The organism is Streptomyces sp. NPDC048197 (assembly GCF_043202395.1).
Taxonomy (GTDB): Bacteria; Actinomycetota; Actinomycetes; order Streptomycetales; family Streptomycetaceae; genus Streptomyces; species Streptomyces siderophoricus.
Genome location: NZ_JBIDAJ010000039.1, coordinates 1 through 57,671 on the forward strand (window position 1 = coordinate 1; position 57,671 = coordinate 57,671).

The following is a 57,671-nucleotide window of genomic DNA, read 5'->3' on the forward strand; positions in this document are numbered from 1 at the left end:
CAGAAGGGCGTCCAGGTTTGTCGTCACACACGAGCCAACGGGCGCCCTTCGCCATGGTCGCGGCCAGCATGAACATAGGACTCATTCATCTAGGGAAGGTTCGAACGGATCCCGTAGGGGTCGCGAGGGCCCCCTGCGGGTCCACAACCGTGCGGAGCGGGGCGGTATTCCGGCGCCTGCACGCGACGCGGCGCGGTCCGCACGCGACGCGGCGCGGTCCGCACGCGACGCGGCGCGGTCCGCACGCGACGCGGCGCGGTCCGCACGCGACAGGGCGCGGTCCATACGCGGCACGGCGCGGCCCGCGCAACAAGGCGCGGTCCGCACGCGACGCACGCGCACTGCCCCCGGCCGGAAGCCCGGCCGGGGGCAGTGCGCGTGCGTTCTTATGCGGGTGTCTCCGTGGGGGCTCAGCCCGCCAGCTCGACGCCCGAGGAGCCCGATGTGCCCGAGGCGGCGGCCCCCGTCACTCCGGCGTCGTCCGCCGCGGCGCGCGGGGCCGGGAGCTTGATCAGGCCGGCCGCGGCGGCTGCGGTGCGGGGGGCCGGGGCCACGGTGCGCTCCTCCTGCGGCAGCGGCTCGGGGGTCGTTTCCTGGCCGAGGAAGACCCGGCGGACCACGCGCTCGGCGGCGTGCCCGTCGTCCCACTGGCAGAACCGTGCGCGGAACGCGGCGCGCAGCTCGGTGGCCCGCTCGTCGTCCCAGCGGCCGCTGCGGAAGGCGTCGATCAGCTCGTCCTCGGTGGTGGCGAGCACGCCCGGGGTGTCGCCCGGCCTGCCCGACAGCAGGTCGAAGGTGACACCGCGGGAGCGGACGTAGGTGTCCCAGTCGTCGGTGTAGTTGACGATCGGCCGGTCGAGGTTGGCGTAGTCGAACATGATCGACGAGTAGTCGGTGACCAGGGCGTCGGCGGCCAGGCACAGTTCCTCGACGACCGGGTGGCCGGAGACGTCGATGATCGCGCCGCGCTCCTGGAGCTCCTGGAGGCGGGCGTCCTGGTCGTAGAAGTAGTGGGTGCGCACCAGCAGGACGAAGTCCTCGCCGAGCTCGCGGGAGATCTTCTCCAGGTCCAGCCGCGGCACGTAGCCGACCTGGTAGTCGCGCATGGTCGGCGCGTACAGGATCGCGGTCTTGCCGGGGGCGACGCCCAGGCGCTCGCGGATGTCCAGGACGTCCTGGGCGCTCGCCCGGTAGTAGACGTCGTTGCGGGGGTAACCGGCGTCCAGCGACTCGAAGTTGCAGGGGTAGACCCGCTCCCACTGCTCGGTGGTGTGCTGGTTGGAGGAGAGCGAGTAGTCCCAGCGGTCGGCGCGGGCCAGCAGCTTGCGGAAGCTCATGCCCTTGGCGGCGGCCGGGTAGCGCTTCTGATCGATGCCCATCGACTTCAGCGGGGTGCCGTGGTGGGTCTGGAGGTGCACCTGGCCCTCGCGCTTGACCACGCCGTCCGCGAAGTTCACGTTGTTGACGAGGTACTTGGCGCGGGCCATGACCTCCCAGTAGCGCGGCGAGTTCAGCACGACGTGGTCGACGCCGGCCGGTATCTCGCCGGAGTCGGCCAGCTGCTGCTTGACCACCCACACGCCGTGGACGTGCGGGGCGAGCTCTTTGGCCTTCTCGTAGATCGCCAGCGGGTTGCAGGCCGGCAGCCGGTTCCAGTACGCGGAGTAGACCGCGAGGTTCTCGTCCAGCGGCTGCCGCAGCAGGGCCTGGTAGCGCAGGTCCATGGCCTTCTTCTTGGCCTGGCGGACCTTCTTGCCGGCGTGCTTGCGGACCGTGCGCTGCACCTTGCCGGCGACCTTGAGGCCGGCCAGCGCCGGATAGGCGTCCTTGGCGAGCAGCGCGTACTTGCCGCCGGCCACCCCGCCGGGGCGGACGAAGCCGGCCGGCAGCCGCCGGCGGTAGTCGCGGGCGGCGCGGTGGAAGAATTCGGCGGTGGCGTTCTGCGGCAGCCGGCCCGGCTTGTCCAGGACCGTCAGGTAGTGGTCGATCATCTTGCGGAACATGTGCGGGCGCCAGCGCGACAGCTCCGGGTGGGCGTCGAGGTAGCCGAAGACCCGCTCGTACTGGTCGAAGACGTCGAAGTGCTTGCGGCTGGTGGTGCGCAGGATGTTGCCGCCCTGCCGGCGCTGGCGGTAGTGCAGGCAGACCCGGTCGAGGACCGCGATGGACTTCGCGGTGATCAGCGTGCAGAACGTCCAGGGGGCGTCCTCGTAGTAGCCGACCGGGAAGGTGAAGCCGTGCTCCTCGACGAAGTCGCGGCGGTAGGCCTTGTTCCAGACGATCTGCAGCAGATCGAGGATCTCGGGGCGCTCGGCGAGGGTGAAGCTCGGGGCGCCGGACTCGTCGAGCCGGTCGGCGAGGAGGTTGCGGCGGACCGAGCCGTCCCAGTAGGTCCGGGCGTAGTCGAAGATCAGGATCTCCGGGCTGCCGGTGGCGTCCAGCCGCTCCGCCAGCGCACCGAGCGCGCCCGGCGTGAGGGTGTCGTCGCTGTCCAGGAAGAGGACGTACTCGCCGCGGATCTTCTCCAGGCCGGCGTTGCGGGCCAGGCCGAGGCCCACGTTCTCCGGCAGGTGCAGGACCTGCACCCGCTCGTCGCGGGCGGCGTACTCGTCGAGGATGGCGCCGCTGCGGTCGGGTGAGCAGTCGTCGACGGCGATCACCTCGAAGTCCGTGAAGTCCTGCGCCAGCACCGAATCCATGCACTCGCGCAGGAAGCCCTGCACTCTGAACACGGGCACGATGATGCTGAAGCGGGGTACGACGGGGTCGAGGACTGTCTCGGACATGCGGTGCTTACTCCTCGTGACGAGCTGAGTACAGAACGCAAAAAAGCCCCAAAGGGGTTCCTTGCATTGTCAGCCCTCCTGACCGCTGTTCACCCGAAAAGGTTGTTGTTCGTAACCTGAAAGTTCTGTGGCGCTCATCACGGATGGGGGTAAGTGGCGAATTTTCGGACGGGTCGAATGCCGCCCGGGCACCGCTTCCGGACGAGCGGGACGCGCGGAAGACCCCGGGGCGCCGAATACTGAGGACGTGTCACCGACGCGCCCGCCCCGTGTCACCCGCCGCCGGCTGCTCCAGCTCACCGGCGGCGGGCTGCTCGCCGCGGCGGCCGGCACCGGCGTCTGGGCCCACCTCGCCGACGAGGGCCCCCCGACGGGCGAACCGGCCGGCTCCGGGCCGCCCCTGGTCGACCCGGCGGACCAGTCGTTCCTGCACGTCATCGCCCATCCGGACGACGGCCTGTACTTCATGAACCCCGACCTGGAGCAGGCCGTCCGCGCCGGGGCCCGCTCGGTCACCGTCTGCCTCACCGGCGGCGAGTCCGACGGACACAACGTCAGCAGGCACGCCGCGTACGCCGACCGGGTTCCCAGGAACCGGCCCGCCTTCGCCCGGGCCCGCACCAACGGGCTGCGCGCCGCGCACGCCGAGATGGCCCTCGGCGACCCCGCCGCGCCCTGGCACCTGACCGCGATATCCCTGCTCCCCGACTTCCAGGCCGAACTCCACACCCTCCAGGCCGCCCCGCACCAACAGCTGCTGTTCCTGGAGCTGGTGGAGGCCCGGGCCGTCTGGCAGGCCCGCGCCACCAGCCTGCGCGGCCTGTGGCTCGGCGCCACGCCCTTCCTGCCCACGCTGCGCCCGGCCGGCTCACCCGTACGGCACCAGTTCCTCTACCGCCGCGAGCAGGTCGTCGCGGCCCTGGTGGCGGTGCTCGACCGGGCCCGCCCCACGGTGGTGCGCACCCTGGACCCCAACGCGGTGCACTCCCGCAAACGGCCGCCGGCCGGCCCGGACCGCGACCCCCGGCTGGCCGGGCTGCGCTACTACGACCACCAGGACCACACCGCCTCCGCCTACTTCGCGCAGGCCGCGCTGGCCGCCTACCGGCCGCGCGGCGGCCGCCCGCCCATCGTGGAGAACTACCTCGGCTACGAGGCGGACGCGCTGCCCAACGACGTCGACCCGAAGGCCGCCCGGCGCAAGGCCCGGCTGCTGTCGGTGTACGGCTGGGCCGACCACCGCCGCTGCGGCGACCCGGCCGGCTGCGGCGACCGCAAGGTCGGCGGCTCGGCGCTGGACGGCGGCTCCCGCAACTGGACCCGCTCCACCCGGCTGCGCGCCCCCGGCTCCAACGCCTGGCTCCGGCCCGCGCAGGACGGCCGGCTGGTGGCCTTCGCGGTGCTCGGCGGCACCGCGTACTGCTGGACCGAGACCCGCCCCGGCAGCGGCCGGTTCGGGGCGCCGGTGCCGGCCGGCGGCACCATGCTGCAGGGGCAGATCCACGCGGTGCGGCGCCCCGACGGGCCGCTGCAGCTGTTCGCCTCGCGCACCGTGCTGCCGGGCCGTACCGCCGTGCACCGCCGCGAGCTGATGACCGCGGCCCAGCGCGGCACCGCCGCGGACGGTACGCCGCTGTTCGGCCGCTGGGAGTCGCTGGGCTCGCCGGACCCGGACCCGGAGCGTTCGCTGGAGATCGGCTTCCCGGCGGCGGTGGCCGCCCCGGACGGCACGGTGCACGTCTTCGTCCGCACCTGGGACGGCAACGTCGCGCACCGCGCGGGCCCGGGCGGCACGGGCTTCACGCCGTGGGAGCGGCTGGAGGGCACGGTCAGCACCCTGAAGGCGTCCCCGCAGGTCGTCGACGGGCTGGACGCCTGTGTGGACTCCGACGGGCTGATCCACGTGGTCGCGCCGGGCATCGGGACGGTGGCGCACTGGGTGTCGAAGGAGGCCGGGCAGATACCGCGGCCGGCCGCGGCCACCGGGCTGCCGCAGCCGGGCGGCCCGGTCAGTCTCGTCCCGCTGGCCGACGGCGTGGTGCGGGCCGTCTACCGCCGCTCGGTCACCGCGCAGGTGCTGATCGCCGAGCGGCACCGGCGGATCGGCGGCTGGCGGGTGGCGGCGCAGTGCGCGCCGGTCGGCGGCTACGGGCGGGTGGCGGCGGCCCCGGTGGGCAGCGGCGACCGGATGGTGCTCGCGGCCCGGGACGACACAGGGGAGGTGCGGACGGCGATGGCCCAGGACGCCCCCAAGCCCTGGCAGCCGGGCCGGGTCTCGCACTCCGCGGCGGCCGGCGTCGCGCAGGACGCCGCCGGGCGGGCGGTGGTGGTCGCGCTGGGCACCGACGGCCGGCTCTACGCGGCCCGGCAGACCTCGGTGGGGCAGACCGCGCTGTTCGGCGCCTGGCGGCCTCAGGCCGGATCGCCGGAGCGGACCGGCGCGGCCCCGGCCTGACCGGCGGCGTCCCGCGCGGGGCCGGTTGCCGGGCCGGATGCGGCGTGGGCTGTCGCGTCGGCTGTCGCGCCGGTCCGGGCGGGCGGCCGCAGGATCCGCCGCGTGACCAGATAGCCGGCCGGCAGCGCGAAGGCGGCGGCGGCCAGCGGCGCCAGCGTGCTGTTCATCCCGCACCAGCCGACCAGCGCCACCAGCCCGGCGCTCTGCATGCCGTAGTTGGTGACCTGGGTCAGCGGGAACAGCGCGAACTTCTTCCAGGTCGGGCGGGTGCGGTAGGTGAAGTAGGTGTTGAGCAGGAACGAGCCGGCCATGCTCAGCGCGAACGCGAGGCTGTAGGCGGCGAAGTACGGCAGCAGGCGGTGCAGCGGCAGGTAACAGGCGTAGAACGTCGCGGTGTTGACCCCGCCGACGGCGGCGAAGCGCACCGGCTGGGCGAAGCGCCCGGGCGCGCACCGGCCGGCCATCAGCCGGCCTGCGACCCGGCGGTGGCGGCGTCCGCGGGCCCGGCGGCGGCGCTCAGCGCGGCCTCGGCGGCGTTGCCCTCCTTGACCAGGTAGTGCGGGCGCCGCTTGGCCTCGTGGTAGATCCGGCCGATGTACTCGCCGATCAGCCCGAGCATCACCATCTGCAGCCCGCCCAGGCCCACGATGATCGCCACCAGCGTCACATAGCCGGGCGCGGTGACCCCGCCGACGACGGCCGCCGCGACGATCCACAGGGTGTACAGCCCGGCGAGCCCGGCGAGGCCGAGGCCGGCGTAGATGGCCAGCCGCAGCGGCCGGCTGTTGAAGGAGAGCATCCCGTCGATGCCGTAGTTGACCAGTGCGCCGAGCCGCCATTTGGTCTCGCCGGCCTCCCGTACCGCGTTGCGGTAGTCGAAGGTGACGGTGTCGAAGCCGATCCAGGAGAACAGGCCCTTGGAGAAGCGGTTGTACTCCGGCAGCGCCAGCATCGCGTCCACCGCCTTGCGCGACAGCAGCCGGAAGTCCCCGACGCCGTCGGCGAGTTCGACGTCCACCCAGGTGTTGACGACCCGGTAGTAGCAGCGGCTCAGCGCGGACCGCAGCCGCCGCTCACCGTCCCGGCTGCGCCGCGCGACGACCTGGTCGTGGCCCAGCTGGTAGAGGTCGAGCATCTTCTCGATGAGGTCCGGGGGGTGCTGCAGGTCGGCGTCCATGAGGATCACCGCGTCGCCGGTGGCCGCCCGCAGACCGGCCAGCATCGCGGGCTCCTTGCCGAAGTTGCGGCTGAACGACAGGTAGCGGGTGGTGCCCCGGTGCTGCTGGGCCAGGCCGCGCAGCCGGGCCAGGGTGCCGTCGGTGCTGCCGTCGTCGACGTAGCACAGCTCGTGGGCGACGCCGAGGCGGGCGAGGACCGCCCGGACCGCCTCGTCGAAGCGGGCCAGTACGGCCTCCTCGTTGTAGCAGGGGACGACGATGGAGAGCTTCATCCGCGGGTCTCCTTGGTGGTGCGACGCCGGGACCGGCCGCGGCCCCGTAGCTGACCCCCCACCGCCACCGCCCCGGCCGCCAACCCCGCCGCCCCGCTCGCGGCCAGCCCCGCACTCAGGCCCGGCGGCACGTAGGTGCAGGTCAGCCGGGTCGCGCCGGGCCGCAGCGGAACCGTCAGCAGCCCGCCGTACGACACCGGCGCGCGCCGCGGCCCGCCGTCCACCGCACAGCCCCACCCCCGGACGGCCGGCAGCGCCAGCACCGCGTGCCCCCGGCTGCCGCGCGGCAGCCGGGCCGTCAGCCGGTGCCCGCCGGCGGACAGCGCCACCGGCCCGCGCAGCGCGCGCACCGCCCGGTCCAGCGCGCCCGGCGGCAGACAGCCCAGCGGGCGCGCGGGCAGCCACTGGCGGCCCCGGCCGATGAACCGCACCGCGACCGTCCCGTCGTCCGGCACCCGCCCCAGCACCCGCACCGGGTTGGCGGTGGTGTCCGCCCGGCCGATGCCCTTGGTGCGGGTGCCCAGCCCGCTGACCTGGCCCCAGAACCAGGGCGCGTACCAGACGACGGTGCCGCCGGGGGTGCAGCGGGCGGTGAAGGTGGTGCCCGCGCCGTTCGGGCCGGCCAGCGGGGCGGCCGCGGCGGGCAGCGCGGACGGCGGCAGCAGCCAGCCGCCGCGCCCGCGCACCGGCGCGGTGCCCGCGGTGGGCGTCAGCTCCGGCACCTCGTAGACCGGCGTGCCCAGCACCCGTTCCTGGCGCGCGAACACGCTCTCCGCGCCGCGGGGCGGGGCCGCCAGGCGGCTGCGTACGGTCAGCAGCGGGGCCGGCGCCGGGCGGGCGCGGTCCACGGTGAAGGCGCCTCGGGGGTCCTGCGGGGCGGGCAACAGCGAGCTGCTGACGCCCATCAGGGCCCGGCCCACCGGGTCCTCGAAGCTGAGGGTGTGACGGCCCTTCATGTACCAGCCGGCGCCCAGCCCGGCGAGGGCGCGGGCGGTGGCCGCGGGCACGTAGCTGCTGTAGTAGGCGCCGCCCTCGCCGCCGAGCAGCAGCGGGTCGTTGTTGGCGAACTCGTGCGGCCCCGGATCGGTGCGCGAGCGCGGCCAGTCGTCGCGTGCGGCGAGCCCGGCGCGGGCCGCCAGGGACCCCCGGGTCATGGTGATCTTGGGCCGGAACCAGGCGATCTTGCCCCGTACGGCCGTCACCGAGAACACCGTGTACGCCGAGGTGAGCAGCACCGTGCCGGCCAGCGCGGCGGTGAGTGCGGTCCGCGGCCCGGTCCGGGCGCCGACCGCGGGCCGCGCCGCCGGCACCGCCAGCGCGACCAGCGCCGCCAGGGCCGCGGTGCCGCCGCCGGCCACCAGCAGCCAGGTGGCCGCACCGACCGTGCCCTGGTCCCGGCACGCCCACGCCAGCAGCGCCACCAGCGCCCCGCCGGCGGCCAGTTCGCCGGGCCGGGGCCGGTGCGCCAGCGCCAGCCAGGAGATCATCACCAGGATCCCGCTGAGCACGAACGCGGCCCGGTACGGACTGCCGTTGGGCAGCGCCAGCCCGTGCCACAGCAGGATCGTCGGCTTCCAGACGAACGAGGCGGCCACCCCCAGCGCCAGCGCGTACCAGGCGGTCCGGGCCCGCACCGGCACCGCCCGGACGAACGGGAAGGCGGCGACCAGCAGCAGCCCCGGCATGCCGATGAAGATGTTGGGCGTGGGCACCCCGCCGTGGCCGCCGGGCAGCAGCTGTGCCAGCTGGTACAGCACGGTGGGCCGCTCCTCGTAGGAGACCGGGGGAGCGGGCTGGGCCGTCTGGCTGGCCCGGAGGGTGACGGTCAGGACGGGCGCCGCGAGCCCGATGCCGGTCAGCGCCGCCGTCACCGCCCGGCCGGCCGCCCGCAGCCGCGCGCCCGGCGGCATCCCGGCCGCCGTGGCCAGCCGCACCGCCAGCACCAGCCCGGTCGCCAGGGTCGCCATCGCCGCCGTGTAGAAGTTGCCCGCCCAGGCCAGGGCGACCAGCAGCGCCGCGGCCACCCAGCGGGTGCGCCGCAGGCACCAGTCGGCGGCGATCCCCAGCAGCGGCAGCGCCACCGGCCCCCACATCCACATCGGGTCCGCGGCACCGTCGTTCAGCACCCAGGCGCACAGCGCGTAGCCCACCGACAGAAGCGCCCGCAGCGTCCCGGAGCCCGGGTGCAGCCGGCCGAGGAGGACGGTCATCAGGGCGGCGGCCAGGCCGATGCTGCACAGCGTGACCAGGAAGACCGGCAGATCGGCCAGCTCGCGCGGGAAGAGCCCGACGAGCAGCGAGAACGGGTTCATCAGATACGTGACGAAGTCCGCGAGGAACGGCACCCCGTACCCGCTGCTCCAGTTGAAGAACAGATCGCCGGTGGCCCCTTGGTGCAGCAGGTCCCACAGCCGGGCGTGGAAGGGCACGAACTGATTGCCGAGGTCGTTGACGGCGCGCGAGCGCGGCCCGAACGGGTAACTGCCGTACAGGGCCAGCCCCAGGCAGTACGCCACCGTGGACAGCGCCGCCGCCGTGCAGGGGGCGGTCCACCGCCGTGGCGGCCGGTCCGCCGCCGGGCGGTCCGCTCCGGGCAGCGGCCGGGCAACCTCCCGGGGCCGGACCGCCTCTTGGGGGGTGGCGGGCGTCGGGGCCACCGGCACTCCTCCACGGTCGGCGAACGTTCAGTCAACGTTATATGTCTTAATAGTCTGTTTTGCCTCGCTGGAGTGCTGCGTATGCCGAGGGGCACCGAGGACAACCCCCGCACCACACCGATGACCCGCACCGCCCCGGCCGTCTCGGTGATCGTGCCGGTCCACAACACGCTGCCCTACCTCGACCGCTGCCTCCGCTCCGTCTTCGCCCAGACCCTCGACCCGCACCGCATCGAGATCATCGCCGTCGACGACGGCTCCACCGACGGCAGCGCCGACCGGCTCACCGACACCGCCCGCCGCAACCCCCGCCTCACCGTCGTCCGCCAGCCCCCCTCCGGCGGCCCCGGCAAACCCCGCAACACCGGCCTCGCCCGGGCGAGGGGCGACTACGTCTTCTTCCTCGACTCCGACGACCACCTCGGCCCCGAAGCCCTCGACCGCCTCACCCGCATGGCCCAGACCCACGGCTCCGACATCGTCTACGGCCGCATCGTCGGCGCCGACGGCCGCGCCGCCCCCGTCGACCTGCGCACCACCAGCCCCGCCGTCTCGGTCTTCGACTCGCCCGTCTACTGGTCCCTCGCCGCCTACAAACTCTTCCGCCGCGCCTTCCTCGAAACCCACCACCTGCGCTTCGTCGAGGGCCGCCTGCTCGGCGAGGACCTCCCCTTCGGCATCGCCGCACTGCTGCGCGCCCGCACCGTCTCCGTCCTCGCCGACTACGACTGCTACTACCTCCACGGCCGCGCCGACGACTCCAACGCCAGCCGCCAGGACGTCGACTGGCCCGACTACCTCCACTACATCGGCGGCGTCCTCGACACCGTCGCCGCCGAGGTCCCGCCCGGCCCCGACCGCGACAAACTGATGACCCGTCACTTCCACGGTGAGATCCTCATGCCCTTCGGCCCGGCCTACCTCGCCCGCACCCCCGCCGGCCGCCGCCGCATGACGGCCGCCGCCCGCCCGCTCGTCCGCCGCCACCTCACCGACCGGATACGCGCCGCCCTGCCGCCCCGCCTCCGGCTGCGCGCCCACTGCCTCGACGCCGGCCTCGACGACGCCCTGACCGCCGTCGTCCGCGCCGACACCGGGCCGGTCCCCACCGAGGTCGACCCCGACGGCCGGATCCACGCCCGCTACCCGTACTTCCGCGACCCGCACCACCCGCTGCCCGACGCCGCCTACGACCTCACCGACCGCGTCGTGCTGCGCCAGCGGCTGACCGGCTGCCACTGGACCGGCACCGTCCTCCACCTGACCGGCACCGCCGCCCTGCCGCACCTCGACACCACCGCGGTCACCCTCGTCCTGCACCGCGCCGGCGCCACCCACCGCCTCCCCGCCCACTACGCGGACGGCCACTGGCGGGCGGCACTCGACCCGGCCACCGCGGCCGGCGGCGCGCCCCTCGGCGACGGCCTCTGGGGCCTCAAGATCGATGTCACCGGCCGCGGCACCACCACCGACGGCGACCGGGGCCCCGCCGTGCACCGCGCGGCCTGGCTCGTCCCGGAGACCACCCCGTCCGCCGCCGACCTCGCCCCGCGCCCCGTGCCGCCCGGCCCGGCCACCGCCGCGCTGTTCCTCTCCGACCCGCACGGCCATCTCCACCTGCGGCTGACCGCCCCGGGATGAGCCGCCACACCGTGCGGGGGCCGCCCGGCGGGAGCACTCTGGTAGGAGCGGTTCCGGAGGTGATGGTGATGCTGCAGACAGCTGTCGGATGGCACGTCGAGATGGAATTCGAGGAGGACAACCACCGCACGCGCGCGGCCGCCCTCGTGCGGCTCCCGGACGGCACCGAGGTCCGGTCCCACGGGTACGCCAGCCGCCACCCCGCCGACTCCAACCAGCCGCGGGTCGGCGAGGAGGTCGCCGGGGCCAGGGCGCTCAACGACCTGGCGATGAAACTGCTGACCAAGGCCCACGACGAGATCGACGAGGCGTCCGGGCGGACGTCGTACCCGCTGACCACCCGCTGACCGCCCGCCGAGCCGGGCCCGCGCCGAGCCGGGCCCGCGCCGAGCCGGGACCCGCCGGCCGGCCGTGGGCCACGCCGGCCGGCCGCGGGTCACGCCCGGCGGCGGATCAGGCCTCCGGGTGGTGGTGCCGCCAGCCCGCCCACGCCGACGTGACCATGTCCCGCACGTCGTGCCGGGCCTTCCAGCCCAGCTCCGCGGCGATCCGGTCGGCGGCCGCCACCACCCGCGCCGGGTCACCCGGCCGGCGCGGCGTCACCTCGGGCGCCACCCCCTCGTGGCCGGTGACCTCCGCGATCAGATGGATCATCTCGCGCACCGAAACACCCTCGCCGCGCCCGATGTTCAACGTCAGGTCCCGCACCGGACCCGGCCCGGCCAGCTTCCGGGCCGCCGCCACATGCGCATCGGCGAGATCGGCGACATGGATGTAGTCGCGGATGCAGGTGCCGTCCGGCGTGTCGTAGTCGTCACCGAAGATCCGCGGCGCGGCACCCGCCGTCAGCCGCTCGAACACCATCGGCACGATGTTGAAGACCCCCGTGTCGGCCAGCTCCGGGGCGGCCGCACCGGCCACGTTGAAGTACCGCAGACAGGCCGTGGAAATGCCGTGCGCCTTCCCCACCGCCCGCGCCATCCACTCCCCGACCAGCTTCGTCTCCCCGTACGGGTTGATCGGCACACACGGCGTGTCCTCGGTCACCAGCTCCACGTCCGGCATGCCGTAGACCGCCGCCGACGACGAGAACACCAGCCGGCCCACCCCGCCCGCCGCCATCGCCTCCAGCAGCGTCTGCAGCCCGTGCACGTTCTCCCGGTAGTACAGCAGCGGCATCTCGACGGACTCGCCGACCTGCTTCTTCGCCGCCAGATGCACCACATCGGTCACCCCGTGCTCCGCAATCGCCGCATCCAGCAGCGCACGGTTCAGCGTGGAACCCACGACCAGCGGCACGCCCTCGGGGATCCGGGCGGCCACGCCCGTCGTCAGGTCGTCGAGCACCACGACCCGCTCGCCCGCCTGCCGCAGGGCCCGTACGACATGGGAGCCGATGTAACCGGCACCACCCGTGATCAAGTAAGACATGACGCCCATCCTAGGAGGGGAAAGCACACGGACAACGGACAACGGCCGGCGGACGGCGACAAGGTCAGCGGCGCAGCCGGCGCGCCGCGATCCGCCAGACGCTGCGCAGCCCCGACGCCACCCGCAGCGACAGCGCACCACCCGTCGTCGCATACGGCTGCACCAGCAGCACCGCATGCCGCCGGTTCGGCAGCACCCGCCGCCGCAGACCCGGCCCGGTGGCCCGCAGCGCGGCCCGGAAACCCGCCCCGTCGGCACAGCTCACCCGCGCCATCAGGTCCCACGGCTCCGGATCGGCCGCCGCCTCGGCGCCCCGCTCGGTCAGCGCCTCCAGATCCAGCACGACCTCCGCGGTCCAGCACACCGTCGCACCGCCCGCCGCGCCCGCGGCGGCCCGGGTGAGGGCCGCGGTGTGCACCGGGCCCCGCCGGTCGTCCCGGCGTCGCCGCAGCTCCACGTCGATGCTCTCCGGCCCCGCCGCCGCCAGCCGCCCGTACAGATCGTGCACCCGCAGCCGCAGCACACTGCGGCCGCCCACCGACGGCTCCGCGTCGATCGTCACCGGCAGCCGGCCTATCGGCTTCGTCCCCAGCGCGTCCAGCTCCACCTCGGGCAGGTCCGGTGACCACACCGCCCGCCCGTCGGCCTCCGCGTACGGCGGCAGCAGCCGCCCCGGACGGCTCGCCAGCTGCGTGATCCGGTCCAGGTCCCGCGGTGCCGGCGACGCCAGCACCACCCGCGCCAGCCACCGCGCCGGCGCCCGCGCCGCCCGCAGCGCCGCCTCGTCGAAACCCCCCAGGTACTCCCGGGTCAGCCGCCACCACTCCGCCCGGTAGTCCGCCCCGCGGGTGTGCAGCTCCCGCACGTACATCCGCAAGTCATGATCGAGGAACTTGGTGGCCGCCGCCTGCGCCAGCACCTCCAGCCCCGCCTCCCGGAAGATCTCCACACTCGCCCGGTGCGCCGCGATCCGCGCCGCCCAGTTCGCGACGTCCCTGCGGTTCAAGGAGATCGACTGCCGCGCCGCCGACCGGCGCACATGCCAGACGTAGACACTCTCCGGCACCGTCGCGATCCGCGGCGCCGCCGCCAGCACCCGCGCGGTGAACACGAAGTCCTCGTACGTGAACCGGCCCTCCGGGAACACGATCGCGTGCTTCGCCAGGAACTCCCGCTCGTACAGCTTGTTCACACACAACGTGTCCCGCACCAGCTGCGGACTGGCCTCGGCCGACTCGTGCACCGCCGCCTCCCGGTACAGCCCCGGCTGCCACGGCACGTCCCGCCGCGCCGGCAGCTCCCGCCGCACGCACGCGCCCGACACCACCGGCGCGTCGTACCGCAGCGCCGCCGACAGCAGCGCCCGCACCGCACCCGGCGGCAGCACGTCATCACTGTCCAGGAACATCACGAACCGGCCCGTCGCGGCCTGCAGCCCCTCGTTGCGGGGCGTGCCGCAGCCACCGCTGTTCTCACTGCGGTGGATCACCCGCAGCCGCGGCTCGGTACGGGCCAGCTCGTCCAGAGCGGCGCCGGTGCCGTCGGTGGAGGCGTCGTTCACCGCGATCACCTCGGTGACCGTGTCACCGGGAGCCTCCTGGGCGAGCGCGGAACGCACCGCATCACCGACATGGCCGGCATCGTTGAACGCGATGACGACGATGCTGACCTGCGCGGAGGGCGTGATGGTGGGCCCCGGCAGCTGCTCAGGGGCTTCTTTCACAGTCACTAAATCTACATTTCGTGTCGACAGCATCTCTTGGCGCGAGCGGGATCCGAACCCATATCCGATGGGTCAGAGGGCGAAACCCGCCGAGCGGTTGCACTCCTCGCCCCGCTTTTCCGCCGTATTGCCGTCTCGTGACCGGGCAGAGCACCGGGCTCGGGTGCGCAAGGCCCCGACAGCCCGCCGCGGACCCCTGCACATGCTGTAACGACGCGAATGGCGTGCGATGCCGATCCGCGCACCATCACTTGCCGCGGACCGGCAACCCTCACCGCTCCATCACGTCCGCGACCCGCCCCGCCGCACCGCCGTCGTCCCGGTGACAGAACACCGCCCGGAAATCCGCGTACGCCCCGGCACTCGCCCTCGCCACCGCCCCCAGATCACCCAGCGCCTCGACCAGCTCACCCGTCGACGACAGCAACGGCCCCGGCACCCGCGCCTCGAAATCCAGCGTGAACCCGCGCAGCACGTCCCGGTAATGCGGCAGGTCCGGCGTCAGGAACAGCATCGGCCGGCCCGTGTTCGCGAAATCCACCGCCAGCGACGAATAGTCCGTCACCAGCACATCCGCCACCAGCAGCAACTCCATCGCGTCCGGATACGCCGACACGTCCACCGCGAACGGCGCAAGATGCCCCGGCAACCGGTCCGCGACCAGCGGATGCCCCCGCACCAGCAGCACATGCCCCTCGCCCAGCTCCCGCCGCGCCAGCTCCAGGTCCAACGGCAGCGGCAGCCGGTGGTGCCGCGCGTCGTACGCCACGTCGTCCCGCGGCGTCGGCGCGTACAGCACCACCCGCCGGCCCGGCTCCAGCCCCAGCCGCTCCCGCACCGCCGCCGCCCGCAGCTCCCGGTCCGCGGCGAACAGCACATCCGTCCGCGGCAGCCCCGTCTCCAGCACCCGCCCCGCGAAACCCAGCGCCGACCGCAGCACCTGCGTACTGTGCCCGTTCGGCGACAGCAGCACGCTCCACTGCCGGCTCACCCGCGGCCGCGGCGCCAGATGCGCAAGCCCCGCACACAGCGTCCCCGCCAGATCCGCACCGATCCGCTTCAACGGCGTACCGTGCCACGTCTGCACGATCCGCTGACCGCCGCGCCGCGTGAACCACCACGGCAGATGCGTGTTCGTCACCACCCACCGGCTGTGCGCCAGCGCCCCGTGCCACTCCGCGCTGCCCACCACCACCGCCCGCGCCGTCGCCGGCACCGCCGTCTGCCCGTCCCGCACCGCCCACAGATGCTCCACGTCCATCCCCCGGCGCACCAGCTCCTCGTGCACCGCCCGCGGCGAATCCCCGGCCGACCGGCCACCGAAACTGCTGTACAGCACCGTGTCCCGCAGCGGACGCGAACGGTGCAGCACATAGTGCTGCTCCCGCAGCAGCCGCCGCCGGTACGGGCCCCGGTCCGCGGCCGGCACCGCCGGACCCGCCACCACCAGCACCTCGTCCCCCCGGTGCCGGTCCACCACCAGCGGCTTCCCCCGGACCGTGCACGACGCCGGCAGCCCCGCCAGCACCCGCGGCGCCAGCCGCACCGGCGCGTCCAGCGGCGAGCCCACCGCCCCCCGCTCCCGCAGATGCAGCGACCAGGCGCCCTCCCGCAGCGGCACCGGCCCGGCCAGCGACGGCAACGCCCCCAGCGGCAGCCGCCCGTGGAACCGGCCCTCGTCATGCGTCACCGGGAACACCAGCTCCGCCGCATGCTCCCCGTGCTTCAGCACCAGCTCCGTCGCGTGCGGCGCCGCCGCCGGCAGCCCGCCCGCCACCAGCAGCGTCCCGTCCGACCGCCACAGCACCCGGTCCGCATACGGCTGCGGCGTCCGGTCGTGCAGCACCAGATCCCCCGCCGGCGAAGCCGCCACCACCAGCTCCCGGCCGTGCGGCAACGGATACCCCACCGGCTCCAGCGCCGGATCACACGCCACCCGGTCCGTCCCGCCGTCCGGCAGCACCAGCTCCGCCAGCCAGCTCTCCGTATGCGCCGGCGGGATCGCCGCCGGCGCCCCGTCCCGCGGCGGACGCGCCGCCGCCACCGCCTCCGCCAGCACCCGGAACGCCACCCCACCCCCCTCGGCGGGCTCCGCGCCCGCCGGGAACGACACCACCGTGCCCGTCCCCCGATGCGTCAGCCGCAGCCCCGACGGCACCGGCCCCGGCCCCCGCACCGACACCTGAAGCGCACCGGCCGCCACCGACCGGTGCCCCGCCAGCCACCGCGTCCGCCGCGCCACCGACAGCCGCAACCGCCCGTCCTCGTACCACGGCGTCACCCGCACCACGCCCCGCGGCCCCTCGTCCGCCACCTCCGCCGCCACCGGCGCCGCCCCCGACCCCGCCTCGGGCGCCGACGGCGACGCCACCCGCACCGCACTCGCCGACGCCAGCACCAGCCCGACCGACCAGTCCCCCTCCTCCCACCGCCCGCCCCGCCGCAACCGCGCCGGATCCACCCGCAGTTCGAACCCGGACCAGTCGTAACAGTGCAGCTCCTGCCCCGACTCCGCGGTCGCCTCCGGCATCGCCACCGTCCGCAGCGGCAGCACGATCCGCCGCCGCCCGCACGACAGCACCGCCGTCCGCACCCCCACCGTGTGCCGGTGCGCCGCATCCACGTTCCGCACGTACGCATGCCCCCGCAGCACCAGCACCCCGTCCCGCCACACCGCCTCCCGCACCCGCGCACACACCGGGAAGTCCTCCCGGCCCAGCCGCGTCACCCCCGGCGGCAGCTCCAGCGGCGGACTCACCGGCACCACCGCCCGCCGCCGCAACGGCGGCCCCGCCACCGCGAACCCCGCCGGATTCCGCGCCTCGTGCCGCAGCAACGTCAGCAGATCCGCCGCCCGCCCCGCCCGCACCAGATACCACCGCATCCGCAACTCCACCGGCAGCTCCGGGAACACCCGCGGATCCACCCCCGCCAGGAAATCCCGCGCACAGTCCAGGAACGCCGTCCGGGTCTCCGGCGCCGCCCCCGGCAACGCCGCCACCAGATCCGCCAGCCCCTCCGTCAGCTGGAACCGGTCGTAATCCCGCCGGTACGCCTGCAGCTGCGGCCGCGCCGCCTCACCCAGGAACCGCCGGATCGCCGCCACCGCCGCGAACCGCTCCCGCACCCCCCGCGGATCCGGCCGCCGGTGCCGCGCCGCACCCTCCGGCAGCCGCCAGTAACACACGTGCTCCCGCAGCACGTCCACCGCACCGGCCAAGAAATGCGCCGGCACCGTCACCGCCTCGTCCAGGCACAACTCCCCCTCCGGGAAAGCGAAACCGTGCCGGTCCCAGAACTCCCGGCGGAACACCTTGTTCCGGGCGAAGGAATCCGCCAGCAGCGACAGATCCTCCGTCACATGCGTCCCCAGCACCGTCTGCCGGCCCGCCGGATGCCGCGCCGACTGACTCCGCCCCACCGCCCCCAGCCGGTACACATTGCCCGTCGCCAGATCCGCCCCCGACCTCTCCAGCACCCCCACCAGATCCTCGTACGCCCGCGGCAGCAGCACATCGTCCGCATCCAGGAACGCCAGATAACCGGTGTGCGGAAAAGCGTGCCGGGCACCGGCGTTCCGCGCCGCACCACACCCCGGCACCCCACCACCCGGCAGGTGCACGATCCGGAACCGCGGATCCCGTTCCGCGACGGCATGCGCCACAGCAGAGGACGGGCCCGCACCCGCGGGCCCGCCCTCCACCAGCACCACATCCAGTTCCGCCAGCGTCTGCGCCGCCACCGACGCCAGGCACTCCTCCAGATTCCCCTCCGCCCCCGCACCACGAGGAACCGGGACGACGACGGTGAGCCGGGGCTTCATAGACGGACCACGCCCTTCCTGTTTCTTGTGGGCGTTCAACTCACCACCGGCGGCACGGTCACCGGATCTGCGCTGAAAGGGTGAGCCCCGCACCCGCGGCCCCACCCGCGGCGCCACCACCCGCCCGCACCCACCGCCCCGCCCCGAGACCTTCCGCCCACCGGGTCGGCGCGCCGCGGCCACCCCGCCCCGGCCCATGCCGTAGACCCGAAGCCGTACACCCGTCGCGCAGCGTTACGGCGCCCCCGCGCCGCGTCCCAGGGAAGGTGACCGCATCCCGATGCCCGGCCGAACCGACAGCCCCGCCCCCACCGACAGCCCGGATGCCCAGCCGCCCACCGGCGAACCCCGCACCCTCCGCACCCCCCGCCCCACCGGCACCGCCCCCGCCGCCTCCACCGCCCGCCTCCCCGCCGACCCCACCCGCCCCGGCCTCGCCCGCCTGCTGCCCGCCCACACCCCCTACCGCCGGCAACTACGACGCATCGGCGCCGGCCGCGTCCTGGAAATCGGCTGCGGCGACGGCGACACCCTCGCCGGCTGCACCCCCGGCAGCGTCGGCATCGACCACGACCCCGACGCCGTCGCCCGCTGCCGCACCCGCGGCCTGACCGCCTACACCCCCGACGCCTTCCTCGCCGGCCCGCACGCCCGCCCCGGCGCCTTCGACGCCCTCCTCACCGCCCACGTCCTCCAGCACCTCGACGACGAACAGGCCGAAGAACTCCTCCGCGCCTACGTCCCCTACGTACGGCCCGGCGGCGGTGTCCTCCTCATCACCCCCCAGGAAGCCGGCCACCGCGCCGGCCCCCCACCCGTCCGCTTCACCGACTTCACCCTGCTGCGCGCCTTCGCCGCCACCGCCGGCCTCACCGTCCGCCGCACCTACTCCCACCCCCTGCCCCGCCCCGCCGGCATGCTGCTGCGCCCCAACGTGTTCGTCCTGGTGGGACAGGTACCCCGGTAGGCAGGTACGGGGGCACCGGGGCCGGGGCACACGAAAGCCGGGGCGGGCCGCCCCTGAAGGCAGCCCGCCCCGGCTCTCTCCCCGTACAGCGGCTAGCGCCCGCGCGCCCGCCTACGGGCCTTCACGATCGCCCGCGCCACGATCGGCGGCAGCACCTCCCGCGCCACCTTCCGCACCGTCGCCCCCGTCGGAACCGGCGCCCGCCGCACCGGCCGCACCACCGGCCCCGACGGCGCCGCCACCTCGGGCCGCGCCGCACCCACCGCCCTCGACGGCGCCGGACGGTGCCGCGACACCGGCTGCACCGGCTCCTTCGCACCCTTCGCGCTCAACCGCACCAGCGGCGCCCCGTTCACGTACTGCACCTCGTGCCAGATGTCACCGCGCTCCGCGATCCACCCCACCAGCGCCTTCTGCAACGGCTCCGGATCACCCCACGTGCCGTAGAACTTCGTGCCCGTGATGCAGATCGGCCGCAACCCCTCATTGGCGACCGCCTGCCACGTCGCCGCCGCCACCCCCGGACAGTGCTCCGCGCGGTAGTCGTCCAGCACCACCACACCACTGCCGGTCAGCAACTCCCGCACCGCCAGGATGTCCCCGTGCACATGCTCGTACAGATGCGACGCGTCGATGTGCGCGAACCGCACCGACCCCTTCTCGACGTGCTCGCTGACGATCGAACTCAGCCCCTGCACGATCGTCGGCAACTCGTCGTGGAACGACAGGTAGTTGGCCTCGAAAGCCCGCCGCGTCAGCGACGCGTACGACTTCTTCATCTCCTTGGAGTTCGACGCGTCCTCGGCCGGCGAATCGAAGAGATCGCACACCGTGAAGCGCTCACCGTCGCCCAGCCGCGCACCGAGGAAAATCGCGCTCTTCCCCATGTACGCGCCCAGTTCGAGCAGATCACCCGCCTCGGAACGCTCCTTCTGATACGCCAGGAACCAGTCGAACAGCAGCTGATCGGCAGTGAAGAACCAGCCTTTCACCTCGGACAACCGGACAGGGCGCGGGAGTTGCTCGGCACTCTGGTCTGCGGTGGGGGCAGTCATGTGCGGTCCGTCTCCAGACGGTCGGGAACGTAGGCGGAATGCAACAGGCAAAGCGATGTGGGGGGACACATACAGAACGCATACGGAGTGTGCAGTTATGAACACGCCCGGCCCCGGTGCGGGGCGGCGCACGGGCCCCGCCCACGCAGGGACGGACACACCCTCGACCGGCACGAAAAACACGCCGGCGCCGCTACGCAGTCTCCACGACGGAGCCCCGTCGCACCATGCGTTTCACGGCAGTGACCGACATCGTAGGGGGACGGACATGAACGCGGGATAACAACGGCACGACCCGCAATCGACCCCGTACGCCGTACGACGCACGGCCCCCCGGTCCGCCGCGCCCCCCACCCCTCACCCCAACCCCTCACTTCACCGCGCCCGCCATCACCCCGGACACGAACTGCCGCTGGAACGCGAAGAAAACGATCAACGGCACCACCATCGACAGGAACGCCCCCGGCGCCAGCACATCGATGTTGTTGCCGAACTGCCGCACCTCCTGCTGCAACGCCACCGTGATCGGCGGACGCCCACTGTCCGCGAAGATCAACGCCACCAGCATGTCGTTCCACACCCACAGGAACTGGAAGATCCCCAACGACGCGATCGCCGGACCCCCCAACGGCAGCACCACCCGCGTGAACAGCCGCAGCTCACCCGCCCCGTCCAGCCGCGCCGCCTCCAGCAGCTCCCGCGGAATCTCCGCGAAGAAATTCCGCAGCAGGAACACCGCGAACGGCAACCCGAACGCCGTATGGAACAGCACCACCCCCGCCGTCGTCTCGAACAGCCCCACCACCCCGAACAACTTCGCCACCGGAATCAGCGCCACCTGCACCGGCACCACCAGCAGCCCCACCACCACCAGGAACCAGCCGTCCCGCCCCGGAAAATCCATCCATGCGAACGCATAACCCGCCAGCGCCCCGATCACCACCACCAGCACCGTCGCCGGCACCGTGATCTCCGCCGTCGTCAGCAGCGAACCCATCACCTTGCCGTTCGACAACAACCGGCCGTAATTGTCGAACGTGATCTGCGCCGGCTCCGCGAACACCCGCCACCAGCCCGACTCACCGATCCGCTGCGGACTGCGCAACGACGACAACAGCAACCCCACCGACGGCATCAACCAGAACAACGCCACCAGCACCAGGAACACCCGCACCGCACCACCACCGGCCCGCGCCGCCAGCCGCGACACCACCGACGGCCGCGCCCGCCCCACCGCACCCCGGGCGCCGCTGCCGCGGCTGCTGCTGCCCCCACCACCGGCCCGGCCGACCCCCTCCACCGCCGTCATCGACGACGCTCCTTCCGTATCCGCCGGAGATTCACCCACATCACCGGCAGCACGAGCAGCAGCAGAAACACCGCGATCGCACTGCCCAGCCCCTCATCCACATCCGTCCCGAACGACGACTGGAACAACTGCAACGCCAGCACATTCGCCGACCGCAGACTCGACCCCGGCGCGATGATGTACACCAGGTCGAAGATCTTCAGCACATTGATCATCAACGTCACCAGCACCACCACCAGCACCGGCGCCAACAACGGCACCGTCACCCGGCGGAACACCTGCCACTCACCCGCCCCGTCCACCCGCGCCGCCTCCAACAACTCCCGCGGCACCCCCGCCAGCCCCGCCGCGATCAACACCATCGCGAAACCCGCCCACATCCACACATACGCCCCGATGATCGCCGGAGTCACCAACGCCGGCCCCAACCACTCCACCCCGCCGTACGCCGCCGCGAAATTCCCCGCCGGCAACCGCAACCGCGCCCCGTCCGCCGCCCCACCCGGCAACACGAACGTCCCGTCCGCCGCGGTCCGCGCCGACGCCACCACCCGGCCGCCCCGCACCGCCTCCACCCGCACCCCGGCCAGACCCCGCTCCGACCCGTCGACCACATTCGGCCGGCCCCCACCACCCCGCAGGAAATCCAGCCACACCGTCCCCGTCACACTCCCCGGCCGCGCCACCGCACCCGCCGCCCGCCGCGCACCCCGCACATCGTCCTGCCGCACCGCCACCAACGGCAGCAGCACCGGCGACCCCGCCCGCACCACCGACCGCGTACTGAACCCCCCGCCCCCCGACGGCCGCAGGACCCCGTTCGGCCGCGGTCTCGCCCCCGGGAACGGCGCCGGCTCCGCGAACGTGTCATGCACCCCCACCCACACCGCATTGGCCACCCCACGCTCCGGATTCTGGTCGTACACCAGCCGGAAAATGATCCCGGCCGCCAGCATCGAAATCGCCATCGGCATGAAAACGACCAACTTGAACGCCGTACCCCACCGCACCCGCTCCGTCAGCACCGCAAAGATCAACCCCAGCGCCGTCGACACCGTCGGCGCCACCACCACCCACACCACGTTGTTCCGCAACGCGGTACGAATACCGTCGTCCGCGAACAACTCCCCGTAATTCCCCAGCCCCACGAACCCGTCACCGGACGCATCGAACAGACTCCGGTACACGGAAAACCCGATGGGATACACCACCAGCGCACCCAACAACACCAACGCCGGCAACAAGAACACCGCAGCCACCCACCGCCGCGTCCCCGTCACCCGCCGCCCACCACCGACTTTCGCCGCACTGCCACCGGCCTTCGCCGCACTGCCACCGGCCTTCGCCGCACTGCCACCGACTTCCACGGTCCTGCTGCTGCTCATCGTGAGAAACCCCCGGCACAGGTGAAACGGCACAGAAAAACAGAAAAGGAACCCGGAAAAAAGAGGGGCACAAAACGGGACGGGCGCAGAACAAGAAGAGCAAGACAACGGCACGGAACAGTAAAGGGCGGAAGGAGCGGCCGACGGCAGAGACGCCGACCGCCCCCAACTCCCTCACACCAACTCCCTCACCCGCCGAACGACTTGGCCGCGTCCCGCTCCAGCCGCGCCTGCGTCCCCGCCACGTCCTTCGGGTTCTTCAGGAAGTCCTGCAAGTCCTTCCACTCACCCTGACCCGGCTTCCCACCGAACGAAGCCGGCGCCTGATCCGACATGTCGAAGCGGAAATCATCACCGGCCGCGATCAGCGCCCCCGCGATCCGCCGCATCACCGCATCCCCGTACGCCGCCCGGTCGAGCTCCTTGTTCGGCGAAATGAACCCACCCGCCCGCGCCCAGATCCGCGCCGCATCCGTCGACGCCAGGAACGTCAGCAGCGCCTGCGCCGCCTTACCGCCCTTCAGCGCCACCGCCACATCCCCACCCGTCACCACCGGCGACTTCGCACCCACCGCCGGGAACGGGAACACCTTGGCGTCCGTACCGATCTTCGCCTTCGTCTGCGCGATATTGGCCGCCGCGAAATCCGCCGACGACACCATCGCCGCCTTCGGCGCGCCACCACCGCTGAACGTCTGCGTCACCGACGTCGGGAAATCCGTCTGCAACGCCCCCGCATTACCGCCCACCAGCAGATCCTTACGCCCGAAAAGCTGGCCGAGCGTGGACAGCGCCTGCTTCACCGAGGCATCCGTCCACGCGATCCGGTGCTGCGCCAGCCGGTCGTACTTCTCCGGCCCGGCCTGCGAAAGATAGATGTTCTCGAACCAGTCGGTCAGCGTCCAGCCGTCCGACCCACCCACCGAAACCGGCTCCACCCCCGACTCGGAAATCGTCCGCGCCGCCTTCAGGAACTCCGCCCAGGTCTTCGGCTCCTGCACGCCGGCGTTCCCGAACGCCTGCGCGTTGTACCACACCAGCGACTTGTTACTGGCCTTGAAATACACCCCGTACTCGGTGCCCTTATGGGCCCCCAGGTCCCGCCACCCCTTGCCGTAATTCTTCGCCAGCTGCGCCTTGGCCTCCGGCCCCAGCGGCTTCAGCCAGCCCTTACCGGCGAACTCGTTGAGCACCCCGACCTGCTGCAGCATCGCCACGTCCGGCGGCCCACCCCCGGCGATTTTCGACCCGATGAAACCGGCCATGTCATCGCCACTGGGCACGAAATCCACCTTCGCCCCGGTGCGTTTCTCGAACTCGTCCAGCACCTTGACGAAATTCTCCCGCTCCGCCCCCGTCCACACCGCAGTCACCTGCAGCCGCTGCCCCGCCAACTTGGGCAACCGCACCGTAACGGCATTCCGCTCACCCCCCTCACCCCCGTTCGCCTCACCCTTCTTCCCGCCACCCCCACCACTCCCACAACCAGCCACCCCCACAGCCAGCACCACCCCCACCACAACCCCGGCCGCCCCGCGCCGCCGCCAACCCATCCCTCGACCCCTCATCCCCGAACCCCCAATTCCCTCAGTTCCACCAATTCCAGCTCCACCAATTCCCTCAACCTGCGCCGCACCGCACCGCTCCGCGGTTTGCTGAATCACCGCGGCCTACTGGCTGGTTGGCCCGCTGGCTCGTTGGGTTGCCGGCTCCCGGGATTGCTGAATCGCTCTGGTTCTTCCGTAGCCGTTTCTGCACACGGCTCCCCGAAGGCCGCCGTAGCGCTGCTGCGGTGGTACAAGGTGCGGTTGCGGTGGTGCGAACTACTGCTGCTGCGACCTGCGAGATGCGATGGTGCGAATGCGATGGTGCGTACCCCTGGACGTGCGCTCCTGCCGCTCCCGTGCGCTCCCGTGCATGTGGCCTGCCCGTGCACGTGGCTTGCCGACGCCATGCCGGCTCGGCACGGCTAGCCGCGACCATGCCATGCCATGCCATGCCGACTCGGCACGGATCGGTGCGGGCCCCGAGGTCCCAGTGCGCCGCTGCCACGCGACTACCGGCCGCCCCGCACTGCCTCAGCCCGCGCCCAGCCCCGACACGCCCGGCCCGACACGGTGTGCGACAGGTCTACGCCCCGCCCCCGGCCTCCGCAATACCGCGTCCAGCACCAACTCACCTTTCGTAATGGTGCTGTTACGGCCACCCCAAACCCCCAGCAGCCCCGGCCCCAAACCCGCCGCACCCCGGCCTCAACCCCGAACGCAGCCCAACCCCAACCCCGGCGCAGCTCCAGCCCCAACCCGGCGCAGCTCCAGCCCCAACCCCGGCGCAGCTCCACGCCCAAACCGGCGCAGCCCCGGAAGGCCCACCCTCAGCCCCCACCAAGCAGACCCGCCACCCGCCCCGCCCCGCTCCGCCCCGTCCGGCGGCCCTGTCCCACGCCCTCGTCCTACGCCCCCAGCGCCACCCCGTCCCCAGCGGCATCACCAGCCGCAGCAGTCCCTCCCGCCACAGTGGGCGCCCCCTATACCGGGCACCCCCACAGCGGGCACCCCAATAGTGGGCGCCGAGCGGCCACGCCCCCCAAGCCCCCAGACCCGCCCCTCCCAAGCGTTCAGACCAGCCCACCCCAAGCGCTTAGACCAGCCCACCCCAAGCGTTCAGAACACCGGACCCCGAGCGCTCACGCCAGCGGTAAGCACTCGTTGCTCAGATCAGTCGCTCAGATCAGTGGTGCCGCCGGCGGTGCCCCCGAGGATTGGGCGGCCCGATGGAGCGCACTGGCGAGCAGGGCGAGGTCCGTCGGGCCGTTGCCGAGTTCGCGCAGCGGGCGTCGGGCCGGCGGGTCGCCCATCCGCTGCCACTCCAGCGGGACGACCGTCGGCCGGAGCGTGGACGTACGGGGTATCCGGCCGGTCACCCGGCCGGCCTGGAACGGTGTGGCGGAGCCGTCCGCCACACGGTGGAGCCGCCCGCGGCCGACCGGGGCGGGCTCGGACGGGTCCTCGGGCGCGCCCAACTCGACGCGCAGTGCGGCCAGTTCGCTGGTCGCGGTGTCGGCCGTGCGGTCCGGGTGGCCGGTCGCGGCTATGAGGTGGACGCCGAGCGCAGCCCCGTCCCGCGCCACTGCCTCCAGCGCGCGCACCACGGAGCCGGCCGCCGGGCGGCCGGGGCTGCCGAGTGCGGGGGCGACCAGCGCGTCGAAGTCGTCGACCAGGATGAAGAGACGCGGCATTGGGGCCGCGGGGTCGAGCGGGGTGGGCGGGGCGGTGGGGGTGGTGTCGGGGTCGGATTCGGGGGTGGTTGGGGTGGGCGTCGGGGCTCCGGGGCGGGAGCGGAGGCGGAGGGTGCCCGTGCTCGCCAGGGTGCCGGTGTCGGACGGGTCCGCCGCCGCTGTGCTGCCTCCTTCGTTACGGCAACGATTACGGAGCGTGATTAGTTCCTGCTCTCCGTGATTATTTCCGTACGGTGTGTAGTCAGAGGTCCCGGCGGTCCCGGCGGTCCCGGCGGTCCCGGCGGTCCTGGGGGGCCTGGGTGTCCCGGTGGTCTCGGTGGGCCGGGAGGTGTGGGTGGGGGTGCCGCCGGGCTCGGGGGCGTGGCTTGTCGGCGGCGCGTCGTGCCTCTCGGTGTTTGTCTCGCCGTAGGTGCCGTAGGTACGGCCTTGCGGCGCGGTGGGCGTGGCACCTTGTGCCTGTGCACTTTGTGCCTGTGCGCCGCGTGCCTGTGCCCCTTGTGTGCGTTGCGGTCCGTGGTCACCCGAAGCGCGGGGCTCGCCCACGCGGCCTTCGACCGTGCGGCCTTCGGTGGTGCGGCGGGGGGCGATGACGCGGGGGGCCGGGAGGTGTTTGGTGCGCCAGTCGGTGAAGGGGGTGCCGGACAGTATTTCGGCGCGGCGTTTGAGTTCGGAGGAGAGGGCCTGGGCGAACGCGCGCATGCGGACCGGGTCGGACGCGGCGAGGTACGTCGTGACGTGCGGCAGGTCGGTACACACCCGCAGGCCCTCGCCGCGGTCGGTGCCGCCGCCGTCCACCAGCACCAGGGACAGCAGGTCGGGGCGGTCGGCGGCGGCGAGGGAGGCCGCCAGGGACCGGAGCAGTTCGGTTTTGCCGCCGGCGGCGGGGCCTTCGACGAGGAGGGGGGCGCCCTCGGTGGCCAGGTCGGCGCAGACCGGTCCGTGCGGTCCGGCCCCGAGTACGGCGGTGGCGCCGGGCCGGTCGGTGTCCGAGGTGGCGGCCCAGCGGGCCATCAGGGAGGCGGGGGTGGCGCGGGCCAGTCCGAGTTCGTCCAGGAGCCGGGCCGTTGCGGGGAGCGGGACGGCCGCGCGGGGTGTCGTGCGGGCGCCGCCGGCCGTGGTCTCGGCCTCGCGCAGCGGCGCCAGGGCCCGGGCGAACCGCTCGGCCCAGGCGGCGGAGACCGCGTCGACCGTGGCGATCGTCCCGTTCGGTCCGGAACCGGGCTGGACGACGCGGACCGCGGTGGCGACGTCGCCGCTGAGGACCGCCACCGCGCCGCACTCCCCGAAGGCGGGCGACGCGGCCCGGGCCGCCTCGTACGTGGCGGCCAGCGGGAAGGCGGGGGAGGCGGCCGGGGTTTCGGCCAGGCAGAGGAGATGGACGCCGGCTGCCGCCCCGGCCGTGGCCAGCCGCGCGGTGGTCTCGCGCAGTGCGGACGAGCCGGGGTCGCCGTCGACGATCAGGAGGGTGAACGGTCCCTGGTGGCGGGCGGCGGCGAGGGCGATCTCGGCGCGTTCGGCGCTGGCCCAGCCGGGGCCCAACGGGCAGTCGTCGAGCCGTCGGACGAGTTCGGCGGCGCGGGCCGTGGCCTGTTCCTTGTCGTAGGCGAGCAGCAGCCGGCAGTCCTGGCCGTGGGCGGGGTGGAGGTGCGGCAGCCAGCCGAGCCAGGACCAGTCCGCGACCCGTTCCTCGGTGGTGCGCACCCGGTCGGTGCTGATCAGCACGATGTCCAGGGTGGCGGGGGAGTGCAGGGCGGCGAGCTGGGCGATCGTGGAACGGGCGAGTCCGGCGAGGCGGGCGCGCGGCCCGGCCAGACCGAGGGAGCCGGCCCGGCGCAGCCCGATGGTGACGGGCAGGGCGGTGCGGCCGCCGTCGCGGCCGGCCGTGCCCAGCCGGACGGTGAGGGTGTCGGGGTGGTCCGGGCCGCGCTCCCAAAGTCGCGGGCCCGGGCCCAGCGCGGTGAGCAGGACGGCGGCGGCGTCCGGCCATCGTTCGTCCGCGGCGGTTCCGGAGGCGGCCGGGGCCATCGCTGCGTCACCGGGCGGCGCTACGGGGGAGGCCTGGGGCGCGCCGGACGCCTGGAGACCCGGGGCCAGCAGGCCGGATGCCGGGAGGTCGTCGTAGGGCCGTTCCGTGGTGGGCCGGGCGCCGGTCAGCCGGCGCGCCCAGGCCCCGATCCCGCCGCGCCGGCCGCCCTTGCGGGGCGCGGTGCCGTAACGCGCCGCGTCCTCCGCGTCGGCGTCCTCGGCGGGCGCCAGGCTCTGCTGGCCGCCGTGGGTACGGTCCTCGCCGTACGGACGGCCCGGGGCGCCGGCCGTCGAGGCGTCGTCCGGGTACCCAGGGGCCGGATACTCGCCGTACGGACGGTCGTTGCCAGGAAGCCCGTGAGCAGGAAGCTCGTGGCCCGGATGCTCGGGCCTCGGATGGTCGTGGCCCGGATGGTCGGGGTACGCGCGGTTCTGAGGCTCCCGGTCGGGGCGTTCGCCGTGCGGGTGCTCCGGCGCGGCCTGCTGCGGGATGCCGGGCCCGGCTGCCAGGCCCGCGCCGTGGCCCAATCCATGAGCCGTGGCGGCCTCCGGCTGGGCCGGTCCGGCCGAGGTGCCGCGCAGCGGGGTGTCGCGCCGGCCGGCCGGGTCCGGCGACCAGGCCGTACGGGGAGTGGGCAGGGGCGCGGCCGGGCCGGTGGCCATTGCCGGGGGAGGCCCGAACGCCGGTGCCGGGGCATCGAGCCCGCCGGGAGCACCAAGCGCACCGGCCACACCGGTCACCTGACCCCCACCGGCTCCATCGACTCCCTCAGCCCCACCAGCCCCACCGGTCCCGCCGCCTCCGTCACCCTCGGCGACCCGCGCGTACCCGCCTTCCGCGCCCGTGGTGATGCGCAGCCGGCCCTCGCCGTCCGGGGTGGTCTCCAGGGCGGGGTCCGGAGTGGTGGCGGCGGGCTGCAGACGGAGGGTGGATTCGCCGATGCGCAGCAGGGCGCCGGGCGGGAGCGGGGCGGGCAGGTCGCCGAGGCCGGTGCCGTCGACGGCGGTGCCGTTCGTAGAGCGCAGGTCGGCGACGTGGACCGAGCCGTCCGGTTCGACGGTCACGGCGCAGTGCAGCCGGGAGACGTCCGGGTCGTCGAGGGGGACGTCGGCGTCGGCGGAGCGGCCGATGCGGATCTGGCCGCCGTGCAGCAGGTGGACGCCGCCGGCGTCGGGTCCGGAGATGACGCGCAGCCGGGCGGTGCCGTGCGGCAGGCCGTGTGCCGGGGCGGGGCCGGGGCCCTGGACGGAGAGCACCGCGCCGTCGATCAGGGGCGGCTCGCCGATCGCGGCGCGCTGCGGGTCGAGGCGTTCGGTGCCGGCGTAGAGCACGACGGGGCCGCTGCCGCCGCCCGCGCCGGTGTCCGCGCCCGGGCCCGCGACGGAGGCCGCGAGGGAGCCGGCCACCGCTGCCAGTGCGGTCCCGGCGGGGGCCGTCACGAGCACGTCGCAGGCCCGTGTGGTGGGGCCGCTGCGCGGCCCGAGGACGGTCAGCCGGATCTGCATCGCCGTCAACGGTCCCTTCTGCCGGGGGCCGGCAGGGGCCGTTCGCTCCCCCCGCCCGCCCGGGCACGTCGGCACGGACAAGTCCCAGGTGCACGTCGCGACAAAGACCGCGCGCCCCCACCGCATCGTGCTGGGTGCATCCTCGCACCTGGGACTGACAACACGCCCGCCGACTGCCACTCCGTGATCTTGTTTTGTCGTGTCCGGACGAAAAAGTGCCTGGTTGCGGGCCGTGGCCGGGCGGATTCGGAACGTCGTGATCAGCTCCGGATCGTCCTTGTCCGGGTGGTGCGCCGCCCGCGGCCGGCCGCGGGCGGCGCGCAACCATCCGTCCGGAACGTGCGTCTTCCCACGAGCCCGGCCCGCCGGAACGAAAAGCTTGTGCGACGGCGTGGCGGGCCGCAGGCCCTACAGTGGATCGAACGGACCGCGCGACGGTGACCATGACCGGACGGCGCGGCGCCGAACGGCCGGTCCGGTGGGCCGGCAGGAGATCCACCACGACCAGGGAGCGCATGACGTGCGGCCGGTAGGCAGCAAGTACCTGCTTGAGGAGCCGCTGGGACGCGGCGCCACGGGCACCGTCTGGCGTGCCCGCCAGCGGGAGACGGCGGGCGCCGAGGCCGCCGTGGCGGGAGAGCCCGGTGAGACGGTCGCGATCAAGGTCCTCAAGGAGGAGCTGGCGCACGACGCGGACGTGGTGATGCGCTTCCTGCGCGAGCGCTCGGTCCTGCTGCGGCTCACCCACCCGAACATCGTCCGCACCCGCGATCTCGTCGTCGAGGGCGATCTGCTCGCGCTGGTCATGGACCTGGTCGACGGCCCGGACCTGCACCGCTACCTCCGCGACAACGGCCCCTTCAGCCCGGTGGCGGCCGCCCTCCTCACCGCCCAGATCGCCGACGCACTGGCCGCCAGCCATGCGGACGGCGTGGTCCACCGTGACCTGAAGCCGGCGAACGTCCTGCTCGCCGGGTCCGACGGCGGCGGCGAGATGCACCCGATGCTGACCGACTTCGGCATCGCCCGGCTCGCCGACTCCCCGGGCCTGACCCGCACCCACGAATTCGTCGGCACCCCCGCCTATGTGGCGCCGGAGTCCGCCGAGGGCCGCCCGCAGACCTCCGCCGTGGACATCTACGGCGCCGGCATCCTCCTGTACGAGCTGGTGACCGGCCGCCCGCCGTTCGCCGGATCGACGGCCTTGGAGGTGCTGCACCGGCACCTGAGCGAGGAGCCGCGCCGCCCCGGCACGCTCCCCGAGCCGCTGTGGACCGTCATAGAGCGCTGTCTGCGCAAGCGCCCCGAGGAGCGGCCCAGCGCCGAGAACCTCGCCCGTGCGCTGCGCACCGTCGCCTCCGGAGTCGGGGTGCACGCCACCCCGGCGCAGGCCGAGGCCGCGCTGGGCGTCGCCGCGCTGCTGGCCCCGGACCCGGCGCCCGCGACCGTCCCCGGCACCGACGGCGGCCAGGGGAGCGGTGACGCCGACCCCACCCAGGTCCTCCCGTCCGGCGCGGGTTCGTACGACCCGGCCGCGGCGACCAGCGTGCTGCCCTCGACGGGCGTCCCGGGCGCACCGGGCGGCCAGGGCGCCGATCCGACCCGGGCGATGCCGCCGGTGCCGCCCATGCCGGCCGGTGCGCCCGCCGCGGGTGCGCAGGCGCCCGACGGGCCGCATCCGTGGGAGTCGCAGATGCGCGCCGCCCGGGACCGCAACGAGCAGACGCAGGTGCAGTACCTGGATCCGAACGAGGATCCGCTGCGCCGCCGTCCGCAGCGCCGTCCGGCCGCGCCCCAGCAGCCGCCGCAGCAGCCCCCGTACCGGCAGCCGGCCCCGGTGCCGTACGCGCAGGCCCCGCAGCGCCGCCAGGAGCCGCCGCCGCAGCGGTACGAGCCGCAGCGGCCGCCGGCCCCGGAGCCCCGTCCGCGGCGCGAGCCCCGTCCGCGCAGTGCCAACCCGATGCGGATCCCCGGTCTGGGCTGCCTCAAGGGCTGTCTGGTCACGCTGATACTGCTGTTCGTGGCCGCGTGGCTGATCTGGGAGCTCACCCCGCTCCAGGAGTGGATCGGCACGACCCGCGGCTTCTTCTCGCAGATCGGCCACATGTACAACCAGGTCGAGCGCTTCGTGAACAAGCTCAGCGGCTGACCCGGGCCGCTCTCAGCGGCTGACGAGCCGCCCCGGACCGCCGGTCCCGGGGCGGCTCAGTTGATTTGTCGACTTCCGGCGGGCAATTTCGCTCTCAGAAGTGAAGGTTGCCGCCTTCCGGGGCACGGAACCCGGTGGCATCCGCGTAGCTTTGACGCCAACCTCAGCCCCCGCAGGACGCTCGGGGGCCCGACACGTCGGAGCAGTTTTGGCACGGAAGATCGGCAGCCGGTACACCGCCCACCAGATCCTGGGGCGCGGCAGTGCCGGCACGGTATGGCTGGGCGAGGGGCCCGAAGGGGCCGTGGCCATCAAGCTGTTGCGTGAGGACCTCGCTTCCGACCAAGAGCTCGTCGGCCGCTTCGTACAGGAGCGGGCGGCGCTGCTGGGCCTCGCGGACCCGCATGTCGTAGGCGTCCGCGATCTGGTCGTCGACGGCAACGACCTGGCGCTGGTGATGGACCTGGTGCGCGGTACCGACCTGCGCACCCGTCTGGAGCGCGAGCGCCGGCTGGCCCCGGAGGCCGCCGTCGCGATCGTCGCCGACGTCGCCGACGGGCTCGCCGCCGCGCACGCCGCGCGGATCGTGCACCGCGACGTCAAGCCCGAGAACGTCCTGCTCGACATGCAGGGTCCGCTCGGCCCCGGTGGCGCGCACCCCGCGCTGCTCACCGACTTCGGCATCGCCCGGCTCGTCGACTCGCCGCGCCGGACCCTCGCCCAAGGATCCGCGGCCCAGGGCAGAGGCCATGCCAGCAGGGTCATCGGCACCCCCGACTACCTCGCGCCGGAGATCATCGAGGGTCTGCCGCCGCGCGCCTCGGTGGACATCTACGCCCTGGCGACCGTCCTGTACGAGCTGCTCGCCGGGTTCACGCCCTTCGGGGGCGGCCACCCCGGGGCCGTACTGCGCCGCCACGTCACCGAGAGCGTGGCGCCGCTGCCCGGCATCCCCGACGAGCTGTGGCAGCTGCTGCTGCAGTGCCTGGCCAAGGCGCCGGCGTCCCGGCTGCGCGCCGCGGAGCTGGCCGCCCGGCTGCGGGAGCTGCTGCCGGGGCTGGCCGGGATGCCGCCGCTGGACATCGACGAGCCGGAGGACGACCGCCCCGACGACGAGCCGGACGGCGCGGCCCCGGGGACCCGTGAGGAACCGTTCTACCCGTCGGCGGGCGAGACCGTTCCGCAGCGCGGCGCCGTCCCCCTGGTGCAGGGCTCGGCGCCCGACTCCAACCGGGAGACCCACACCAGCATGCGGGTGCCCGGCCCCGACGAGCTGGCCGGCGGCGCCCACGGCACCGCCCGGGCCCCGCGGGCGGCCGGGGAACGCCGGGCCGGCTCGGCGCGGCACCGGGGCTCGGCGGAGGCGGTGCGCCGCCGCCGGATCAAGCTGGGGGCGGCCGCCGCCGTGGTGGTCGTGGCGGCCGGCCTGGGCGGCTGGCTGGCCTCCGGGGACGACGACGCCGGCGAGGCCCCGCCGGGCGTGCACCAGTCGGAGCAGGAGACCCCCTGACGCACTCCGGGGGCGGCTCCCGGCCCGGCCCCGGCAGGCCCGTCCTGCCGGGGCCGGGTCAGGTTCGGCGTGGTAGCCGTTAGGCTGGGTGCGTGGCAGTCGTCGATGTATCCGAAGAGCTGAAGTCCCTCTCCTCGACCATGGGGTCGATCGAGGCCGTCCTGGACCTCGACAAGATGAGGGCCGACATCGCCGTGCTTGAGGAACAAGCGGCGGCGCCGTCCCTGTGGGACGACCCCGAGAGTGCCCAGAAGGTCACCAGCCAGCTGTCCTACCTCCAGGGCCAGCTGCGCCGGGCCGAGGAGCTGCGGGGCCGGGTCGACGACCTCGAGGTGCTCTTCGAGCTGGCCGAGGCCGAGGGCGACGAGGACGCCCGCGCCGAGGCCGAGGGCGAGCTGGCCGACGTCCGCAAGGCCGTGGAGGAGCTGGAGGTCCGCACCCTGCTCTCCGGCGAGTACGACTCCCGTGAGGCGGTCGTCAACATCCGCGCCGAGGCCGGTGGCGTGGACGCCGCCGACTTCGCCGAGAAGCTCCAGCGGATGTACCTGCGCTGGGCCGAGCGGCACGGCTACAAGACCGAGCTGTACGAGACCTCGTACGCCGAAGAGGCCGGCATCAAGTCGACCACCTTCGCGGTCAACGTCCCGTACGCCTACGGCACGCTCTCCGTCGAGCAGGGCACGCACCGCCTGGTGCGCATCTCGCCGTTCGACAACCAGGGCCGCCGCCAGACGTCGTTCGCCGGCGTCGAGGTGCTGCCCGTCGTCGAGCAGACCGACCACATCGAGATCGACGAGTCCGACCTGCGGGTGGACGTGTACCGCTCCTCGGGCCCCGGCGGCCAGGGCGTGAACACCACCGACTCCGCGGTCCGGCTGACGCACATCCCCACCGGCATCGTCGTCTCCTGCCAGAACGAGCGCTCGCAGATCCAGAACAAGGCGACCGCGATGAACGTCCTCCAGGCCAAGCTCCTCGAGCGCCGCCGCCAGGAGGAGCAGGCCAAGATGGACGCGCTCAAGGGCGACGGCGGCAACTCCTGGGGCAACCAGATGCGTTCGTACGTCCTGCACCCCTACCAGATGGTCAAGGACCTGCGGACCGAGTTCGAGGTCGGCAACCCGCAGGCCGTGCTGGACGGTGACATCGACGGCTTCCTGGAGGCCGGAATCCGCTGGCGCAAGCAGCAGGAGAAGTAGCCCGAGGGCCCCGCGTCCGGCCCTTTCTGACACCGGAACAACTGCCTCCGTCATGGAGGCAGTTGTTTTTGCTGTGGCGGTTTGGTCACAGTCGTATGTCCATGTACCGCCCAACTCTCAGTAATTCGGGCATCGGGTCTTTATTCGACCTTGACGATGTCGGCCGTACTGGGAAGGCTGAGCGCGGCATGCGTATGTTCCGGGGCGCGTGCAGTAACGGGGAGATGAGCGGCCAGTCGGCATCCGTGGCCGGAACTCGCCTACCCCCAGCGCTGGTCGCCCCGTGCAGCGGTGCACCCATGACGAGTTCAGCTACTGGGGGTAGCAGTACATGACGAAGAAGACGCGGCTGCGCGTGGCGCGCATTGCAGCTGGTGCGGTGATCGCGGCCGGTGCGTCGCTCACCGCCGCCGGCGCCGCTTCCGCGGCCAGCCCGGGTGAGACCGGCGGCTCCGACGGCGGGATCATCGGCGGCATCATCGGCGGGATCATCGGCGGCAACGACTCCGGCGGCGACTCCGGTGGCGACACCGGCGGTTCCGACAACGGCGGTCAGGTCGGCGGCTCGGACGACGGCGGCCAGATCGGCGGCGAGATCGGCGGCTCGGACGACGGCGGTCAGGCCGGCGGCGAGATCGGCGGCTCGGACGACGGCGGTCAGGTCGGCGGCACCGACGACGGTGGTCAGGCCGGCGGCCAGGACGGTGGCCAGAACGGCGGCCAGGATGGTGGCCAGAACGGCGGCCAGGCCGGCGGTCAGAACGGTGGCCAGAACGGCGGCCAGGACGGTGGTCAGAACGGCGGCCAGGCCGGCGGCCAGAACGGCGGCCAGAACGGCGGCCAGGACGGCGGCAACAACGGTGGCGGCCACAGCGGCGGCCAGAACGGTGGCGGCAACGGCGGCAACGGCGGCCAGAGCGGCAGCACCACCGGCGGCGACTCCACCGGCACCGGCACCGACAACGAGGGCTCCAAGCCGATCGAGCAGCCCGGCAAGGGCAAGGAGCAGATCGCTGACACGCCCGGCCAGGCCAAGCAGCAGGCGAAGGGCGGGGAGCTGGCCGAGACCGGTTCCTCCGGCACCACCTTCCTGCTGATCGGCGCGGCCACGATGATCGCGGGCGGTGTCGGCTTCCGTATGCTGCCCCGCCTGATCAACAAGAACGGCGGCGGCGCGGCAGCGGCCTGACGCTGACGCGGTACCACAGGGGCCCGGGGCGCGCATGCGCTCCGGGCCCTCGGCGTTCTTCCGGCCGCTGCATTACCGATTACCCCGGGTCGCCGTCACCGGGCGAACACCGCCGTAAGCGTGGCGTAACGGACAGTGGTCCACTCGCACTCTCACCCGGCCACGTCACGCCGGCTTCGTCCGAGCGGTGTCAGACGGTCTGGTGCAGCAGCAGTCCCACCGCGAGCAGCAGGACCGTCAAAGCCACCAGCATCGCCGGGCTGAGCTGGGCGAACACACCGCCTGCCTGCTGCTGGAGTCGTTCCCTGCTCGCTCGGCACACGGGGCAGCGGCCCTCACTCACAGGGGCCGCGCAGTTGGCGCACACCAGTCGGTCGTACGTCATGCGACCTCCTTCTCCACTGCACCAACGCCCCGGAGGGTGCATTGGTTCCCTCTCCCACTGTGCCAGCTCCCCGGCGGAACGGCGCGCGCCCCGGAATTGTGCGCCCTTTTGTCCCCGTAGATGCCGTGAATAACCGCACCAACCCCTCCGCCGACTGCACCGCCGCGCGAGGTTCGCGTATGGTCACGCACACCGACGGGAGCCGCAACTCGGCAGCCCGTGCCCCTATCCAGGTCGACCGTGGTGCATCAGTGATCCGATTCGACAACGTCTCCAAGACCTACCCGAAGCAGAACCGTCCTGCACTCAGGGACGTCTCGCTCGAGATCGAGCGCGGCGAGTTCGTCTTCCTGGTGGGCTCCTCGGGCTCCGGCAAGTCCACCTTCCTGCGGCTGCTGCTGCGCGAGGAGCGGGCCAGCCATGGCCATGTGCACGTACTCGGCAAGGACCTCGGCAAGCTCTCCAACTGGAAGGTCCCGCAGATGCGGCGCCAGGTGGGCACGGTCTTCCAGGACTTCCGGCTGCTCCCCAACAAGACCGTCGGGGAGAACGTCGCCTTCGCCCTCGAGGTCATCGGCAAACCGCGCGGCCAGATCCGCAAGACGGTCCCCGAGGTCCTCGAACTCGTCGGCCTCGGTGGCAAGGAGGACCGCATGCCGGGCGAGCTCTCCGGTGGTGAGCAGCAGCGCGTCGCCATCGCGCGGGCCTTCGTCAACCGTCCGCTGCTGCTCATCGCGGACGAGCCCACCGGCAACCTCGACCCGCAGACCTCGGTCGGCATCATGAAGCTGCTGGACCGGATCAACCGGACCGGAACCACGGTGGTCATGGCCACCCACGACCAGCAGATCGTCGACCAGATGCGCAAGCGGGTCATGGAACTCGAAAAGGGCCGGCTCGTACGCGACCAGTCGCGCGGCGTGTACGGCTACCAGCACTAAGCGTGTACGGCCCCCAGTACTGAAAGGACGCCATGCGCGCCCAGTTCGTCCTGTCGGAGATCGGCGTCGGTCTCCGCCGAAACCTCACGATGACCTTCGCCGTCATCGTCTCCGTAGCCCTCTCGCTCGGCCTGTTCGGCGCCTCGCTGCTGATGCGCGACCAGGTCAGCACCATGAAGGGCTACTGGTACGACAAGGTCAACGTCTCCATCTTCTTCTGCAACAAGAACGACGCCGAGACCGGCGCCAACTGCGCCAAGGGCGCGGCCACCCAGCAGCAGAAGGACGACATCAAGGCCGAGCTGAACCGGCTGCCGATCGTTGCGAACGTGCAGTACGAGTCCAGCGACCAGGCCTACAAGCACTACAAGGAGCAGTTCGGCGACACCCCCGTCGCCGGCCTGGTGACGCCCGACCAGCTTCCCGAGTCGTTCCGCGTCAAGCTGAAGGACCCCACGAAGTTCAAGGTCATCAAGTCGGCGTTCTCCGAGCGGCCCGGTGTCCAGGAGGTGCAGGACCAACGCGACACCGTCGAGCCGCTGTTCAACCTCCTCAACGGCATGAACATCGCCGCGTTGTGCGTGATGGGACTGATGCTCGTCGTTGCGCTGATGCTGATCGTCAACACCGTGCGGGTGTCGGCGTTCAGCCGCCGGCGGGAGACCGGCATCATGCGGCTCGTGGGAGCGTCCAGCTTCTACATCCAGATGCCGTTCATCCTGGAGGCCGCCATCGCGGGCCTGCTGGGCGCCGGATTCGCCTGTGTGCTGATCGTCGGCGGCAAGTACCTCCTCGTCAACAACTGGCTGGCGAAGAAGATCCAGGTGATCAACTTCATCGGCTGGGACTCGGTGGCGGCGGTGCTCCCGCTGGTCCTCCTGATCGGGCTGCTGATGCCCGCGCTCGCCGCGTTCTTCGCGCTGCGCAAGTACCTCAAGGTGTGAGCTTCGCCAACGGGCGCCGTACGGACAACTCGCCGTACGGCGCCCTTTCGTCCCCTAGACTCACCGGCATGTCGGGCCCGAGTTCGTACGACCGGCCCCGCCGCTACCGCCGCGGGGCGGCCCTGACGTTGTTCCTCGCCGGGGTGCTCGCCACCGGCGCGGTGACCGGCACCTGGAGCGACGAGGCCGAAGGCGCGGTGGGCCACGGCATCCCCGAGCGCCCGGCGTCCGGTGCGCGCCCCCCGGAGGCCGCCACCGCCGACCGCGCGGCCGTCGAGCGGGCCGCCGCCGAAGCCATCGAGGACGGCAAGTCAGGTTCTCAGGCCGCCGCCGAGGTCGTCAGCCGTAGTGGCGACCGCTGGTCGACGATCTACACCCAGGGCGAGTTCGAGGACTTCCAGCGGCAGTTGGGCGGCGCCTACGTCGGCGTCGGCCTGTGGGTGCGGCAGTTGGCCGGCGGCCGCACCGAGGTCTCCCGGGTGCAGCCCGGCGGCCCCGCCGCCCGCGCCGGCATCGCCGTCCACGACCGGTTGCGCGCCATCGACGGCCGGACCACTCAGGGGCGGCCGGTCACCGAGACCGTCGCCCGGCTCCGCGGCGACGCCCCGGACGGCTCCCGTACGGCCGCCGCCGGCACGCCCGTACGCCTCGACCTCCAGCGCGGCACCCGGCGGTGGAGCCTCACCCTGCACCGCACCCGGCTGCGCACCCGGAACGTCACCGTCGACCGGCCGGCCGGTCCGCACGGCCCCACCCGCGTCAAGATCACCTCGTTCGCCAAGGGCACCGGCGCCGCGGTCCGTCGTGCCGTCCGCGACGCCTCCCCGCACGGCGGCGTGCTGCTCGACCTGCGCGGCAATACGGGCGGCCTGGTCACCGAATCCGTCGCCACCGCCTCCGCCTTCCTCGACGGCGGCCTGGTCGCCACCTACGACGTACGGGGCAGCCAGCGCGCCCTGTACGCACAGCGTGACGGGAACACCCGCCTGCCGCTGGTCGTTCTCGTCGACGGCGGCACGATGAGCGCCGCCGAACTGCTGGCCGGCGCCCTCCAGGACCGCGGCCGGGCCATCGTGGTCGGCTCCCCGACCTTCGGCAAGGGCTCGGTGCAGATGCCCAGCCGGCTGCCCGACGGCTCGGTGGCCGAGCTCACCGTCGGCCACTACCGCACCCCCTCCGGGCGGACCGTCGACGATGCCGGGCTCACCCCCGACCTGGTCGTCGAGGACCATGCCGAGCGGCGGGCCCGCACAGTATTGAGTGGCCTCGGGACCGGCACGTAGTGCGAAAATGGCCGCACTATGGCTAAGCAAAAGGGCAAGGACAAGGACCCCGGGCGCAAGCTCGTGGCGCAGCACAAGAAGGCGCGGCACGACTACCACATTCTGGACACCTACGAGTGCGGGCTGGTATTGACCGGCACCGAGGTGAAGTCGCTGCGCCAGGGCCGGGCGTCGCTGGTCGACGGATTCGTCCAGATCGACGGCAACGAGGCCTGGCTGCACAACGTACACATCCCGGAATACGCCCAGGGAACCTGGACGAATCACTCTGCCCGGCGCAAGCGGAAGCTGCTGATGCACCGCTTCGAGATCGACAAGCTGGAGTCCAAGAGCCAGGAGACCGGCCACACGATCGTGCCGCTGGCCCTGTATTTCAAGGACGGCCGGGCCAAGGTCGAGATCGCGCTGGCCAGGGGCAAGAAGGAGTACGACAAGCGGCAGACCCTCCGCGAGCAGCAGGACCGCCGCGAGGCGGACCGCGCGGTCTCGGCGGCCCGCCGCCGCCAGCGCGCCTGACCACGGCCGGCCGGCGCGTGGGCACCGTGCGCACGCCGCGGGCGGGCCCGGGTCGGCGGGCCGAAGCGGCCCGGTTTCCGGCCGGCGGGCCGGTACGAGGTGTGGCGCGGGCGGTTCCGGCCGGGCGGCGGCCCGCGGAATACGCTGGCAACCTCAGGCGTTGTTCACGTACGATGGCTCCGCATCCCACAGAGGGTGCGGGAACCGCAGGCGTCATGGTGTAGGCGCCGGGGTCCATCTTGATAAATCAACATGGGGATGATCGGTTTCGACAGCGGATGTCGAAGCAGGGGAAGCGAGTCGAGGAAGCGGCCATGATCTCGTAAACCACAGGCCGAAACCAATAATCGCCAACACCAAGCGCGATTCCTTCGCCCTCGCTGCCTAAGTAGCGACTTGCGAAGTGTCAGCCCGGGGCTGTTCCCGACCCGGATCCTGGCATCAGCTAGGGGACTAAACTCCTGAACCCGGTCACGGGGTGCAGGAGGAAATCAAACAGTGACTGAGCCCGTCGGAGACTTGTTCGCGTGATCTCCGGGGCTGAGAAAATCACAGCGAACTGCACTCGGAGAAGCCCTGTTTCCGCACCGTTGGACGCGGGTTCGATTCCCGCCATCTCCACTCATCCCATGTAAAGCAGCTGCCCCGGCGATTACCCGCCGGGGCAGCTGCTTTTTGTTCCCTCCCCTCGCTTGCCTCCCCTCTCCCTCTCCCTCTGCCTCCTCGCTTCGTTCGGCTGCCTTCCCGCGCTTCTCCGCGCTTCGGATTCCCTCTCGTCTCCCACTCCCTCTCGTTTCCCTCTCGCCCTCTCTCGCTCTCAACCCTGGGTATGACAACCCCTGGGTCGATGTGCGTTCGCCCGGGATCCGTCACGCTGAGTGCATGAACGCAACACAGCATGCAACCTCAACCCAACTCCTGGTCGCCGGTGGCGGACGCAGTGCCGGACGAGATGCCGGACGAAGCGCCGGACGACGGGGAGGTGGCGGCGGTCGGCAGGGCAAGGAGTACGGCCAGGCCGGCGGCCACGGCCGGAACCCCGTACGCGATTCCGGCCCCCGCCACGTGGTCCACGACCCAGCCCCCCGCCGCCGAACCGGCCGCGATACCACCGAGCAGAGCCGTCACGGCGAGCGTCATCCCTTCGTTCAACTGAGCCGCCGGCGTGCGGGATTGGACCAGACCCATCCCCGTGACCATGGTCGGCGCGGTGGCCATCCCGGCGCACAGCAGTGCGGCGGCCAGCGCCCCCGGGCGCCCGGTCGACGCCGCGAGGAGGGGCAGCAGCATCAGCACGGCCATCGCACCGACACACACCAGGAAGCGCCGCCCGCTCCGGCCCGCCGGACGCAGCAGGCCGTAGAGGAGCCCCGCCGTGCACGACCCGGCCGCCTGGAGGGCCAGCAGCCCGCCCGCGGCGGACCGCATCCCGAGGCCGTCGGCGTAGGCCAAGGTCACGACCTCCATCGACCCGAAGATCGCGCCGGTGCACAGGAACGTGCCGAGCAGAGGGGGAATGCCCCGCCGCCGCAGCGGGGAGCGGACCTCGCCGGCACGGGAGGCCGGCCGCCCGGCTGCCGGTGGCTCCGTGCGGCGCTGGGCAGCGAACAGCAGCACCCCGCTCAGCAGCAGGAATGCTGCCACCGCCGTGCCCGCCTCGGGCGCGACCGCCGTGCAGAGCAGCGTCGCGAGCACCGGTCCGAGCATGAAACACAGCTCGTCCGCGGCCTGTTCGAAGGAGTTGGCGGTGTGCCTGGCAGCCGGGTCGTCGCGGAAGAGATGCGCCCAGCGGGCACGGGACATCCCTCCGGTGTTGGGGGTGGTGGCGGTCGCCGCATAGGAGACGAACAGCGCCCAGTCGGGAGCGCCGAAGCGCACGCAGAGCAGCAGCGACAGCGACCCGAGCACCGCGAGCACAGTGGCCGGCACGGCGATCCGGGCCTGACCGTGACGGTCGACCATCCGAGCGGTCCACGGCCCGACCAGCGCGGTCGCCGCCAGCCCGGTCGCGGTGACGGCCCCGGCCAGCGCATAGGAGCCACGCGAGCCGCTGATCATCAGGACGGCGCTGACGCTGAGCATGCCCATGGGCAGGCGGGCCAGCAGATTGGCGGCGGTGAACGCCCGGGCGCCGGGGACGGCAAAGATCTGCCGATACGGGGCGAAGAGCCGAAAGCGCCGGGGACGCCGACGCGCAACCGGCCGTACGGGCGGAGCGGTCACCGGACGAGCAGCAAGGAAAAGGATCACGCTCTTACGATCCCGGCCACCTCCACCATCCGTCCAACACCTGATCAGGGCGCATTCACGCACTCAGGATGTAGATCGGTGGATCACTCGCGATGTGGATCGGTGGATCGCTCACGAGGCGGATCGGGGGAGGCGGAATCTGCAAGGGGAATCTGCAGGGCGACGTCGGCCGACGAGTCGTCCCGCGGTCTCGGCTTCGCGGGGGCGGGGGGCTGGCGTCCCGGCGTCGCGGGATCGTCACGTCCTCGGGACTTTGGGACTCGGCCTGCGAGCCTCCACCGTAATGCCGGGGCCGGTGGCAGCGGGAGCGCTGCAAGGATGGCCCGATGCCGTTCGATATCGATCCGCGACTGCTCCGGGCGTTCACCGCCGTGGCCGAGGAACTCCACTTCACCCGCGCCGCGGCCCGGCTCTACGTGGCCCAGCAGGCCTTGAGCCGTGACATCCGGCGACTGGAGCGGGAGGTGGGCACGGCACTCTTCGTACGGACGACCCGCCAGGTCGCCCTCACGGCCGACGGTGAGCGGCTACTGCCGTACGCCCGCCGGGTATTGAGTGCCCACGAGGAACTGGCAGCTGCCTTCCGACCGGTGCCCGAGCGGCCGCTGCTGGTCGATGTCGGGGTGCCGATCGGTACCGCGCACCGGGTGCTGGAGGACGCCAGGGGGCGGGTGCCGGACAGCTGTGAGCTGGTGGCCCGCTTCCACAGCGGACTGACGGGGGCGGCGGCAGAGCTGGCCGCCGGGCGGCTCGATGTCTCCTTCGGGCGCTACGCGGGACTGCCGCCCGCTGTCCGGTCCGGCCTGGCACACCAGCCGGTCCGTCTGGAGCCGATGGCGGTGCTGCTGCGGGAGGACCATCCCCTGGCGTCACGGCCCGAGGTTCCGCTCGCGGAGCTGGCCGGCGAGACGCTCTATGCGGCTGCCGGGAATCCGCAGACCGAGGAGTGGACGGAGCTGGCGGCCCAGCTGTTCGCGGGGCGGGGTATCGCGATGGCCGAGCCGTTCCCGGAGATCGAGGGTTCACAGGAGTTCGTACGAGTGGTGCGGAAACGGGGGTGGGCGGTACTGGCGAGCGTGGAATTCATCGACGTACCGGGGATGGCGCTGCGCCCGGTCGCGGACCCCGTACCGCTGTCACCCATCTCGATGGTGTGGCGCCGCGACCTGCACCACCCCGGCCTGACCGCCCTACGGGCTGCCGCGCATGAACTGGCGGTGGAGAACGGCTGGTTGACCGCACCGGAGGGCGCCTGGCTCCCTCGGGAGGATGCCGCCGCGATGGGGGTGGGTGAGAGCGTGCGGGGGCGGTAGGGGGAGGCGTGCGTGAGCGTGGCGTCCGGTCTGGGTGCGGTCGCCCGCGGGCGGGTGGTGGGCGCGCAGTGCTTCGGAGGCGGTCCGGCAGGTTCCGCCGGTGGGGCGGTGGTCGAGGACGAGGGTGGCGGTCGCGTTCATCTGCCAGTAGCGGCCGGGTGCGGGTGTCGAGCCGGGCCGAGCCGTCGGCCGTGCGGGTGCGGGTGCGGATGACGGGCGGGGGGCGAGTGCGAGGTCATGAGGTGCCTTGGGCCGGTGCGGAAAGGGGTGGGGCGGGGAACGGCGACGCGGGGGCCGGCGGTGCGGGGGGCGGGGGTGCGGGGCGGGAGGGGGTGGGACGGGACGGCGCGGGGATGTGCGCCGGGGTGAGTGCGCGGAGCCAGTACTCGGTGGCGAGGGTGGGGTCCAGTGCGCGCAGGGCGTCGGTCCGCGGCCGGAGCGATGTCAGATGGTGCCGGAGGACGGCGGGGCGGATCAGACCGCGTTCGGCGAGGAGGGAGTCGTCGCAGAGCGCGGACAGGGCGCCGCGGTGGGCGCGCAGACCGGCGTAGACCTCGGCGCTGTGCTCGCCCTTCGTACCGCGGCCGAGCACCGCGTCGGGCACGATGCCACGCAGCGCACGGGTCAGCAGCGGCTTGTACACGGCGGGCCGGGCGCGGTCGGCGAGCCGGAGGGTGAGCGCCGCGTCGATGACGGCGTTGTCGAGGAACGGCGCCTCGTAGTCGACGCCGTGCGGGGCGGTGAGGGCGACGGAGCCACGGACGATCTCCCCGGAGCGGACGGCGGCGCGCACGATGTCGTGCTGGCAGCGCAGCGGCGCGAACGGTTCGGGTGCCTCGGCGGCGGCCTCGCGCAGCAGCCGGCGGACGGTGGCGACGGCGTCCGGATGCGCCCACGGCGGCAGGCTGGGCAGGACCTCCCAGTCGGCGCCGCAGGTCCGGGGATCGCCGCCGGCGGTCACCCGGGAGGCGCTGCCGGCCAGCCAGCGCGGATATGGGCGGCCGCCCAGCAGCGTGCGCAGGGTCTGGGAGGTCTTCCAGTGGCAGAGGTGGTGCGTCGTCCAGGCGCGCCGGGCGGCGGTGCGCAGGTCGCTGTGGGCAAGGGAGTTGAGGGCGGCCGGGCGGTGGGTGAACAGTTCGTCGCCGCCGACGCCGACGAGGTGCAGCCGGGAGCCGCGGGCGGCGACGAGACGGGCCTGGTGGGCAATCCGGGCGGCCTCCCGGAAGAGGGCGAGAGGGGCGGCCGGGTCGGTGGCGGTGGGGTGGAGGGAGTCGTGGGGCGGGGTGTACCAGGTGGGGGCGTCGGCGTAGGGGAGGGAGAGGTGGAGCGAGAGGTGTTCGCCTGCCTGGGGTTGTTGTGATCGCGATCCCGGACTGTTGCCCGCACGCCCGTCCCTGCTCCTGGCCCTGCCTCTCCCACTGCTCCCGCCCGTGGTCGCTCCGCTCGTCCGGTACGCGCCCGTCGCACTTCGCTCGCTCTTGTTCTTGTTCTTGTCCTTGCCTTTCTCCTTGCCCTTGCCCTGGCCGCGGGTGGTGTCCCCCTCTGTGCGTGGGTCCCGACCGGGCCCGGGCCCGGGGCCTGGGGCGGCGGACTGTTCGCGTTGGCGTTCGGCGGCGCACAGGTAGGCCGCGCTGCGGGCGCTCCACAGGGTGTCGTCGTTGCCGGGATCGCGGGACACCCAGGAGGTGGTGATCAGCCGGACGTCCTCCTGGGCGGCGAGGAAGCACAGGCCGGTGGAGTCGGTGCCGCCGGAGAGGTCGGCGCTGAGGGTGGCACGAGCCACGGCCTTGCCCCCAGCCTGGTCCGAAGCCCGGTTCGAGGCCCGGTCCGACGCCTGGTCCGAAGCCCGGTTCGAGGCCCGGTCCGACGCCTGGTCCGAAGCTCGGTCCGAAGCCTGATGCGAAGCCCGGTTCGAAGCTCTGCCCGAAGCTTCTTCCCAAGCCCGGTTTGAAGCTCCGCCCAAAGATCCTTCCGAAGTCCCTTCCGAAGTCCCTTCCAAAGCCCGCCCGGCAGCCTCGCCCAAGGGCCCGTGGCTGGTTCCGTCGGTGCTTTCGCTCGTGGCTCCGCCCGTGATCCTGCCCGTATCGGTCTGCTTGGTCTGCTCGGATCGGTCGGTCCGCTCGGTCCGGTCGGTCCGCTCGGGCCGTTCGGCCTGTCGGCGGGCGCGGTGGGTGCGGGCCGCTACGGCGTCGCTGAGGGCCTGGCGTACGGTCTCGGCGGCGCGTTCCAGAGGGACGTCCGGTTCCGGTGGCTGCCACCAACGGGCCACGGTGGGCTGCCCGTTGGCGTCCACGGTGAGGTGGTGGCCCGGGGGGATGGCCGGTACCGCGCGCCACAGCGGGCGCAGGGCGAGCGGGAGCGGGGCGAACGGGAACAGCAGGCGCAGCGCCAGGGAGTCCTCGTCGAGCAGGCCGGTGCCGGGGGCGCCGGGCGGCAGTCCGCCGGTGGCCGCGCTGCGGGCGAGCGCCGCCAGGTCCTGGGGCCGGTTGCCGGCGACGGTGATGCCGCCGATCCGGGCGTGATGGAGCTGGTGGACCGTCGCGAGGTCGCCCTGACAGCGCAGCTCCGGGCCGACGGCGGCCAGGAGGGCGTAGCTGCCGGGGAGTTGGCGGGTGCGCCGGGCGATGCCGCCGAGACCGTCGGGGCCGTGCAGCAGCCGGGTCAGGGTGTCCGGGCGGGCGGAGGTGGTGCCGAGGAGGACGGCGCGGCGCGGGCCCGCCTCCGCCGTCAGGACCTGGTCCGCGGACCATCGGCCGACGATCCAGGGGCGGCCCGAGGGGTGGCGGAGGATCTGTGCAGGAGGGCCGGCGGGCAGGTGCCGGCAGAGGGTGTCGGTTGCGGCGTGGTCGGGGAAGACGAGGAAGTCCACGGGATGCCTGTCCGTAGGGGGAGGGGCGGGCGTGGCCGCCGGATCGTCGGACACAGCCCTGCCGGGCGCGGGGGCCCGGGACCGGTGGGGCTGCCGTTCGTCACGACCCGAAGAAGCCGGCCCAGCCGTCCGTCCCAGTGGTGGCCCGAGTATTCGAGCGTCAGCTCGGTGAAGTCGCCCACCTCGACGAGCTGCGGCGGCTTCTAGCCGGTGGTCGTGGCGGGAGCGGTGGCGGCGACGGTGGGGGTGTCGGCGGCGGTCGACACCTGCTGCGTGTCCTGCATGGTTCACTTCCTTTGCTCTTCTCCCGAGCACGCCTGCAGGCGTGGTTGCCACGGAGAGTGTCTGTCTGATTACTCTTTGCGTTCGATGGAAATGCTGACAGTGTTCGGGTCGCCTGCCATTGCCTCGAACGAGTGATGTCAGGGGGCGTGCGAGGCACTTCGGTGTCACTTCGGTGTCACTTCGTCCGGCGTGTACGCCGCCTGTCCGCGGTCGCTCACGGAAGGGGCAGGTGGCGCGTGAGCGCAAGGTTTCGCCGCGGTCACGTGCTGCCACGGTGCGGAAACCCGCCGTCCCTAGCTTCGAAGGGAGGACCCGACCCCCTGGGAGGCGCGATGACGGCCGAGGCCGCGGCAGGTACCCGTAGCGACAGCAGCAGCGACAGCCCTGATGAAAAGCGAACGGGCCGCCCGACATCCGTCCCGACGTCCGCCCCTACGGCCGATCCGGCACCCGCTTCGCCCGCACCCGCTTCCCCCGCCCCCGTCGGCCCCACGCCCGGCGGCCGGACGCGGCGGGGTGGGCGGTGGATCGAGCGGTGGGAGCCCGAGGACGAGACGTTCTGGGCGGAGACCGGGGCGCGGGTGGCCCGGCGGAATCTGGCCTTCTCCGTACTGTCCGAGCACATCGGCTTCTCCATCTGGAGCCTGTGGTCGGTGATGGTGCTGTTCATGGGGCCGGAGTACGGATTCGATCCGGCCGGGAAGTTCTTCCTGGTGGCGATGCCGACCCTGGTGGGCGGAGTGCTGCGGGTGCCGTACACCTTCGCGGTGGCGCGGTTCGGCGGGCGCAACTGGACGGTGATCAGCGCGCTGACGCTGCTGGTGCCGGCGACTGCGGCCGCGGTGGTGATGAAACCGGGCACCTCCTACACCACGTTCCTGGTGGTCGCGGCACTCGCGGGCGTCGGCGGCGGCAACTTCGCCTCTTCGATGACGAACATCAACTCCTTCTATCCCCTACGGAAGAAGGGCTGGGCGCTGGGTCTGAACGCCGGCGGCGGCAACATCGGCGTACCGGTGATCCAGCTGCTGGGGCTGCTGGTGATCGGTACGGCCGGGGCCGCGCAGCCGCGGCTGGTGCTCGCCGTCTATCTGCCGCTGATCGTGGTGGCGGCCGCGCTCGCGGCGCTGTTCATGGACAACCTGGCGCCGGTGCGGAACGACACCGGAGCGGCCCTGGACGCCGCCCGGGAGCCGCACACCTGGGTGATGTCGCTGCTGTACATCGGCACGTTCGGGTCGTTCATCGGCTACAGCTTCGCGTTCGGGCTGGTACTGCAGATCCAGTTCGCGCGCACGCCCCTCCAGGCGGCGTCGCTGACGTTCATCGGGCCGCTGCTGGGGTCGCTGGTGCGGCCGGTCGGCGGCCGGCTGGCGGACCGGTTCGGCGGCGCCCGGATCACCCTGGGGAACTTCCTGGCGATGGCCGTGGCCACCGGGGTGGTCATCTACGCGTCGGCGGCGCGGTCGCTGCCGGTGTTCCTCGTCGGCTTCATCGCGCTGTTCGTGCTGACCGGGCTCGGCAACGGCTCCACGTACAAGATGATCCCGGGGATCTTCCAGGCACAGGCGGTCCGGCGCGGGCTGACCGGGGAGGCGGCCGAGGCCAGCGGGCGGCGGCTGTCGGGGGCGGCGATGGGGCTGATCGGCGCGGTCGGCGCGCTCGGCGGGCTGGCCATCAACCTCGCCTTCCGGCAGTCGTTCCTGGCCACCGGGTCGGGTACGCCGGCCTTCGTGTCGTTCCTCGTCTGCTACGCGGTGTGCACGGTGGTGACCTGGGCCGTATACCTGCGGCCGGCGGCGCGCGCACGGCGTACGGCACGGTCGGGCGCGGGTGCGACGGCCGGGGACGCGGAGCGGCGGCCGGTCCACGCCGAGGTGTGAGGCCGGCGTAGGGCTGGCGGGACCGGAGGGTCCGGCGGGACCGGATGTGGGGCCGGTTGCCCGTGGTGGCCGCGCGGCGGCGTAACCCGGGGGAAATACTGGAGGACCGGGCCTGTCATGTGCTGTCGGCAGGCTGGACACCTGCGGACTTCAGACCTCGGTACCTCGGAGTCTCGGTACCTCGGAGTCTCGGCAACTCGGGACCGTGGCTCTTCGGGGCCACGGCAACTCGGAACCGTGGCTCCTTGGGGCTACGGCTCCTCGGGACCATGGCCCCTCGGGACCGTGGCTCCTCCGGGCCCGGGGCCTGAGATCCGGGGACGTCGGGATCCCGGGATTCCGGAGCTCCCGCCGCCCGGGCCGCGGCGGCGGGGGAGCGCGAGGCAGCACAACCACTCTGGGCGGAGCGGGACGACCATGCACGATCAGCAGCAACAGGAGCACGGCGAGCGGGAGCCGCGGACGGCGCCCGGCCCCGGGCAGGCAGCGGCAGCCTCGGCTTCCCCGGGAGCCCCGGCGTCCGCGGGAGTTACGGCTTCCCCAGATGCCCTGACTTCCCCGGATGCCCCGGCGTCCCCGGATGCCCCGGCGTCCCCGGATGCCCCGGCGTCCCCGGATGCTGCGGCGTCCGCGGCAGCTTCGGCTTCCCCGCCCGCTGCTCCCTCCGTGCGCCCGTTGGACGGGTTCACCATCGGGGTGACCGCGGCCCGGCGGGCCGAGGAGCTGGGTGCCCTGCTGGAGCGGCGCGGCGCCCAGGTGATGCACGCGCCCGCGCTGCGCATCGTGCCGCTGCCGGACGACACCGAACTGCTCGCGGTGACCCGGGCGTTGATCAGCCATGCGCCGGACGTCGTCGTGGCCACCACGGCCATCGGGTTCCGCGGCTGGATCGAGGCCGCGGAGGGCTGGGGGCTGGGCGAGGCGCTGCTGGACCGGCTGACCGGCGTGGAACTGCTGGCGCGCGGCCCGAAGGTACGGGGCGCGATCCGGGCCGCCGGGCTCACCGAGAAGTGGTCACCCGCCTCGGAGTCGATGGCCGAGGTGCTGGACCGGCTGCTGGCGGAGGGGGTGTCCGGGCGGCGGGTGGCCGTACAGCTGCACGGCGAGCCGCTGCCCGGCTTCGTGGAGGCGCTGCGGGCCGGCGGCGCGGAGGTGATCGGCGTCCCGGTGTACCGCTGGATGCCGCCGGAGGACCTCGGCCCGGTCGACCGGCTGCTGGACGCGGTGATCGGCGGAGGTCTGGACGCGGTGACGTTCACCAGCGCACCCGCCGCCGCGTCGCTGTTGCGCCGGGCCGGTGAGCGCGGCATCCGGGAGGAGGTGCTGGCGGCGCTGCGGCAGGGGGTGCTGGCCGTGTGTGTGGGGCCGGTGACCGCGCTGCCCCTGGAGGCCGAGGACGTGCCCACGCTCCAGCCCGAGCGTTTCCGGCTGGGGCCGCTGGTGCAGCTGCTGTGCCGCGAACTGCCCGGGCGGGCAAGGCCGTTGCCGGTGGCCGGGCGGCAGCTGGAGATCCGGGGGCACGCGGTCGTGGTGGACGGGGCGCTGCGGCCGGTGCCGCCGGCCGGTATGGCGCTGCTGCGGGCGCTGGCCCGCCGCCCCGGCTGGGTCGTCTCCCGCGCCGACCTGCTGCGGGTGCTGCCGGGGTCGGGGCGGGACGAGCACGCCGTGGAGACCGCGATGGCCCGGCTGCGGGTGGCGCTGGGCGCGCCGAAACTGATCCAGACCGTCGTCAAGCGCGGCTACCGGCTGTCATTGGACCCGCACGCGGACACGGACAAATACGGTGCGGCGTAGGGGAGTTCACGGACAACTACGGCGCGGTACAACGGGTTCCACGGCGGCTAGTGGCCCGTTCCGCGGCGGGGGCAGCCGCCCCGTTCCACCGCGGGGGCGGCCAGGTGCACGACCGCGGGGAGCGGGGTACACGGCCGGGGGAGCCGCTTCCGCGGGGCCGCCGGAAAAGTTTCACGCCATTCTCTGAACACCCCGCCCGTCCCGTCCGTACTCCTCACCGCAAGTCCGATTCATGGCCAGGTCCCCGGCGATCTTGGGTGATCCGGGCTCTCGACCCGGGAGTTGGAGTGCGTAAGGATGCCGTCGTGGCAGACAGGACGACACCTGACGAGGAGCTCATGCGAGCCCTCTATGACGACCACGCGGGCCCGCTCCTCGCCTTCGTCCTGCGGCTGGTGGCGGGCGACCGGCACCGCGCGGAGGACGTGGTCCAGGAGACGCTGGTGCGGGCCTGGCGCAACGCCGATCAGCTGCAGCGCGCCACCGGTTCGATCCGGCCCTGGCTGGTGACCGTGGCCCGGCGGATAGTGATCGACGGGTACCGGAGCCGGAAGGCCAGACCCCAAGAGGTCGACGCGACACCGCTGGAGACGATGCCGGCCGCCGATGTGATCGACCGGGCGCTGCGCACGATGACGATCTCCGAGGCGCTGAGCGATCTGAGCCAGGCCCACCGAGAGGCCCTCGTGGAGACGTACTTCAAGGAGCGTACGGTCAACGAGGCAGCGGAGGTGCTGCGCGTACCCGCAGGGACCGTGCGGTCCCGGGTCTTCTACGCGCTGCGCTCCCTGAAGCTCTCGCTCGAGGAACGAGGAGTGACGGAGTGATCCCGCCCACGCAGCCGGACCGGCACAGCGACGTCGGCGCCTATGCGCTGGGCGTGCTGGACGCTGCCGACGCCGAACGGTTCGAGAGGCATCTCGTCGGCTGTGACCGGTGCGCGGCCGACCTGGAAGAACTCATGGGCCTGACTCCGGTGCTGGCCGAGTTCAAGGCGTCCGCCCCCACCCCGGACACGCTCACCGCCGTCCCCGGCCCCCGGCTCCTCGGCGGACTGCTCGACGAGGTCGCCGCCACCCGCCGCGGCCGGGCCCGTCGCCGGCTGTTCCTGGTCGCCGCGGCCGTCGTGCTGATCGTCGGCGGGCCGCTGGCCGCCGTCTCCGTCGTCAAGGGCGGTACGGAGCAGGCGCCGGTGCCGGCGCCCCCGCTGGCCAATGCGGTCCGCGCCCAGTACGCCGACGGCGAGCAGATCCACTCCGTCGACCCGGACACCAAGGTCTCCGCGGGCGTGTCCATGGCGGCCCGTCCCTGGGGCACCCAGGTCGTCCTTCAACTCGCGCACGTCAAGGGCCCGCTCAGCTGTTCCCTGGTCGCGGTCGGCAAGGACGGCCGGCGGCAGACCGTCACCACCTGGGCGGTCCCCGAGGGCGGATACGGCATCCCCGGGAGCGCGGCCAAGTGGAACCGCGAGCCCTTGTATGCGGCGGGCGGCGCGGCGCTCAACCGGAACGAGATCGACCACTTCGAGATCAGCACGCTGGAGGGCAGGCGGCTGGCCACGGTGAAGGCGTGAGCCGCACGGAGCGGGCGGCCAGGGGCGGCGGAACGGCCCCGCAGCGCCCCTCCCGTGACCGCCCAGGACGCCCGAAGTAACGGTCTGCATCAACATCCGACCGAATCCGCCCAGATTTGTCCTTCTTACCAGGTGCGCACGGTGCCCGGTTCGCGTACGGTTGACGGCTGCCCTACGCACAGCAGAAGGGGGCCTGGGTGGCCGCGCACAACGCCACGCACGCACCGGACCACGCCTCGGAATCGGTTCGCGCCCGCGAGATCGAGGCCGAGCAGACGCACCTGGACCGCGTCTACCGGCGCCTCGAGGAGAAGATCCACGAGGCGGAGTTCCTCATGGACGACGCCGCCAAGCGCGGCCAGGTCGGCACGCCCGGCGCGTACGCCGAGCGTGACGCCCAGGTCTTCCAGGCCGGTGTCCATCTCCACCGGCTGAACTCCGAGTACGAGGACTTCCTCTTCGGGCGGATCGACCTGCTCCTCGGCAAGGACGGCAAGAAGGGTCCGGACGGCGCGTACACCTCCGTCGAGCCCGCGGAGGGCGCGATCGAGAACAACAGCGCCAAGATCGCCGAGACGCTGCACATCGGCCGGCTCGGCGTCCTCGACGCGGACTATTCCCCGCTGGTCATCGACTGGCGGGCGCCGGCCGCCGCACCCTTCTACCGCGCCACCCCGGTGGCGCCCGGCCGGGTCGTCCGCCGCCGGGTGATCCGTTCCAAGGGCCGCAAGGTGCTCGGCGTCGAGGACGACCTGATGCGCCCGGAGATCACCGCCACCCTGGACGGCGAGGAGCTCCCGGCGATCGGTGACGGCGCGCTGATGGCCGCGCTCGGCCGGGCCCGCAGCCACACCATGCGGGACATCGTCGCGTCCATCCAGGCCGAGCAGGACATGGTGATCCGGGCGCCCGCCGCCTCCGTCACCGAGGTCGAGGGCGGGCCGGGCACCGGCAAGACGGCGGTCGCCCTGCACCGTGCCGCCTACCTCCTCTACCAGGACCGCCGCCGTTACGCCGGCGGCATCCTGATCGTCTCCCCGACGCCGCTGCTGGTCGCCTACACCGAGGGCGTGCTGCCGTCCCTCGGCGAGGAGGGCCAGGTCGCCATCCGGGCGCTCGGCTCGCTCGTCGACGGCGCCGAGGCGACCGCCTACGACCCGCCGGCGGTGGCCCGCATCAAGGGCTCGTCGCGGATGCAGAAGCTGCTGCGCAAGGCCGCCCGGGCCGCCCTGGAACTGGCCCCGGGCGGCACCGCGCCCCCTTCGGGTCCGGCGGGCCAGCTCGCGTTCGGTGACGACGAGGAGAGCGCGCCGGCGGTACGGACCGACCGGCTCCGGGTCGTCGCCTTCGGCTCCCGGATCGAGCTGGACGCCGATGAGCTGCGCGCCATCCGGCAGTCCGCGCTCGGCGGCACCGCGCCCGTCAACCTGCTGCGCCCCCGGGCCCGCCGGCTGATCCTGGACGCCCTGTGGGCCAGGTCGGGCGCCGGCCGCCGCTACACCGACCCCGAGCTCGCCGCCGAGGCCCGTGGGGGCTTCGACGAGGACCTCGTCACCGAGACCTCGTTCCAGGAGTTCCTGGACGCCTGGTGGCCCGAGCTGACCCCGCGCGGGGTGCTCGCCGCGATGGCCGACGAGAAGCTGCTGGGCCGCTGGGCGCGCCGCGTCCTCAACCCGCGCGAGGTGCGCCAACTGGCCCGTTCGCTGGGCCGGTTGGACGCCTCGGGGCACGGCCCGCTGTCGGTGCACGACGTCGCCCTGCTGGACGAGCTGCAGCAGATCCTCGGCGCCCCGATGCGCCCGGCCCGGCCGCGCGAGGCCGACCCGCTGGAGCATCTGACCGGCCTGGAGGAGCTGACGACGTACGCGGACCGCAACGGCGGCGGCCGCGGCCGGCGCGAGCGCCTGGAGGAGGAGCGCACCGACTACGCCCATGTGATCGTCGACGAGGCGCAGGACTTGACGCCCATGCAGTGGCGGATGGTCGGCCGCCGTGGCCGGCACGCCACCTGGACCGTGGTCGGCGACCCGGCGCAGTCCTCGTGGTCCGACCCGGACGAGGCGGCCGCCGCCCGCGACGAGGCGCTCGGCACCCGCCCGCGCCGCCGCTTCACCCTCACCGTCAACTACCGCAATCCGGCGGAGATCGCCGAGCTGGCCGGGAAGGTGCTGGCCCTGGCGATGCCCGGGATGCAGTCCCCGAAGGCGGTCCGTTCGACGGGCCTTCAACCGCGTTTCGCGCTCGTCGGGGACGGTGCCGGGCCCGCCGGCGAGGCCGCGCTGGCCGCCGCCACGGCGGCGGAGGCCGAGCGGCTGCTGGGCGAGGTGGACGGCACGGTCGGCGTCGTGGTGGCGATGCACCGCCGCGAACAGGCCCGCCGCTGGCTGGCCCCGCTCGGTGACCGGGTGGTGGCGCTGGGCTCCCTGGAGGCGAAGGGGCTGGAGTACGACGCCACGCTGGTGGTGTCGCCGGCCGAGATCGCCGACGAGTCCCCGGCCGGGCTGCGGGTGCTGTACGTGGCGCTGACCCGGGCCACCCAGCAGCTGACCGTGCTGTCCGCCGAGCGCGACCAGCCGGACCCGGCCGGGGTGCCCGACCTGCTGCGGGACTGAGCCCGGCGGGCCCGTCCGGGGGGACCTGAAATCCGTACCCCGCGACGGGATTCGCTTCCGGAGATGGTTTGTTAGCCTGGGTGACGGCACCGGCTCGATCCAAGCCCCCGGGCCCAACCATCGTCGCTACGAGCGACCACTTGCCGCGAGGCGAGCATGGCGGGTCGGTGTCGTTAACTTTTCGAGGCCCACGTCACCACGTGACGTGGGCCTCTTTGCTTGGCTGATCATTTCTCGTATGGTGGAAGTAGATTTCCGAAGTCGCCCCCTGGTGGTGAACACAACGCACGGAACTCCGGGCGGCTACCGCGTACTCAGGGGTAGGTGCGACGATCGGACGGCACAACGCTGTGACACGCAGCGATACACAGCGAAACGGTGAAAGCAGAGGAAGTCGGCCATGGCAACGGCGCCCAGCGTCTCCTACTCGATGACGGTCCGGCTGGAGGTGCCCGCGAGCGGAACCGCGGTCTCCCAGCTCACCACGGCCGTCGAGTCCCACGGAGGCTCGGTGACCGGCCTCGACGTCACTGCGTCCGGGCACGAGAAGCTCCGCATCGACGTCACGATCGCGGCCACCTCGACCGCGCACGCCAACGAGATCGTCGCGCAGCTCCGCAACATCGAGGGCGTCTCGCTCGGCAAGGTGTCCGACCGTACGTTCCTGATGCACCTCGGCGGCAAGATCGAGATGTCGTCGAAGCACCCGATCCGCAACCGCGACGACCTCTCCATGGTCTACACCCCCGGCGTCGCCCGGGTCTGCCAGGCCATCGCCGACAACCCCGAGGACGCCCGCCGGCTGACGATCAAGCGCAACAGCGTCGCGGTCGTCACGGACGGCTCCGCGGTCCTGGGCCTGGGCAACATCGGCCCCAAGGCCGCGCTGCCCGTCATGGAGGGCAAGGCGGCCCTCTTCAAGCGCTTCGCCGGCATCGACGCCTGGCCGCTGTGCCTGGACACCCAGGACACCGACGCCATCGTGGAGATCGTCAAGGCCATCGCCCCCGGCTTCGCCGGCATCAACCTGGAGGACATCTCCGCGCCCCGCTGCTTCGAGATCGAGGCGCGGCTGCGTGAGGCGCTGGACATCCCGGTCTTCCACGACGACCAGCACGGCACCGCCATCGTGGTGCTCGCCGCCCTCACCAACGCGCTGCGCGTCGTCGGCAAGAAGATCGAGGACGTCCGGGTCGTGATGTCCGGTGCCGGCGCGGCCGGCACCGCCATCCTCAAGCTGCTGCTGGCCGCCGGCGTCGGGCACGCCGTCGTCGCCGACATCCACGGCGTGGTGCACGCCGGCCGCACGGACCTGGTCGACGCCGACCCGGACTCCGCGCTGCGCTGGATCGCCGACAACACCAACCCCGAGGGCGTCACCGGCACCCTCAAGGAGGCCGTGGTCGGCGCGGACGTCTTCATCGGCGTCTCGGCGCCCAACGTCCTCGACGGCGACGACGTGGCCAAGATGGCCGAGGGTGCGATCGTGTTCGCACTCGCCAACCCCGACCCCGAGGTCGACCCGGCCATCGCCCGGCAGACCGCCGCCGTCGTGGCCACCGGCCGCTCCGACTTCCCGAACCAGATCAACAACGTCCTGGTGTTCCCCGGGGTATTCCGCGGCCTCCTGGACGCCCACTCCCGTACCGTGAACACCGAGATGATGCTGGCCGCGGCCCGCGCCCTCGCGGACGTCGTCCTGGAGGACGAGGTCAACCCGAACTACATCATTCCCAGCGTCTTCAACGAGAAGGTCGCGGGCGCGGTGGCCGGTGCGGTGCGGGACGCGGCCAAGGGCAGTGACCCGGCTGTGACGACGGCCACGACGGTCTGACCACGGCGCGTCGCGGGACACGCCGTCCCGACGGCCCCCATAGGGTGGCGGGCAGCAATGGCCGCCATCCTGTGGCTCCGGCCCGGAGCGGGACGGTGCGGAACGTCATCACCATGTGGCAGTGGCGCTTTTCGTGTGACCCGCCAGGGCGCCGGATTGGCTTTACTGCCGCAGGTAGGGGCAGGATGCGTATTCGGGCGCGAGGGTCTGGCAGGCAGACCCGGGTCCGGGGACTGTCCGAGGACCCTGGCAGCATCGGCTTCGCTGTGCCCAACATGCGGCTTTGCCGCGTGGCACGCCTCATTGGCAAGAAGAACACGGGAGTACAAACATGAACCGCAGTGAGCTGGTGGCCGCTCTGGCCGATCGCGCCGAGGTGACCCGTAAGGACGCCGACGCCGTTCTGGCCGCCCTCGCCGAGGTGACCGGCGAGGTCGTCGCCAAGGGCGACGAGAAGGTCACCATCCCCGGCTTCCTGACCTTCGAGCGCACCCACCGTGCCGCTCGCACCGCGCGCAACCCGCAGACCGGCGACCCGATCCAGATCCCGGCCGGCTACAGCGTGAAGGTGTCCGCGGGCTCCAAGCTCAAGGAAGCCGCCAAGGGCAAGTAAGGCCCCGAAACGGCGTAACGAGGCGGCTGCCCCGACGGGGGCGGCCGCCTTCGTCGTACCCGCCCACCGCACGGCCCCGCCGCACCGTCCCCACGGCCCCTCCCGGGGCGCCACCACGGCCGTACGGGGCCGGAAAGGGCGCCCGGCACCTCCCGGGCCGCCCCGCGGCGCCGGACGGCCCCAGAAAGCCGTGAGGGGCGGCCACCGTCTGGTGGCCGCCCCGTGCGGCGTGGTCCTACGGGCGTCGGCGCGGCGCGCCGTGGTGCCCGGGCGTCATCAGTGGCTCAGCGCCCCGTTGGGCAGCTCCACATGGCCGCCCAGCTCGACGAGCTTCTCCATGAAGTTCTCGTAGCCGCGGTTGATCAGGTCGATGCCGTGCACCCGGGAGGTGCCCTGCGCCGCCAGCGCCGCGATCAGGTACGAGAAGCCACCGCGCAGGTCCGGGATGACCAGGTCGGAGCCCTGCAGCTTGGTCGGCCCGGAGACCACCGCGGAGTGCAGGAAGTTGCGCTGGCCGAAGCGGCAGGCCGAGCCGCCCAGGCACTCCCGGTAGAGCTGGATGTGCGCGCCCATCTGGTTGAGGGCGGAGGTGAAGCCGAGCCGGGACTCGTAGACCGTCTCGTGCACGATGGACAGGCCGGACGCCTGGGTGAGGGCGACGACCAGCGGCTGCTGCCAGTCGGTCTGGAAACCGGGGTGGACGTCGGTCTCCAGGGCGATGGCGTTGAGCGAGCCGCCCGGGTGCCAGAAGCGGATGCCCTCGTCGTCGATCTCGAAGGCGCCGCCGACCTTCCGGAAGGTGTTGAGGAAGGTCATCATGGAGCGCTGCTGGGCGCCCCGGACGTAGATGTTGCCCTCGGTGGCGAGCGCCGCGGACGCCCAGGAGGCGGCTTCCAGGCGGTCCGGGAGGGCCCGGTGGGTGTAGCCGTTGAGCTTGTCGACACCGGTGATCCGGATCGTCCGGTCGGTGTCCATGGAGATGATCGCGCCCATCTTCTGCAGCACGCAGATCAGGTCCTCGATCTCCGGCTCCACCGCGGCGTTCGACAGCTCGGTGACGCCCTCCGCCAGGACGGCG

Annotated in this window: 36 protein-coding genes, 1 other RNA gene and 1 pseudogene (1 of these 38 running past the window's edge); 21 read left to right on the forward strand and 17 right to left on the reverse strand. The window is 73.0% G+C overall.

Annotated features, from left to right (window positions below; translation table 11 throughout):
* Nucleotides 1-410: 410 nt before the first annotated feature.
* A complete protein-coding gene (locus ACGF4C_RS33370) occupies nt 411-2,786 on the reverse strand; it encodes a CDP-glycerol glycerophosphotransferase family protein (RefSeq protein ID WP_393571441.1) in 2,376 nt (791 codons plus the stop codon).
* Nucleotides 2,787-3,033: 247 nt separating this feature from the next.
* Here ACGF4C_RS33370 and ACGF4C_RS33375 point away from each other — a divergent pair, with 247 nt between their 5' ends.
* Nucleotides 3,034-5,241: a PIG-L family deacetylase gene (locus ACGF4C_RS33375; protein ID WP_393571443.1), complete on the forward strand. Its 2,208-nt coding sequence runs from the start codon at nt 3,034-3,036 to the stop codon at nt 5,239-5,241.
* On the opposite strand, the gene ACGF4C_RS33380 is transcribed toward ACGF4C_RS33375, so the two are convergent.
* Genes ACGF4C_RS33380 through ACGF4C_RS33390 form a run of 3 tightly spaced genes read right to left on the reverse strand, consistent with a single transcriptional unit; the run spans nt 5,199 to nt 9,348 of the window.
* Nucleotides 5,199-5,705 (reverse strand): GtrA family protein, encoded by a 507-nt coding sequence (locus tag ACGF4C_RS33380; RefSeq protein ID WP_393571445.1) that lies wholly within the window; start codon nt 5,703-5,705, stop codon nt 5,199-5,201. The two genes, ACGF4C_RS33375 and ACGF4C_RS33380, sit on opposite strands and share 43 nt — an antisense overlap.
* The gene (locus ACGF4C_RS33385) at nt 5,705-6,691 is read right to left on the reverse strand and encodes a glycosyltransferase family 2 protein (RefSeq protein ID WP_393571447.1); all 987 of its coding nucleotides are present in this window, start codon (nt 6,689-6,691) and stop codon (nt 5,705-5,707) included. Before ACGF4C_RS33385 ends, ACGF4C_RS33380 begins: the two co-directional genes overlap by 1 nt.
* On the reverse strand, nt 6,688-9,348 hold the full coding sequence (locus ACGF4C_RS33390; protein WP_393571449.1) for a YfhO family protein: 2,661 nt from the start codon (nt 9,346-9,348) through the stop codon (nt 6,688-6,690). The genes ACGF4C_RS33385 and ACGF4C_RS33390 overlap by 4 nt, the downstream gene beginning before the upstream one ends.
* An 81-nt stretch (nt 9,349-9,429) precedes the next feature.
* Between ACGF4C_RS33390 and ACGF4C_RS33395 the strand changes: the two genes are divergently transcribed.
* On the forward strand, nt 9,430-10,989 hold the full coding sequence (locus ACGF4C_RS33395; protein ID WP_393571451.1) for a glycosyltransferase family 2 protein: 1,560 nt from the start codon (nt 9,430-9,432) through the stop codon (nt 10,987-10,989).
* Nucleotides 10,990-11,057: 68 nt separating this feature from the next.
* Nucleotides 11,058-11,336 (forward strand): DUF1876 domain-containing protein, encoded by a 279-nt coding sequence (locus tag ACGF4C_RS33400; protein ID WP_030815262.1) that lies wholly within the window; start codon nt 11,058-11,060, stop codon nt 11,334-11,336.
* Between the two features lie 106 nt (nt 11,337-11,442).
* On the opposite strand, the gene galE is transcribed toward ACGF4C_RS33400, so the two are convergent.
* The 3 genes from galE to ACGF4C_RS33415 form a co-directional block, all read right to left on the reverse strand.
* A complete protein-coding gene (gene galE, locus ACGF4C_RS33405) occupies nt 11,443-12,420 on the reverse strand; it encodes a UDP-glucose 4-epimerase GalE (protein ID WP_393571453.1) in 978 nt (325 codons plus the stop codon).
* Between the two features lie 64 nt (nt 12,421-12,484).
* On the reverse strand, nt 12,485-14,143 hold the full coding sequence (locus ACGF4C_RS33410; protein ID WP_393571455.1) for a glycosyltransferase family 2 protein: 1,659 nt from the start codon (nt 14,141-14,143) through the stop codon (nt 12,485-12,487).
* A 271-nt stretch (nt 14,144-14,414) separates the two neighbouring features.
* The gene (locus ACGF4C_RS33415) at nt 14,415-17,966 is read right to left on the reverse strand and encodes a CDP-glycerol glycerophosphotransferase family protein (RefSeq protein WP_393571457.1); all 3,552 of its coding nucleotides are present in this window, start codon (nt 17,964-17,966) and stop codon (nt 14,415-14,417) included.
* Nucleotides 17,967-18,246: 280 nt separating this feature from the next.
* On the opposite strand from ACGF4C_RS33415, the gene ACGF4C_RS33420 reads away from it, so the two are divergent.
* Nucleotides 18,247-18,933 (forward strand): class I SAM-dependent methyltransferase, encoded by a 687-nt coding sequence (locus ACGF4C_RS33420; protein WP_393571459.1) that lies wholly within the window; start codon nt 18,247-18,249, stop codon nt 18,931-18,933.
* A gap of 92 nt (nt 18,934-19,025) precedes the next feature.
* On the opposite strand, the gene ACGF4C_RS33425 is transcribed toward ACGF4C_RS33420, so the two are convergent.
* From ACGF4C_RS33425 to ACGF4C_RS33445, 5 genes are all read right to left on the reverse strand, one after another.
* Nucleotides 19,026-19,988: a class I SAM-dependent methyltransferase gene (locus ACGF4C_RS33425; RefSeq protein WP_393571461.1), complete on the reverse strand. Its 963-nt coding sequence runs from the start codon at nt 19,986-19,988 to the stop codon at nt 19,026-19,028.
* A gap of 370 nt (nt 19,989-20,358) precedes the next feature.
* Nucleotides 20,359-21,297: a carbohydrate ABC transporter permease gene (locus ACGF4C_RS33430; RefSeq protein WP_393571463.1), complete on the reverse strand. Its 939-nt coding sequence runs from the start codon at nt 21,295-21,297 to the stop codon at nt 20,359-20,361.
* Entirely contained in the window at nt 21,294-22,682 is a 1,389-nt protein-coding gene (locus tag ACGF4C_RS33435) for a carbohydrate ABC transporter permease (protein WP_393571505.1), read from the reverse strand. The genes ACGF4C_RS33430 and ACGF4C_RS33435 overlap by 4 nt, the downstream gene beginning before the upstream one ends.
* 188 nt (nt 22,683-22,870) lie before the next feature.
* Complete coding sequence (locus ACGF4C_RS33440; protein ID WP_393571465.1) at nt 22,871-24,235, reverse strand: ABC transporter substrate-binding protein; 1,365 nt, start codon at nt 24,233-24,235, stop codon at nt 22,871-22,873.
* 1,172 nt (nt 24,236-25,407) lie between these two features.
* A complete protein-coding gene (locus ACGF4C_RS33445) occupies nt 25,408-29,451 on the reverse strand; it encodes an FHA domain-containing protein (protein WP_393571507.1) in 4,044 nt (1,347 codons plus the stop codon).
* A gap of 520 nt (nt 29,452-29,971) precedes the next feature.
* On the opposite strand from ACGF4C_RS33445, the gene ACGF4C_RS33450 reads away from it, so the two are divergent.
* From ACGF4C_RS33450 to ACGF4C_RS33465, 4 genes are all read left to right on the forward strand, one after another.
* The gene (locus tag ACGF4C_RS33450; RefSeq protein WP_393571467.1) at nt 29,972-31,600 is read left to right on the forward strand and encodes a serine/threonine-protein kinase; all 1,629 of its coding nucleotides are present in this window, start codon (nt 29,972-29,974) and stop codon (nt 31,598-31,600) included.
* A gap of 208 nt (nt 31,601-31,808) precedes the next feature.
* The gene (locus ACGF4C_RS33455; protein WP_393571469.1) at nt 31,809-33,110 is read left to right on the forward strand and encodes a serine/threonine-protein kinase; all 1,302 of its coding nucleotides are present in this window, start codon (nt 31,809-31,811) and stop codon (nt 33,108-33,110) included.
* Between the two features lie 92 nt (nt 33,111-33,202).
* Nucleotides 33,203-34,309, forward strand: coding sequence for a peptide chain release factor 2 (prfB, locus tag ACGF4C_RS33460; protein WP_265362525.1), 1,107 nt, complete (start codon nt 33,203-33,205; stop codon nt 34,307-34,309).
* A gap of 331 nt (nt 34,310-34,640) precedes the next feature.
* Nucleotides 34,641-35,498, forward strand: a complete 858-nt coding sequence (locus tag ACGF4C_RS33465) for a hypothetical protein (protein WP_393571471.1) — start codon at nt 34,641-34,643, stop codon at nt 35,496-35,498.
* A 190-nt stretch (nt 35,499-35,688) separates the two neighbouring features.
* On the opposite strand, the gene ACGF4C_RS33470 is transcribed toward ACGF4C_RS33465, so the two are convergent.
* Nucleotides 35,689-35,883: a hypothetical protein gene (locus ACGF4C_RS33470; RefSeq protein ID WP_030414555.1), complete on the reverse strand. Its 195-nt coding sequence runs from the start codon at nt 35,881-35,883 to the stop codon at nt 35,689-35,691.
* Nucleotides 35,884-36,134: 251 nt separating this feature from the next.
* Here ACGF4C_RS33470 and ftsE point away from each other — a divergent pair, with 251 nt between their 5' ends.
* From ftsE to ssrA, 5 genes are all read left to right on the forward strand, one after another.
* On the forward strand, nt 36,135-36,824 hold the full coding sequence (ftsE, locus tag ACGF4C_RS33475; protein WP_030414554.1) for a cell division ATP-binding protein FtsE: 690 nt from the start codon (nt 36,135-36,137) through the stop codon (nt 36,822-36,824).
* Nucleotides 36,825-36,856: 32 nt separating this feature from the next.
* Complete coding sequence (gene ftsX / locus ACGF4C_RS33480; protein WP_030414553.1) at nt 36,857-37,768, forward strand: permease-like cell division protein FtsX; 912 nt, start codon at nt 36,857-36,859, stop codon at nt 37,766-37,768.
* 68 nt (nt 37,769-37,836) lie between these two features.
* On the forward strand, nt 37,837-39,051 hold the full coding sequence (locus ACGF4C_RS33485; protein ID WP_393571474.1) for a S41 family peptidase: 1,215 nt from the start codon (nt 37,837-37,839) through the stop codon (nt 39,049-39,051).
* An 18-nt stretch (nt 39,052-39,069) separates the two neighbouring features.
* A complete protein-coding gene (smpB, locus tag ACGF4C_RS33490; RefSeq protein ID WP_030815292.1) occupies nt 39,070-39,567 on the forward strand; it encodes an SsrA-binding protein SmpB in 498 nt (165 codons plus the stop codon).
* A gap of 254 nt (nt 39,568-39,821) precedes the next feature.
* Nucleotides 39,822-40,191, forward strand: a transfer-messenger RNA (tmRNA) gene (ssrA, locus tag ACGF4C_RS33495).
* Between the two features lie 282 nt (nt 40,192-40,473).
* Here ssrA and ACGF4C_RS33500 read toward each other — a convergent pair.
* Nucleotides 40,474-41,817 (reverse strand): MFS transporter, encoded by a 1,344-nt coding sequence (locus tag ACGF4C_RS33500; protein ID WP_393571477.1) that lies wholly within the window; start codon nt 41,815-41,817, stop codon nt 40,474-40,476.
* 326 nt (nt 41,818-42,143) lie between these two features.
* Between ACGF4C_RS33500 and ACGF4C_RS33505 the strand changes: the two genes are divergently transcribed.
* A complete protein-coding gene (locus ACGF4C_RS33505) occupies nt 42,144-43,130 on the forward strand; it encodes a LysR family transcriptional regulator (RefSeq protein ID WP_393571479.1) in 987 nt (328 codons plus the stop codon).
* Between the two features lie 235 nt (nt 43,131-43,365).
* On the opposite strand, the gene ACGF4C_RS33510 is transcribed toward ACGF4C_RS33505, so the two are convergent.
* A complete protein-coding gene (locus ACGF4C_RS33510) occupies nt 43,366-45,423 on the reverse strand; it encodes an asparagine synthase-related protein (RefSeq protein ID WP_393571509.1) in 2,058 nt (685 codons plus the stop codon).
* A gap of 434 nt (nt 45,424-45,857) precedes the next feature.
* Nucleotides 45,858-46,199 (reverse strand): annotated as a pseudogene (locus ACGF4C_RS33515) (lasso RiPP family leader peptide-containing protein); the annotation flags it as partial.
* Between the two features lie 417 nt (nt 46,200-46,616).
* Between ACGF4C_RS33515 and ACGF4C_RS33520 the strand changes: the two are divergent.
* The 7 genes from ACGF4C_RS33520 (at nt 46,617) to ACGF4C_RS33550 (ending at nt 56,593) form a co-directional block, all read left to right on the forward strand.
* The gene (locus ACGF4C_RS33520; RefSeq protein WP_393571481.1) at nt 46,617-48,167 is read left to right on the forward strand and encodes a nitrate/nitrite transporter; all 1,551 of its coding nucleotides are present in this window, start codon (nt 46,617-46,619) and stop codon (nt 48,165-48,167) included.
* A gap of 666 nt (nt 48,168-48,833) precedes the next feature.
* A complete protein-coding gene (locus tag ACGF4C_RS33525; RefSeq protein ID WP_393571483.1) occupies nt 48,834-49,961 on the forward strand; it encodes a uroporphyrinogen-III synthase in 1,128 nt (375 codons plus the stop codon).
* Nucleotides 49,962-50,248: 287 nt separating this feature from the next.
* The gene (locus ACGF4C_RS33530; RefSeq protein WP_393571485.1) at nt 50,249-50,788 is read left to right on the forward strand and encodes a sigma-70 family RNA polymerase sigma factor; all 540 of its coding nucleotides are present in this window, start codon (nt 50,249-50,251) and stop codon (nt 50,786-50,788) included.
* Complete coding sequence (locus ACGF4C_RS33535; RefSeq protein ID WP_393571487.1) at nt 50,785-51,534, forward strand: anti-sigma factor family protein; 750 nt, start codon at nt 50,785-50,787, stop codon at nt 51,532-51,534. Before ACGF4C_RS33530 ends, ACGF4C_RS33535 begins: the two co-directional genes overlap by 4 nt.
* A gap of 197 nt (nt 51,535-51,731) precedes the next feature.
* Nucleotides 51,732-54,146: a HelD family protein gene (locus ACGF4C_RS33540; RefSeq protein ID WP_393571489.1), complete on the forward strand. Its 2,415-nt coding sequence runs from the start codon at nt 51,732-51,734 to the stop codon at nt 54,144-54,146.
* A gap of 400 nt (nt 54,147-54,546) precedes the next feature.
* Nucleotides 54,547-55,980, forward strand: a complete 1,434-nt coding sequence (locus tag ACGF4C_RS33545) for an NAD-dependent malic enzyme (RefSeq protein ID WP_362142255.1) — start codon at nt 54,547-54,549, stop codon at nt 55,978-55,980.
* Nucleotides 55,981-56,311: 331 nt separating this feature from the next.
* Complete coding sequence (locus ACGF4C_RS33550) at nt 56,312-56,593, forward strand: HU family DNA-binding protein (protein WP_006605312.1); 282 nt, start codon at nt 56,312-56,314, stop codon at nt 56,591-56,593.
* Nucleotides 56,594-56,869: 276 nt separating this feature from the next.
* Here ACGF4C_RS33550 and murA read toward each other — a convergent pair whose 3' ends face one another.
* A protein-coding gene (gene murA, locus ACGF4C_RS33555) for a UDP-N-acetylglucosamine 1-carboxyvinyltransferase (RefSeq protein ID WP_393571492.1) crosses the window boundary here: on the reverse strand, nt 56,870-57,671 show its 3' portion. The gene runs 545 nt beyond the window's last position; 802 of the gene's 1,347 nt are visible here — the last part of the coding sequence; its start codon lies beyond the right edge, outside the window; the stop codon is at nt 56,870-56,872.

Excerpts from the sequence above, each read along its gene's own strand:
- ACGF4C_RS33370 (WP_393571441.1), bottom strand. The coding sequence starts at position 2,786 with ATGTCCGAGACAGTCCTCGACCCCGTCGTACCCCGCTTCAGCATCATC.
- ACGF4C_RS33380 (WP_393571445.1), bottom strand. The coding sequence starts at position 5,705 with ATGGCCGGCCGGTGCGCGCCCGGGCGCTTCGCCCAGCCGGTGCGCTTC.
- ACGF4C_RS33385 (WP_393571447.1), bottom strand. The coding sequence starts at position 6,691 with ATGAAGCTCTCCATCGTCGTCCCCTGCTACAACGAGGAGGCCGTACTG.
- ACGF4C_RS33395 (WP_393571451.1), top strand. The coding sequence starts at position 9,430 with ATGCCGAGGGGCACCGAGGACAACCCCCGCACCACACCGATGACCCGC.
- ACGF4C_RS33400 (WP_030815262.1), top strand. The coding sequence starts at position 11,058 with ATGCTGCAGACAGCTGTCGGATGGCACGTCGAGATGGAATTCGAGGAG.
- galE (WP_393571453.1), bottom strand. The coding sequence starts at position 12,420 with ATGTCTTACTTGATCACGGGTGGTGCCGGTTACATCGGCTCCCATGTC.
- ACGF4C_RS33415 (WP_393571457.1), bottom strand. The coding sequence starts at position 17,966 with ATGAAGCCCCGGCTCACCGTCGTCGTCCCGGTTCCTCGTGGTGCGGGG.
- ACGF4C_RS33420 (WP_393571459.1), top strand. The coding sequence starts at position 18,247 with ATGCCCGGCCGAACCGACAGCCCCGCCCCCACCGACAGCCCGGATGCC.
- ACGF4C_RS33425 (WP_393571461.1), bottom strand. The coding sequence starts at position 19,988 with ATGACTGCCCCCACCGCAGACCAGAGTGCCGAGCAACTCCCGCGCCCT.
- ACGF4C_RS33430 (WP_393571463.1), bottom strand. The coding sequence starts at position 21,297 with ATGACGGCGGTGGAGGGGGTCGGCCGGGCCGGTGGTGGGGGCAGCAGC.
- ACGF4C_RS33435 (WP_393571505.1), bottom strand. The coding sequence starts at position 22,682 with ATGAGCAGCAGCAGGACCGTGGAAGTCGGTGGCAGTGCGGCGAAGGCC.
- ACGF4C_RS33440 (WP_393571465.1), bottom strand. The coding sequence starts at position 24,235 with ATGGGTTGGCGGCGGCGCGGGGCGGCCGGGGTTGTGGTGGGGGTGGTG.
- ACGF4C_RS33445 (WP_393571507.1), bottom strand. The coding sequence starts at position 29,451 with ATGCAGATCCGGCTGACCGTCCTCGGGCCGCGCAGCGGCCCCACCACA.
- ACGF4C_RS33465 (WP_393571471.1), top strand. The coding sequence starts at position 34,641 with ATGACGAAGAAGACGCGGCTGCGCGTGGCGCGCATTGCAGCTGGTGCG.
- ACGF4C_RS33470 (WP_030414555.1), bottom strand. The coding sequence starts at position 35,883 with ATGACGTACGACCGACTGGTGTGCGCCAACTGCGCGGCCCCTGTGAGT.
- ftsX (WP_030414553.1), top strand. The coding sequence starts at position 36,857 with ATGCGCGCCCAGTTCGTCCTGTCGGAGATCGGCGTCGGTCTCCGCCGA.
- ACGF4C_RS33485 (WP_393571474.1), top strand. The coding sequence starts at position 37,837 with ATGTCGGGCCCGAGTTCGTACGACCGGCCCCGCCGCTACCGCCGCGGG.
- smpB (WP_030815292.1), top strand. The coding sequence starts at position 39,070 with ATGGCTAAGCAAAAGGGCAAGGACAAGGACCCCGGGCGCAAGCTCGTG.
- ACGF4C_RS33505 (WP_393571479.1), top strand. The coding sequence starts at position 42,144 with ATGCCGTTCGATATCGATCCGCGACTGCTCCGGGCGTTCACCGCCGTG.
- ACGF4C_RS33520 (WP_393571481.1), top strand. The coding sequence starts at position 46,617 with ATGACGGCCGAGGCCGCGGCAGGTACCCGTAGCGACAGCAGCAGCGAC.
- ACGF4C_RS33545 (WP_362142255.1), top strand. The coding sequence starts at position 54,547 with ATGGCAACGGCGCCCAGCGTCTCCTACTCGATGACGGTCCGGCTGGAG.
- ACGF4C_RS33550 (WP_006605312.1), top strand. The coding sequence starts at position 56,312 with ATGAACCGCAGTGAGCTGGTGGCCGCTCTGGCCGATCGCGCCGAGGTG.